Here is a 45,813-nt window from a genome sequence, read left to right as displayed (position 1 = left end):
AGACAAAGTCTAGACTTATTTTTTCTCCTGTAATATCAATAACTTGCGTGAGATTTGGGCAATAGTTTACGAAAAAAATATTTACCTTTTAATGGAAAACCATACTGACGCATGAAAAAAATCCTCACCGAGAATTGCTGTTCCAGACATTCCCACAACTGGTGTCAATTTGTTTTGAATTTGTTTTGAATATTGAAGAACCTGTTCTCCAGACAGACCAGGCATTTTCATGTCAGTAAGAATCAGACTGTAATTATTGGAGGCGATTTTTTTAATTCCCTTTTCCCCACTTTCTGCAGTATCCACAGTATAACCATTTCTGGTCAAGCTTTTTGAAAGTAGATTCAAAATAGGTAGTTCATCATCTATTATGAGAATAGGGTTTAAGACTGATGCAGTATTCAATATTTAAACCGTCCTATATCTTGAAATAATTTGAATAACATAAATTTCTATCTCTCTTATTTTAATTCAAACTCTAAGTCAACCTCGATAATTCTCTATTTGCTATATGATGGTGTTTTTTTACAAACCACTGGTAATCTTTTGATTTTACAATATTTTTTTTCGTGGAACATGATATTTTCAAATATTTCAATAGATTCCCTAACAGTCTATTATTATTTGAAATTTTTCAACTTTATCATTTTCAACGTTAAACGCTATTAAATTTTTTCTCTTATTTACTCCTTCTAATTAAATTTTTCTTCGTTTTTTACAAATTTTATTAAAACTAATTTCTCATGCATTTTTAATTGTTTCACAAAAATATCAATTACGTGGATACCCGAAGCTGTGGGTGGCTGCAAAATTCAAATTTGAAATCAAATTCGACCTCGGAAAAATAAAATTCTGTGATTTTAAGACAAACCTGAAAAATGATGCTTTGAAATTTATAGTTTAATGATAATAAGATAACTTGATGATTCAAAATCATATTATTTAAAAGGGAGCAACCCATGACTTATCAACTGACAACTTTCGATGATCTTGTGGTCGGGCAAAAGGCATCATTCCAAAAAACAATAACTGAATCCGATTTATCCCATTTTATTGCCATAACAGGTGATATAAATCCTTTACATGTTGATGAACAGTTTGCAGAGCAAACATTTTTTGGACAACGGATTGCTCATGGTATGTTGTCAGCTTCGTTATTTTCAACTTTGGTGGGGATGCATTTGCCAGGTATCGGTGCAATTTTTAAATCACAAACCCTGGAATTTTTACGTCCTGTTTTTATAGGGAACACTCTTCGCGCATGGTTTGAAATCATAGCAATAGATCCTCAGGATGAACGGATTGAAATAAGAAGCTGGATTGAAAATCAGGATGGAGAAACTGTAATAGAGGGGAAAACCGTAGCAAGCTTGTTACGGGGACTGAAAAAATAATATCCAGGGGATGTTGTCAAGGAAGTTGGAATGGTTCCATTCCCGCCATTGTCTTATAATCTGTGATGTCGCATTGAATTGGAGTTATGGAAATATAGTTTTGTGATAATGCATTGACGTCTGTATCTGGTTCACTATTCACTTGGTTTATGCTGCTGTACCAGTAATAAGACCTGTCCTTTGGATCAACACGTTTTTCAAATTGCTTTGAAATATTATTAGAGGCCTGCCGGGTAATTTTGACTCCGCGAACTTCATCCAATGAAATATCCGGTGCATTGATGTTCAAAAATGTGCCGGTCGGAAGACCATAATCACATACTTTGTCCACCAGATTACCTATAAACCGGGACATACCCTGAAAATCTACTATCTTTCCTCGTTTTACCGAAACAGCTATACTTAATAAACCATTTAATGCCGCTTCCCTGGCAGCTCCCACGGTACCCGAATAGTTGATATTAACCCCAGTGTTACTGCCCGGATTAATCCCTGAAATAACTATATCAGGTGGTGTGGTGCAAAGTTTAAACAGGCCCAGCTTAACACAGTCTGCCGGAGTTCCTGTAATTGCATATCCCTCACCACCGCCATTTAAGTTTATTTTGTCAATCCGTATGGGTTCATTAAGGGTAATACCGTGCCCCACGGCACTTTTCTCTCTATCGGGTGCTGCCATAACAATTTCATGATAAGATCGAAGCGTTTCATACAACACTTGAATTCCCGGAGCACTATATCCATCATCGTTTGTAAGAAGGATTTTCATATTTTCACTGATAGAAGAATGTCTTCCTTCACGCTGTAATTTTCCATTTACTAAGAATTTTCCAAATCTTTTTAAGCTTTTAAAATTTAATGGGATATTTACTTTTATTGAAGTGGGTTGTCAAGAAGTATGCAATACAGGTAAGTCGCATAAAACAATCCTCTTTTAAATAAGTTGACATTAAAATCTTTTCAAGATACTTTTTATTTTAATTCAATTTGTTTTTACAATGGCGTAAAAATAAGTTTTTCCATGACAAAGGTGTCTGCTCCGGTTTTTAACCGGGGAGGGTGCCTTTTTTTATTTTCAGGAAATTATTTCAATGAGGAAATGTGAAAAGCTAACAAGATTATTAAAAAGGAGACAAAGTTATGGAAATGAGATTTTCAAAAGGAAATGATGCCCTGGGAACCAAAAACAGAGGGAACGTCTGTGAATCAAGCCTTTGCACATTATGTCGTGCAGATTGTAATGGGAAGTGCGAAACATGGCTGTCCAGCATGGTTGGAAGAAAATTATTATATCCGAGAAGCTATGGTCTGGTTACCGCCGGTGCAAACAATACCAACCATGTGGGGGTATCTTATAATTCCCTGAGAATTCAAGGCTATGCATATGGCTCGGCCGGGCTTACACACGGTATGACCAACAGCCCGGATGACTGTGTTTTTCCAAATGTCAGCCTTGAAACCGAGTTTGGGAGCAGGATTAAAACAAAAATCCGCATGCCCATGATGACTGGTGCTTTGGGCTCAACCCTTATTGCAGAAAAATATTGGGATTCCTTTGCCATTGGTGGTGCATTAATCGGTATCCCGGTGGTGATCGGCGAGAATGTGGTGGGTGTGGATAAAAATTCTGAAATCGGCCCCCAGACAGATAAAAAAGGTAAAATTGTTAAAGCGCCTGAACTTGACCGGAGAATAGAGACCTATTTAAGGTATTTCAATGGGTTCGGTGCTATCATTGTCCAGCTCAATGTTGAAGACACCCGAAATGGTGTGGCAGAGTATGTTGTGGATAAATATGGCAACAAGTGTATCATTGAATTAAAATGGGGTCAGGGTGCAAAGAATATTGGTGGAGAGATACAGGTCAGAAGCCTTGAATATGCAATGTTCCTGAAAGAACGAGGGTATGTGGTTGATCCGGACCCGTCTCTGCCTGAAGTTCAGCAGGGATTTGAGCAGGGTGCAATTAAGTCTTTTGCCCGGCACAGCCGTCTGGGTGCCACCAATTTCGATACGGTCAGCAAGGTTCAGGAAGATTTCATGAACACCGTGGAATATCTTCGCGGTATCGGGTTTGAGAGAATTACTTTAAAAACAGGTTCTTATGGCATGGAAGAGCTGGCAATGGCCATTAAGTTTGCAACAGATGCCGAACTTGACCTTTTAACAATTGACGGTTCCGGCGGGGGAACTGGTATGAGTCCGTGGAATATGATGCAAAGCTGGGGTGTTCCCTCCATTATTCTTCATTCAAAAGCCCATGAATATGCCAGTATTTTATCGGCAAAAGGGAAAAATGTTGTGGACATGTCCTTTGCCGGTGGATTCGCACTTGAAGATCATATTTTTAAATCACTTGCATTAGGTGCTCCCTATACAAAATTAATTTGTATGGGAAGAGCGATTATGATCCCGGGATTTTTAGGGGCAAACATAGAGGGGGCCATTAATCCTGAGCAGCGGGCGGGAGTGAACGGCAACTGGAATGAATTGCCGAAAACGGTTCTGGAAGTTGGAAAAACTGCGGATGAAATTTTCGTAGGTTACCATGATCTTAAGAAAAAAATGGGCAAGGAGGAAATGAAGAATATTCCTTATGGTGCCATTGCATTCTATACACTGGCGGATAAGCTGGGCTGCGGTTTGCAGCAGCTCATGGCCGGGGCAAGAAAATTTTCTTTGAATCAAATCACACGCCAGGAGATTTTTTCAGGTAATCGGGAAACAGCAATTGAAACCGGTATTCCTCATGTGTCTGATGTAAATAACGAAAGTGCAAAAAAGATATTAAATTCATAAAAGGGATATTTATTTGAATTAAAAAGGGCCTTGCGCTTATTTGCAAGAGCCCTTTTTTTATCTGGTTAAATAGCACAAAGAAATATCAAGTTGAAACCTAAGTCATTTTTTCAATGGTTTCCATTGCAATCAGATAGACTTTTTCAGTGAAACGGGACTTTAAAGCATACTTTAGCATTTTTTTATTAATAGCTTTTTCTTTTTTTGCCATTACACCAAGGGAAGCCAAAGCCCAATCCTGTTTTTTGATTTTAAATTTCCGGAAGTCGATCTCAACAACATTCGCGTTGGTTTCAGGAATGGTAACGGTCCTTTCTTTTAAAACAAATGTGTCTGGTTTAAGGGTTGCAAATATCTTTTTTCTTCGCTGGACGCCTTCATCACTTAATGCCAGAACAACCGAAGGAGATTCAATGCCGGGATAGCCTATTTTTTCGGGTGAAATCAAGATTTCACTAACAGACTGTCCCCTGAGAACGGTGATATTATAGTCATTTTTCATTGACACATTCATGCCCGCACAAAGACCTGCGTAACAGACAATGTCCCCGGCTGTTACAATTCGCATTCCCGCACTGCCTAAGATAACCACCTCTTGCTGTTGATAATCTTTAAGATCGATTTGCTTTTCTATGGTAACCGCTTCAGGGAATGTATTTTTCTCTTTGGCAAGCGCCCTGTAACGTTCACCGTATTCAGGCCTTTGATTTTTTTCTATGATACCGTCTCTGGCAGGAAGATCGGTTATCATCTGATCAAGGAGTTTTGGAGTCAGCTGGTTTTTTTTGGTATAACGACCGGTGCACATGCCAAGGGTTTCAATGATTGAAAACCCTTTATGCTCAATGGCAGCGGCAATTTTTCCGGGCAGGCTCTCGTCATGACCTGAGCATCGATCAATATAAGTTGCACCGGCACTTTGGGCAATGGCGCAGATATCAAGGGGAATTTCAGCATGATTGAGAAATCCTGATCCCACCATTGCATCGGTCGGTGTAGTGGCAGAGTATTGTCCGCCGGTCATACCAAAGTTGAAATTATTGAGAATAATCAGCGTAAGATCAAGATTTTTCCTGCAGGAGGCCAATACGTGTGCGCCCCCGATACCCAGCCCTCCGTCTCCCATTGTAACAATCACGTTCAGTTCGGGATTAGCAAGCTTGAGACCCGATGCATAGGTCAGAGCCCGGCCGTGAATCCCATGGAGAGCGTGCACGTTGAAGAAGGTATCAAAAAGGCCGGAGCATCCAATATCAGTAACGATGACGGTTTTGTCGGCCGGAAGGTTCAATTTGAGTATGGCTTTATCAAGGCCTTTGGTGATTTTTTCATGAGTACATCCGGGGCAATAGACAGGGGGCCTGGTTTTATTCAAATAACTATTCATTTTCAATGACCTCCATAATCTTTGCAGGCGTAATCAACACACCGTTCATCTGTCCGTAAAACGTTACTTTTTTATCACAAAGCACCCGCTTTATTTCATTGACATATTGACCCAGGTTCATTTCGATGACCAGAATGCGTTTAAAGGGTTTTGCTTTTTCTATCAAAAGTTCTTCTGGTACCGGCCACAGGGTTTTAAGGGTTAAGGTGGAGACAGGTTTTCCTTTGCTTTCAAGAGTTTTGCCGGCATCTTCAACCGCACGGGCGGTGACACCATAACTGATGATCAGTGTATCACTATTCTCTTTGATATCTTCTTCAAAAAGCGTAATTCTCTTTCGGGCGCTATGAATTTTTTCTCTCAGCCTTGCCTGGTTTTCCGCAATCACTTCCGGATCAATGGTGATATAGCCGTCTGGTCCATGGGTTGATGATGTCTGTCTGACAAGGGTTTTCCCGCCAATGGGAAGAAACGGCGGGGCTGCATCCGGCTCTGCTTCAAACGGAAGATACGAATCTCCTGAAAACAGATTTCTCTCGACAATCGGGGGAAGGGTGACGGAATCAAGATCAAAGCTTTCCCTGGTCATCCCGATTTCTTTATTGGAAGCAATAAAAACGGGGCACCTGAATTCTTCAGCATAGTTAAAGGCATGGACAGCAAGGACATAGCAGTCAAGAGCATCTTTAGGGGCAAGAACGATCACCGGAACACCGCTTGTGCTACCCCATCTTAAGAATTGGATATCACTGTCAGCACCTCGAGTTGCTGAACCGGTTGAAGGCCCCAGGCGCTGCACATCTGCAATCACTAAAGGAATTTCACTGCCAATGGCAAATGAAAGTTGTTCGCTGTAAAGACTGATGCCGGGGCCGGATGTTGCGGTCAGTACTTTTTTGCCTGCCATGGATGCCCCGATGCAATATCCCATGGATGCGATTTCATCTTCTCCCTGAATACAAATACCGCCTTTGGGGGGCAGCATATTCAGCATACTGTTAAAAATAGTTGTTGCAGGTGTGATGGGATAGCCTGCAAAAAAATTGCAGCCCGCAGCAATTGCACCCCTGGCAAGTGCCTCATTTCCTTCCATAAATGACAAAGCCATCTTTTTCTCCTTGGGTTTAATAAAAGCTTCTATCAATTTAAATTATAAATCTGATCAAATATTTGATCAGATTTATAATTATGTATCTCTTTGCGATTTGTATGTCAAGAATAAAATGACTGATATTCAAGTGGATAGAGCTATTATTAGAATTTGAAATTATCTGTTTTTATAATTGATTTTATAAAGGGCTTGGTATATTTATTTTGGTTATGGAGAAAAAAAGAAAAAAAAAGAAAAAGAGCAAAGATGATTTTACTCAGGAAGCCTATATGGGTATTCGCCGGATGTTTTTTTTAAATGAAATTATACCGGGGCAGAAGATTTCATATGGAGATCTTGCAAAGCGCCTTGAAATGAGTACAACACCGGTTATCCAGGCATTGAAACGGCTTGAATATCAAGGCCTTGTCCGGCATGAACCCAATCGCGGGTATTATACTGAAAATATCAGTCTAAAAGAAATCATGGAGATATATGAATTCAGGGAATTAATCGAAACCTCACTCTTGCCCAAAACCATATCCCAAATTGATAAAAAAGGGCTGAAAATACTGAAAAAAGCCCTGGACTGCCATCTTGACGCTGTTCGAGATATTTATTTAAAAGAACGACTTTTAAAGGATATGGAATTTCACCTTGCCCTTGCAACGCTTTCAGGATGCACGATACAAATCAATACCTTAAAATCACTTTTTGATCTTTTATATCTTAAATATCGGGGTAATATCCTTTTTGTAACACCTATGGATACCGTTGATTCGGAACACACTAAATTATATGAATATATTGCTGATTCCAATCTTGATGGCGCGGTCGGAATTTTAAAACAACATATTTCTAATGTTAAAGAGCATGCCATCATCAGTATTGAGAGAATTAATAAGGAAAAAAGTATTAAAACAATTTAACAATCTTAATTATATAAACCCTGGAGGGAGCAAAAAAATGCAAAAGGAGAACAACCCGGAATCCTTTGAAGCGTTCATTAAATCTTTTTTTTACGGTAAACGCTCGGATCTGTCTTTTAAATTTTTATCTGATCTGACACCGGAGGATGCCTCGACATTTATTCAAAATTTATTCAAGGATGTCGTTGACTCGCTCGACGACGGCGATCTTTTTCGTGTGAAGCAAAGAATGCTACAGGGTCAGATTCAGGGATATAGAGAACAGAAAAATTTTGAATATGATGATGGACCTTTTCACCCTTTAGAAAAGCCATTGTCCTCCATAAAACTTTCGCTTCTTACATCAAGCGGCCATTTTTTGAAGGGATGTGATCCTGAGCCATTAGGGGTTGAGAATATGACTCAGGAAGAAGCAGAGCGTCGTGTGTTTGATTTTTTAAAGGAGGAGCCACAGCTTTCTGAAATCCCATTTGATTCAAAGCCTGAGGATCTGATGGTTCGCCATGGTGGATATGATATCAGGGCTGCATTAAAAGATCCCAATGTATCTTTTCCATACCAGAGAATTGTTCACCTGAAGGATCAGGGGGTGGTTGAGAAATTAACGTCCAATGCGTATTCATTTGTGGGCGCATGCTCTCAAATGAGATTATTGAAAAAAACATTGCCGGATTGGGTGGATAAATTTGTAAACCAAGGGGTTGAAGCAGTAGCGCTGGTTCCGGTCTGACCGGTCTGTCACATGTCCGTCGGACATGTTGCAAGAGCATTGGAAGAAGCCAAAATAGCGACTATTGTTATTGCGGTCAAAGCCTTTGAAACCCGGATGAGAATGATGTCCCTGCCACGGGTGTTGCTTGTGCCACAACTTTTGGGACGACCTTTGGGAAGTCCCTTTGATGAAAAATTACAGATAGACATTTTAAAAACAGCACTGCAATTGCTTGAAAAAGCAGAACAAAATGGAATTGTTCAAGACTATCACTGATCCAGATAGGCCACGGCAGTATTTATTTTTATATCCGGGTGAAGTTGATTTTTAACAGCACATCCGTTCATGGATTTTATAATCGGTTTGATATATTTTTCAGGGAAGTGTTGATTGACATGAAGGGTAAGATTGACCTGGTCCATGAGTTTTTGCTCTTCTTTGAAAAAGACTTCAATAAAAAGATGCATGTCGCCCGTGGAAAGTTTCCTTACATCACAAAAGGATTTTGCATATATTCCGGCGCAGGCTCCCAGGGAAGAGATGAAAACATCAAAAGGCTCGGGTGCGGTCTCATCCCCTCCATTCTCTTTGGCCTGGTCAGTTTTAATTTTAAAATTGTCAAATGCGACATCTATTTTTTTATTGTCGGGAAAGGTTACTTCAAATCCACCCATTCTTTTTCTCCATTCTTTGTTAAGTTCAAGTCATTCAAACCAGACGGGATAATTTTTCTTATACTACGTCAGGATGTTTCGCAACCTATCTTTTCAAATATCGCTTTTTATGACCGTTATTATTCACAGCAATTTAAAATTGAAAATGGCATTCATAACATCTTGCTTTTATAAATCAAAAAGATTAATTCAAATTAAAGACCGGGTTAAAAATTTATCCTGGAGGTTCATCATGCGATATATTCTTTTAATATGTATCCTGCTTTATCCTTTAACAGTATCAGGGTTTGATACTGATTTTTCAAAAGAAGAAAAGGTGGTAATGACAAATATTGCAGGATTGGCTGCTGTTACAGCCTGGGGTGTTGCAAACTGGAATTATTTTGGGAATTCGCCCTCCAGAGCAAATGAAGGTTGGTTTTCTGAGAACACTAAAGAAGGGGGTGCAGATAAACTGGCTCATTTTTATCTTAGCTACACATTGTCGCATGCTCTTGGCAGTCTCTATGAAAATTGGGGATATTCCCATAGGAAAGGGGCGTTATTAGGTTCGTGGTCTTCTTTTGGTATTATGAGCTTGATGGAGATAGGGGATTCATTTTCCAGTTATGGTTTTTCTTCTGAAGATTTTATTATGAATTGTATCGGCAGTATTGCCGGCTATTTTCTTTACACAAGTCCTGAATTATCAAGAAAAATTGATTTCAGGGTTGAATATATTCCAAACTTTGATTCCGTGGATTTTTTTACAGATTATGAGCATTCAAAATATCTTATGGCATTGAAGCTTGATGGGTTTGACTGTGTTAAAAAAAAATATTTAAAATATCTTGAATTGCATGTTGGATATTACACAAGGGGATATTCAAATGGTATAGATAAAAAAAGGAATATATATGTTGGAGTCGGTATAAATCTCTCGAAAATTTTTAATGATCTTTCAATGAAAAAGATATCAAAAATTGCTAATTATATTCAATTACCCTATACATATATAAGTATTAAAAAAAATTTGAATACTTATTCTATTCAACCCTAGAAGGAACACATGACCATATTCAATATTCTTCTTGTCGATGACGAAAAGCCGTTTATTGAAACTTTTTATTAGTTGATCTTTTATTTTTTTCTGATATACAGAAAAGATTGTTGAATTCATTATTGTGCTGTTCAAAAAACCTAAAAACTCAAATTGAGGAGAACTTATGGCAGAAGAACTAAAAGCTGGATGTGCTCGACCCACAGGTGGTCCGGTAGGCGAAACAGTCCCTGAACAAACACCTGAAAGAGATAATGAAAAAAAGGAGATCATGAGTATGATACAAGTTGGCAGAAAAGCGCCTGATTTTACTGCGCCAGGCTACCAGAATGGCAAATTCATTAATGTAAAGTTATCTGAAAACCTTGGGAAATGGGTTCTTCTTTGTTTCTACCCGGGTGATTTTACATTTGTATGAGCAACGGAAATTTCAGCAGTTGCTGAAAAATACCCTGAATTTCAAAAGCTTGGAGTAGAAATTTTATCCATGAGTATTGACAGTATGTTCGTACACAAAATGTGGAATGATCATGAGCTGTCCAAAATGGTAGATGGGGGTGTTCCTTTTGCTATGCTATCTGACTCCGGCGGTAGAGTGGGAAAGGCCTATGGTGTTTATGATGAGGACGCAGGTGTTGAGACACGCGGAAGATTTATTATCGATCCAGATGGAATTATTCAAGGATACGAAGTGCTAACGCCACCAGTAGGAAGAAATGTTAATGAATCGTTCCGGCAAGTACAAGCCTTTCAGCTTGTAAGAGACTCAAAAGGAACACAAGCCACTCCATCCGGTTGGAAACCGGGCAAGATGACGCTTAAGCCGGGGCCAGAACTGGTAGGTAATGTTTGGAAAGAGTGGAAAACTGAAATGGCATTCGAGTAAATAAAAACAGTTGCACACAAAAGCATAAATCGTATTGATTTTTAAGTAGCTGAAGGTATTGGATAAAAATGGCGGAAGTGCATGGGAATCGAACCCACCCGGGACGGTTCTAGCGCCCCACATCGGATTTGAAGTCCGAGGGCCCCACCAGTGAGCCGCGCACTTCCGCATCAAAATAACGAAGAATGATACACCTGAAGAGCCTTGTTTGTCAACCTGTTTTACGGTTTTTCATTCAAAAATATAAAGAAAACTCAGAGTGTTTTGTAACACATTTTCATGCTGATTTTGAGGACAACGGAGCAATTAGCCTTTTACTTCAATTGTTTTTAAGTATTTGCAAAGGTTTCAAGAGCTTTACCCTCTAAACGATAGCCCACCCATTCATCCTGTGGTTTTGCACCTATTGACTGATAAAGCTGGATGGCTGGTTCATTCCAGTTAAGAACACTCCACTCAAAGCGTCCACAATTATTTAAAAGGGCACTTTTTGCAAGATATTTCAAAACAGCCATACCTGCTCCTTTGCCTCTATATTCCGGAGATACGTATAAATCTTCAAGATACAACCCATGTTTCCCAAGCCATGTTGAATAATTAAAAAAATAAACAGCATAGCCAACCGGTTCATTGATAATATTGCAAATCAGGGCATGGGTGCCTGAATTTCTACCGAACAAAGAGACTTCAATATCAGACACGGTAGCAATCACCTCTTGTTTTGCTTTTTCATAGATAGCAAGTTCTGTGACAAACCGTAGAATAAGACCTGAATCTTCAATTGTTGCTTTACGAATTTTTATTGCAGACACTCGACGCTCCAGTTTTATTTCTTTTAAATGAGTTCTTTGATCTTTTTGATATATGCCGGTGTTGTACCACAGCAGCCGCCAACAATTTCCACGCCAAGCGCTTTGATTTTTTTGATATTGTTTGCAAAAAAGTTTTCGTCCTCCGGATAAAAGACGGCATTGTCTTTTGTTGTCTCTGGCGTACCGGCATTAGGCATAATGATTACGGGAACATCAATCCCTTTTTTAATTTCACCTGCCAGGTCAATCATTGTCTTGCTACCCATTGAGCAATTGGCTCCAACAACTGAGGCACCGGCGTCAACCAGTGATTTCATGCTGTCTTTTGGATTATTTCCAAAAATAGTAAAAAAGCCTTTTTTCATTTTTTTAAAGGTAAGGGAACAAAAAATTGGCTTTTCAGATACTGAACGAACAGCTTTGATGGCTGCCAATGCAATATTAATATCAAAAATAGTTTCAATCAGAAAAACATCAACCCCTTCGTCTTCAAGGAAACCCGCCTGCTGGGCAAAGCAGTCCACAGCTTCATTAAATGAAACAGGGCCCATGGGTTGAAGCATATCACCAAGGGAACCTAATTCACCTGCAACGTACTGACCCTTACCGCAGACCTTTCTTGCAATCCGGACCCCGGTTCGGTTCATTTTTTCCACGCTTTGGGTAACCCCCATTTTTTTTAGTTTTATCGCGGATGCGCCATATGTATTGGCACTTGCCACATCCGATCCGGCATCATAATAGGCCCGGTGTATTTCCATGATGATGTCAGGATGTCTTAAGTTCCATAGTTCAGATGCTTCTCCACCTGTAATACCTTTGCTGATAAGAATTGAGCCCGTGGCACCATCAAAAATAAGACCATCTTTCCGAACTTTTTCAAGAATATCCATGCCTGATCGCTCCTCTATATTCTCAATATATTGCAGCCATTTAGCCACCCCACAAGTGAGCCGCGCATTTCCGTAATTAATTATAGAATTAATAATAAAAAAATAGTATATATTTCCTTTGATTTGTCAAGTTGGTTATACGGATCGTTATTAAACGAAGGAATAATAAATGATAAATTCACAGAGACTGGCACAAAGATTCCAGGCCCTTGTTAAGATCGACTCTCTTTCCCGGCAGGAGCGGGATGTTGCATCGGAGCTTGAAAAAATATTAACAGCAATGGGAGCAACGGTCTGTTATGATACGGCCGGGGAACAGGTGGGTGGCAACTGCTCCAATCTTGTGGCAAAATTTAAGGGGAATGTTGATGCCGACCCGATATTTTTATGCGGTCACATGGATACGGTTGGCCCGGGAAAAGGTATAAAAGTTCAGTTTAAGGATGGTATTTTCAAAAGCGACGGAACAACCATTTTAGGGGCGGATGACAAATCTGCACTTGCTATCATTCTTGAAGTTATGGATGTAATCCTTGAAAACAAAATGGATTACCCGCCAATTGAGATTATTTTTACAATTTGTGAAGAAATCGGTCTTTTAGGAGCAAAGCATTTTGATTATTCCTTAATGGATTCAAAATTCGGTTATATTCTTGATTCAACTGATACAGAAGGGATTGTCACAAAAGCCCCTGCAGCCAACAAGATCATCTTAAAACTTTACGGTAAGGCCGCTCATGCAGGCGCAGAACCAGAAAACGGGGTGAATGCCATTATGGTCGCATCTAAAGCCATTTCAAAGCTTGAACTGGGCCGAATTGATGAAGAGACCACCTGTAATCTTGGAATTATTAAAGGTGGGATTGCCACCAATATTGTCCCTGATTTTGTTGAAATCCACGGGGAAGCCAGGAGTCATGATCTTGAAAAATTAAAAAGAGTTACGGACAATATTGTAAATACGTTTCAGGCTACAGCAGAGGAGTTTAAAGACAATTCTGATCTTCCCAGGATAGAAGCCTTTGTCGAGAATGATTTTCCCAATACAAACATTTCCGAAGATCACAAGGCTATTAAACTTGCAAGGAAAGCCGCAGACAATCTTGGCATTGCTTTGGTAAGCAAGACCATTGGCGGCGGTGCAGATGCAAATATATTTTTTGGCAAAGGCATTGTCGCAGGCGTTCTCGGAACCGGCATGACCGATGTTCACACCTTAAATGAATCTATTGCCATCAAAGACATGGAGGCCTCAGCAAAGCTGGTGCTTGAGATTTTAAAGATTTATGCAGCAGGAGAAATATCATAGATGATCGCCTATGTTGACATGTTTTCCGGCATCAGCGGAGATATGACCTTAGGCGCCTTGATTGATCTTGGCGTGCCGGTTGACTGGATAAAAGAGGAGCTGTCAACTGTTTTAAAAGGATTTAAACTAAAGACAACTATCGTATATAAGCATCATTTAAAGGCAACGGACTTAATTGTGGATGTTAATGATGAAGAAAGATCATCAAGGAACTACAAAGATATTAAGGACTTGATTAAAAACAGTTCTTTGCCTGAAAAGGTGAAGGAGAACAGTCTTTCTGCCTTTAAAAAAATAGCCCGGGCTGAGTCAGTAATTCATGGCAAAGATATTGAAACTGTCCATTTTCATGAAATCGGCGGCATTGATTCCATTGTTGATATTATTGGATCTTTTCTTTGTGTGGAGTATCTTGGCATTAAAAAGGTATATGCCTCCCCAATTCCTTTGGGATCAGGATTTGTGACGTGTTCACATGGAAAAATACCGGTTCCGGTTCCGGCAACCCTATTGATTTTAAAAGATATTCCTGTAACACCCTCAGATGCAAAAACTGAGATTGTTACACCGACAGGAGCAGCCATTATTACCACCCTTGCTTCCTTTTTTGGGGACTTGCCGGAAATGACCATACAAAAGGTCGGCTATGGTTCAGGAAAAAGAGATACCGGGTCAGGCCTTCCCAATCTGCTGCGCATTATTCTGGGAGAAAAGAGTGCAGATCAAAAGGAAAAGGGAACGGCCATTCAAAAAGAAGCTATTCATGTTATCAAAACAAACGTGGATGACATGAGCCCCGAAGTTTTAGGATTTTTAATGGAAACCCTGTTTGAAAACAAGGCATTGGATGTCTGTTATATCCCGGTTCAGATGAAGAAAAATAGACCCGGGACCCAGATTGAGGTGATGTGCCGCAAAGAGGATCTGGATAATATTGTTCACATCATACTTACCCAGACCACATCCATCGGAGTGAGGTATCATGAATGTGAACGATTTTTTCTTTTAAGGGAAAAAGCATTTGTTGAAACCTTATATGGAAAATTACAGGTAAAAAAAATAATCAATCCTGACACTAGTATCCGGTTTGTTCCGGAGTATGATGTTGCAAAAAAAGTGGCAGAAGAAAAAAAGATTCCATTAAAAGATGTTTACACCCAAATTTTATCTGATGCCAACCCTCTTGACCCAATCTACTTGACAGGGATTGATGCAGAATATAGAACTGCAAAATGACATTAAAACAGAAACTCATAATGTTTTTTGCCACAGGATGCTATTCTGGTAGAATCCCGTTTGCACCCGGTACGTTTGGAACTATTGCAGCGATTCCTTTTGTACTTGTTTTTTTAATTATTCCTTCATCTTTTTATGGGGTTTATATTGCAGGTTTAATTCTTGCAGCCATTTATTTTTCAGACCAGGCTGAAAAGATATTGGGGAAGAAAGATCCCGGCTGTATTGTTATTGATGAGATTGCAGGATTTGTGGTGACGATGTCGTGGGTTCCCATTAATATCTATACCCTTTCCGCCGGGTTTTTTATATTCAGGTTCTTTGACATTGTAAAACTTGGACCAGTGAAATATTTTGAAAATAATTTTTCAGGGGGTGCGGGTGTGGTTCTGGATGATATTATGGCAGGTGTTTTATCTGCACTAGTGTTAAAAATTCTATATTTATCGGGTATATTTTAGGAGAAAAGGGATGGAAAAAAATTTGGAAAAAGAAAAAGCTGTAAAAACAGCAATGAGTCAGATCGACCGCCAATTCGGCAAAGGATCTATCATGAAACTGGGCGGCAGGGAGATTGAAGCCGTCCCTGTTATACGATCAGGCTCCCTTGCTCTGGATAAAGCCCTTGGGGTTGGCGGATATCCACGGGGCAGGGTGATCGAAATTTATGGTCCTGAATCTTCCGGAAAGACGACCCTGGCACTCCATGCAGTTGCCCAGGCACAAAAGAATGGCGGGATTGCAGCCTTTGTTGACGCCGAGCATGCGCTGGATGTGGCTTATGCCAAGCGGCTTGGAGTGGATTGTGATGAACTTTTAGTGTCCCAGCCCGATACAGGGGAGCAGGCCCTTGAAATTGCAGATATGCTGATCAGAAGCGGTGGTGTTGATATCCTGGTTGTAGACTCTGTGGCAGCCCTTGTGCCAAGGGCTGAAATTGAAGGAGACATGGGAGATTCCCACATGGGACTCCAGGCACGACTCATGTCCCAGGCGTTAAGAAAGCTTGCAGGCACCATCGGTAAAACCAATACCACCATCATTTTCATCAACCAGATCCGGATGAAAATCGGTGTGGTCTATGGCAACCCTGAAACCACAACCGGTGGCAATGCCTTGAAATTTTATGCTTCCATGCGCCTTGAAATCAGAAGGGCCGCCCCGATCAAAGAAGGCCAGGAAATTATCGGGAACCGCACCAAGGTAAAGGTTGTAAAAAACAAACTGGCCCCCCCGTTTAAAAGTGTGGAATTTGATCTCATGTATGGGGAAGGTATTTCACGAACAGGGGATCTGCTTGACATGGGTGCTGAGCTTGAGATCGTGGACAAGAGCGGGTCATGGTATTCATTTGAAGGCGAAAGAATCGGTCAGGGAAGAGAAAATGTAAAACTCTTTTTAATTGATAACCCGGACATATTTGAAAAAATTGAAGCTCAAGTCCGTGAGAAGCTTGGGATCGCAGTCCCTGGCAGCAATGATAATAATAAAGAAACCAAGGCATAATGGTTTAGTGAATTAGGAGTTGTGACATGACAGGCAATGATGCCAGAAAGATTTTTATCGAGTATTTTAAAAAACACAATCACCAACAGGTAAGATCTTCCTCTCTTTTACCTCAGGATGATCCGACCCTTTTGTTTGTGAATTCCGGAATGGTGCAGTTTAAACGTGTGTTCACGGGAGATGAAAAAAGGGATTATTTAACTGCGGTAACCTCTCAAAAATGTGTCAGGGCCGGCGGAAAGCATAATGATCTTGAAAATGTCGGGTATACGGCAAGGCACCATACATTTTTTGAAATGCTGGGCAATTTTTCTTTTGGTGATTATTTTAAGGAAAAAGCTGTTGACTTTTGCTGGGATCTTCTCACAAACGGCTATGGGTTTGACAAGGAAAAACTCTGGGTGTCTGTTTTTTATGAAGATGATGAAGCCTATAATATCTGGCGGGACCAAGTTGGCGTACCGGAAGAAAGAATCGTAAGATTAGGCGAAGAGGATAACTTCTGGTCCATGGGAGATACAGGGCCTTGCGGACCCTGTAGTGAAATTCATATTGACCGTGGCATAGAATTTGGCTGTGACAGCAAAGACTGTGCGGTCGGGTGTGACTGTGACCGGTGGCTGGAATTATGGAACCTTGTGTTCATGCAGTTTGAAAAAGATGAACAGGGCAATATGACACCATTGCCAAAACCAAGTATAGATACGGGCCTGGGCCTTGAGCGGGTGATTTCAGTTCTCCAGGGGGTTCCCACAAATTATGACACAGACCTTTTTGTGCCGATTATGGAAAAAGTCGGGGAACTTTCCAATAAAAAACGGCATGAGTCTGATCTGGTTGAAGTGGCCATGAAGGTCATTGCCGATCATTCCAGGGCAACGGCTTTCCTGATTTGTGACGGAGTGATGCCCTCCAATGAAGGACGCGGGTACGTGCTTCGTCGCATCATGAGGCGGGCCATTCGGTATGGAAGAAGTATCGGGCTTGTCAAACCTTTTATGCATGAGACGGTACAGACGGTTTTTACAATTATGGATGAAGCTTATCCCGAGTTGAAAGATTCTGCTGCATTTATTTTGAATGTGGTGAAGAATGAAGAGGAAAAGTTTCTTGAAACTCTTGATATTGGGATGAAACTTTTAGAAACTGTAATTGAAGATCTTCCGGATCGAGATGATAAAGTTGGATTAGTAGGAAGAGACGGTAAAGCAGTCCTTAGAAAAAGAGAAATTCGTGGGGATATGATTTTCAAGCTCTATGATACCTATGGATTTCCAGTGGACATCATTAGTGATCATGTAAAAGAGATGGATATTGATCTTGATATAGACGGGTTTGAGAGGAATATGGCGGAACAAAAGGCAAGGTCAAAGTCTACTAAAAAATTTGCAGGCGTGGGTGTTGCCTACAAAGCACTCACATCAGAAGGGATAAAGACCTCTTTTAAAGGCTATGACAATATTGAAGGAAGATCTGATGTCCTCATCATTGTTCAGGGTGATAAAGAAATTAAAACAGCTAAACAGGGTGATACCATAGAAATTGTAACCGCTGCGACAGTTTTTTATGCAGAATCAGGAGGGCAGGCAGGAGATGCAGGAAGGTTTGAAAATGAAACTTGCGTCATCACGATCACGGATACGGTGAAAGATCCCACCGGGCTTATTATCCATAAAGGTATGGTTGAAAAAGGCGAGGCTAAAAAGGGGGATACATTTACACTCAAGGTGGATGCACAGAAAAGACAAAATACAGCAGTGAACCATACGGCCACCCATATCCTTCACTCGGCCTTGAGAAAAGTTCTGGGGAATCATATTAAACAAGCCGGTTCCCTTGTGACGGACACAAGATTAAGATTTGATTTTACCCATTTTTCATCTATTTCCACCCAGGATATTCAGGTCATAGAGAATGAAGTCAATTTAAGGATTCGTGAAAATCATTCAATTGAGACCAAAGAAATGAACATGGATGAGGCGGTTAAGAAAGGTGCCACCGCCTTGTTTGAAGAAAAATACGGGGATGTGGTAAGGGTTGTATCCCAGGGGTCATTCTCCCGGGAGCTTTGCGGGGGAACCCATACAAAACTATCCGGTGATATCGGGCTGTTTAAAATTCTGTCAGAAGGCGGGATTGCATCCGGTGTCCGAAGAATCGAAGCTGTAACCGGTCAAACGGGCCTTGATTATATTCATAAGGAACAAGCTCTTGTCGAATCAGCTGCGGGCCTGTTAAAAGGGGCAAAAGAGGATGTGGTAACAAAGGTTGAGGCTTTATTGACGGATAAGAAAATCCTTGAAAAAGAACTTGAAGCCTTAAAAGCAAAAATGGCGTCAAAATCTGTTGAAAATATTGATGATACCATCAGGGAAATAAATGGCGTCAAAGTGATTTCAAAGCGGGTGGATATTGAAAATTCATCCCAGTTAAGAGATCTGGCCGATAAATTCAAGACAAAAATCGGCTCCGGGGTCGTCCTTCTTGGCGCCCAGTCCGGCGGGAAAGCTTTATTGATTTCTGTTGTGACCGAGGATTTGACAAAAGAGTATAAAGCAGGCGATATTGTAAAAGCTGCGGCTAAAATAGTTGGTGGCGGTGGTGGCGGCCGCCCTGATATGGCCCAGGCCGGTGGCACAAAACCTGAAAATCTTGATAAGGCGCTTGAATCAGTATTTAAAACAATGTCATGACCGCATATTTCATAAGACGATTGCTTCTGGTGATACCGACATTCATCGGTATCACTATTATGGTTTTTACCATCACTCGTTTTGTGCCCGGAGGCCCCATTGAAAGGATCATTACCGATACAAGGGCCATGCAGACAGGCCATGGCGGATCAGGCTCATCTTCCATGTCCGGCCCGGGTAGCGAGCAACCCCTTTCCCACGAACAAATCCAAAAATTAAAAGAATATTACGGGTTTGATAAACCTGTATTAACCAGCTATTTTATCTGGCTGGGAAAAGTGTTGAGAGGAGATCTTGGTCAATCCACACGATACTATGATCCGGTTTGGGATATGATAAGAGAACGAATTCCGATTTCTCTTTATTTTGGTATCTTAAGCCTGATCATGATTTACGGGGTCTGCATTCCCCTTGGGATCGCAAAGGCCGTCCGGCATAGAACCGGATTTGATAATATTACATCCATTATTATTTTTACGGGTTATGCCATTCCCGGATGGGTGGCAGGCGTATTCATGCTGGTTTTGTTTGCATCTAATTATGATGTGTTCCCTTTGGGAGGGCTTGTGTCCGAATTGTTTGAAGAGATGAATCTGTTTGAAAAAATTCTGGATATTGCCTGGCATACCATTTTACCCCTGTTTTCCTATGTCATCGGTTCTTTTACCGTGATGACGCTTTTGATGAAAAACACCCTGATGGATAATCTGTCTTCCGATTATGTCAGAACAGCCATTGCCAAAGGACTTCCCTTTAAAAAAGCTGTACTGAATCATGCCATGCAAAACAGTCTGATTCCCTTGGCAACCAGCTTTGGAAATAATATCTCCATCCTTTTAATGGGATCATTCTTGATTGAAAAAGTATTCAATATCAACGGCATGGGGCTTTTAGGATATGAATCCATTCTTGACAGGGATTATCCGGTGGTGATGGGTATCCTTGTTATCTCCTCCCTCTTGTTCATGATTGGTAATATTCTATCCGACATATGTGTTGCGCTTGTCGATCCCAGGGTGAGGTTTAGATGATATCGTTAAATCCTGTCACTATAAAAAAAATCAGACGGTTTCGATCCATTAAAAGAGGATTCTGGTCATTTGTTATTCTTTTTGTGATGATCTTTTTTTCTTTTTTTGCCGAGGCCTTTATTAATTCAAGGGCATTGCTGGTTTCTTATAATGGTAATTTTTATTTTCCAACCTATACAAAGATGATCCCGGGCTCTGTCTTTAATCTTGGCTATGAGTACGAAACCAATTACAGGGACCTTAAAAAGAAGTTTGAGACGTCATCTAATTTTGTCATTCTGCCCCCGGTTCCCTATAACCCTTATGAGAATGATTTGAAACTCAATTCGTATCCGCCGTTCCCCCCCTCATTTAAAGAAAGGCATTTTCTGGGAACCGATAATGTGGGCAGGGATATTCTTGCGCGACTTGTCTACGGGTTTCGGACCGCCATTATTTTTTCCTTTTTCCTTTTGATCATGAATTATAGCGTCGGTATTACCATTGGCTGTTCCATGGGATATTTCGGAGGGAAATTTGATTTAATCTTCCAGCGGATCATCGAAATCTGGAATAATGTCCCATTTTTATATGTGATTATTATCATTGCCTCCATTGTGATTCCCAATTTCGTGATTTTGCTTTTGATCATGGCATTTTTCGGGTGGATCGGCATTACCTGGGTCATGCGAACCATGACCTATAAAGAAAAAGAAAGAGAATATATCCTGGCGGTGCGTTCCCTTGGAGCATCCCATGCAAGGATCATATTCAAACACATTATCCCCAACACTATTTCCGTAATCGTGACCTATGCACCCTTTGCTATTTCAGGGGGGATCGTCGCTTTAACATCCCTTGATTATCTGGGGTTCGGGTTGCCTGCGCCGACACCTTCCTGGGGGGAATTGCTGTCACAGGGCTGGCAGAACATGGAGGCCTGGTGGATTGTCTCTTCTGTCGTAGCTGCCCTTGTAACAACCCTTATGACTGTCACCTTTATCGGTGAGGGCATAAGAGAGGCCTTTGATCCGAAACAGCACACTATTTATGAATAAAAATTTTCAGGTTTTTGGTCAGGCACGAGTTAATAGACTTTTCGTCGGGAAAAGCCTTTGCCAAGTACATTAAAGGTGTTTTCCGTAATCAAGAAGGCATCTGGATCAACAGAAAATGCAATTTCCTCGATTCTTTTGATCTGGAAGGTATTGGCAACAGTCATGATGATATCTTTTTCCATGCCGGAGTATGCCCCCTCTCCTTTTAAAAAAGTTGCACCTCTATTAAGTTTTTTCATGATTTCATCTGTGATCTGTCTGGGATTATTTGAGATGATAAAGATTAATTTTCTCTGGTTAAACAGCGTCATGAAATATTCAATCACCTGGGAGATGATATAACTCATGGTCATGGAATATAAAATTAAATCTGTATTCAATAATCCAAAACTGAAAAAGAACAATACAAAATTAAAACTAAAATTATATGTCCCGATTCGAACACCTAATTTTTGATTTAAAATGATTGCGATAATATCATTGCCACCGGAAGATCCCAGGGAACGAAAGACAATACCGGCGCCTGCACCAATGATGGTTCCGCCGGCAAGGACTGCCAGCATCAGATCCTTGACCGGGATTTCAAATTGGATCAAATCAATGGCAAGGGTCAGGATGATGGCACCGTAGAGGCTGTATAATAAAAATCGTCTGCTGATAAAAAGCCACCCGAGAATAAAGACCGGGATATTTAAAATAAAATACCAGATGCCCGGTGTAAAAACCTGGGTGTAATAAAAAAACAAAATTCCTGCACCGGAAAATCCGCCTGTAATCATTCCATTGGGTATCACTACGGCTTTAAGTCCGATACCGACGATAATACTTCCCAGGGTGATCAGAAAAAGATTCCACGGGATTGAATAGGTTATAGCTTGAAATTTCATGGGTTCCCTCTCATTTTTTGAAAATGATTTTGATAATACAAAATTGATATTAAAGCAAAGCTTTTTTTAAAGCGAATAAAAATAATAAAAATAATAAAATTTATTATTTATTATTTTGACAGACATTAGATAAAACGGTAAGCTATTTTTTCATTCCATCATTATTAGGATCGCATTTTTTCTTTAATTTTTTGAATAGTGGGGTAAGCATTGAAAAAAAATGATCTCTATTCCAAAGAAGAAAAACTCTTTCAGGATAAAAATAAGATTTATTCTGCTCAGTCTGTAAAACAGATTGTCTATTCAACCGATGTCAGAGATTTTGGCCAGGTCGCTAAAAGTATTCCCTGCCAGGATGCCTGTCCTGCCAAAACCAATATTCCGGGATATATCAGGGCTGTTTTTGAAAAAAGATATGGCAGGGCCTATGAATTAAATCGCAGTGCCAATATCCTGCCCGGTGTTTTAGGCCGTATCTGTTCAAGACCTTGTGAATCCGGTTGTCGTCACGGAGAACCGGACAATGGTCTAAGTGTTGGTATCTGTCATTTAAAGCGTTCCTGTGCAGACCTGAAGCCTGGCTCGCACAGGATTATTGAAGGGCTTTATGCACCGACAGAAAAAAAAGTCGCTGTCATCGGCTCCGGCCCGGCCGGGTTGGCAGCAGCCCATGATCTTTCTATTTTAGGACATAAAGTTGTGATTTTCGAGGGCTTGGAGAAACCGGGCGGTATGCTGATGTATGGTATCCCTGAGTTCAGGTTGCCGCGGGATCTCTTGATGCTTGAAATTAAAAATATCCTCAGACTGGGAATCCAATTGAAAACAAATAAAGCCATTGGCGTTGATATTTCCCTGGATCAGCTTAAGAACGAATATGATGCTGTGGTTGTGGCAACCGGATGTGTCAGTCCGAGAAAATTTGATGTTACCGGCGAAGATCTTGAAAATGTTTACAATGGTCTTGATTTTATGAAAGCAGTTAATGAGGGGCAAAAACCCTTTGTCGGTGACAAGGTGATCGTGGTTGGCGCCGGGTTTACGGCAGTTGACTGTGCAAGATCGGCCATAAGACTTGGCGCTTTGGATGTCAGAATTAATATCCGTAAAACTATTGAATATATGCGGATTGATGAGACTGAAAAATATGAAGCGCAGTTTGAAGGGATTAAGACGTATAGCCTTATCCAGCCATCAAAAATTATCGGAAATAACAATAAAGTCACTGCGGTTGAGTTCCAGCGAACCCGAATGGAAAAAACCGACACGCCGCCATATAGAGTTTCAATTCCCATAGAGAATTCACAATTTTTAGTTCCGACAGATTCTGTTATTGCAGCACTAGGTCAAACCCCTGATGAGGCTGTCGTATCAAAAGATCTTGACGGACTGGATGGTGTCTTTGCAGCAGGAGATTTTGTGACAGGTTCTTCGGATGTCATTTCAGCCATTGCCGGCGGCAGGAAATCTGCACAGGCCATTGATGAATATTTGATTGGTGAAAAAAGAAAACAGACCGTGGTCAGGCTTGAAAAGCATGAAACAAGTGACAGACAAAGATCATATGATTTTATTGGCAAGCTCGAGATGAATACCATTGATATGGAAAAAAGACTTTCCAGGGCAACCAATGAAGTGGAAACAGGGTACAATGACGATCAGGCCCATGAAGAGGCCAAAAGGTGTTATCTTTGTAACCTGGAATACGAAATTGATCCCCTGACCTGTATTTATTGTTCAGCCTGTATTGATGTGGCACCAAAAGATTGTATTAAAATGATTGAAAGTGTTCCCGTCAATCCAGATGGAACCTATGGAATATATGAAGAAACAGACGATTGGAACAAAGTCATATCTATTGCCATTGACAATGCCAAATGTATCCGTTGTGGACAATGTCTGGCCGTTTGTCCCATGGATTGTATCAGTGTGACAAAAAAGGAACTCATAGAAATTGATACTTAGTTTACTGGAGGAATGATGCCTTTCAATGATCATTATGTCATCATAGGAAACGGGCCTGCAGGAAATCATGCAGCAATAATTTTGCGGGAAAAAGATAAAGAGGCCAAAATCACCATCATATCCGATGAGTGTGTCCCCTATTATTATAAACCAAAATTGACAGATTTTATTGCCGATGAGATAGCCAAAGAAGATCTCATGGTTAGTTTTTTGGATTCATACAAAGCCAAGGATATCCGAATTCGTCTGGGTCAGGAGGTAGAACGAATCGATCCGGAGTCAAAAACGCTCTTTTTACAGCACATGGAAAAAGTTAATTATTCAAAGCTCATCATTGCCTCGGGAAGCCGTGCAAGGCTGCTGCCCCCCATGTCCTGCTATGCAAACCATTTAAAATTTGTCACTTCCTATACAGATGTTATAGAGGTTAAGGAAGAGATTAAAAAACTAAAAAGCTTTTTTATTTTTGGCGGCGATCTTGTGGGATTTAAATTTTTAAGAATGTTAAATTCCATGGATAAAACCGTGACCATTCTGATCTGTCCCAATGCATTCTGGCCTTATAATTTAACCGATGACATGCTGGCACAAATAACCGAAAGCCTTTCAAAATTTAATGCGGATATCATTGTTAAAGACGATATTTCAACAATTGATGAGCAAAACGGATCATACAGGGTAAAAACTCAAAAGGGGATCGAAAAAAACGTTGATATGGTGTTCTCTTTTAACGGGTTGAATCCCAATATTGAATTTGCGAAAGGATCAGGTATTGATATTGATCACGGTATTCTGGTCAATGAATATTTAAAGACAAATATTGACGGCATTTATGCCTGTGGATCATGTGCCCAGATTTATCATCCCAACATAAGAAGCTATACAACATCCATTGGCTGGCCCAATGCCGTGGTCCAGGGAGAAGTGGCAGCCTTTAATCTTTTGGGAGATCATAAAATTATGGAATCTGTCGGCAGAAAATATTTTGATTTGGAAGGCGTGAAAATTAAGACCACCTGGTGGGAAGATATTGATGATGAGTCTTAAAATTAATGCTCAAACAAGGATAATGATGAATGAAAGATATTAATATAGTTATTGAGATTTGTGGTAGCGCAGGCGAGGGAACCATTTCCGCCGGAGAAATACTAAGCCGTTTCATGAGCGGTCAGGGATTTGAGATCATGTCTTTTGATTCGTATCCGGCAGAAATCAGGGGGTTTGGAAAATGTGTGGCCCACACAAGGATCAGTACGAGCCGTATTTACTCTCCGGGTAAGCTTGCAGATGTGTTAATCGCATTAAACGACAAACACTCCATATTTCAGCTGTCCACTTTAAAGGAAAACGGCATACTGATCTATGACAGTCAACCGGTAAGACCCCACAAAGAGGATAAAAGTGTGGTGGGCTGGACAAAACCCGGTATGATTTCCTACGGGATACCCTTAAATATGCTGGCTCATAAAGCGACAGGTAATGCAAGAGGAATGAATATGGTCGCTCTGGGTGCTTTGGCAGCTCTTTTTTATGTAGATAAACACGGGTTTACCGATTCTATAAAAGCACGTTATGCAAAAAAGAAACAGATTGTGATTGATTCCAATGTGAATTCTTTTTTGGAAGGATATAGCTGGACAAAGAAGAATATTAAAAAGATTGATCCATACTCTTTTAAAGGTATAACCTCGCCCAAACAGAAAGAAAAACTTATTATCAACGGCAATCAACTGGTGGCAAAAGCGGCCCTGGATGCCAACCTCTCATTTTATGCAGGATACCCCATAACCCCAGCGACAAAAATTATGGAAATATTGAGCAGGGAATTGCCAAAGCATGGGGGAATCTTGTTGCAGACAGAAGATGAAATATCAGCCATTGGTGCTGTCATTGGTGCAGGGTTTGGTGGAAAACGTGCCATGACAGCAACATCCGGTCCGGGGTTTGCCCTGATGACAGAGTTCACAGGGCTTTCCGTCATGGCAGAAGTGCCGGCAGTGATTATTGACTCACAAAGGGCTGGGCCTTCCACCGGCATGCCGACCAAGACAGAGCAGAGCGATTTTAATAGTGCTGTATCAGGAGGGACGGGTGACTGCCCGAGAATTGTCCTTGCACCCACTGATACAAAGTCCTGCTATGAGGCAACGGTTCTGGCCCTCTATCTTGCTGAAAAATACCAGACCCTTGTGGTGCTGTTGCTCGATTTTTTTCTGTCCAACAGTATCAGGAATATTAATATTCCGGAAAAGCCTTTTTCAGAATACCTTGATGCCAATATTGCACCGGATAAAAATGATCTTAAAGATTACCAGAGATATAAGATTACAAAAAACGGTATTTCACCACGGGCCATTCCCGGAACACCCGGCGGCATGTTCTTTTCAACTGGACTGGAGCATGATGCGTCTGGCAGGCCAAATTACAGTGAGGCCGGTCATCTGGAAATGACCCAAAAGCGATTTCGAAAATTCAACACGGTTCTTTCAGAAGCACCTGCACCTGAAATATCGATAATTGACAGGGATGAATTTGACATTGGCGTTATCTCCTGGGGATCATCCGCAGGGGCAGCTCACGAGGCTGCCATGTCTGCTCAAAAGAAAGGGATCAATGCATCTTCTTTCAGCTCCATGATGGTGTCGCCTTTTCCTGAAAAAGCGTTGATTGAGTTTGCAGATAAATGTAAAAAAATTCTTATTCCAGAACTGAACTTTTCAGGACAATTTGCCAATTTTGCAACCCAGATTCTAAAAAGACATGTTGAAAGACTCAATTTTATCACCGGCCGCCCCATGGCCTCAGAAGATATTCTTCAAAAAATGAAGGAAATGTAATGGAAGTAATCAGATCAGCATATTTGGATGAAAAATTAGAGACAGTCAGAGGCATTGATTTTTTACAATACCGGTCGGCAGATCTTCCTACCTGGTGTCCCGGCTGTGGCTATTTTGGAATCGTCGATGCCTTTTACAAGGCCTGCAGGGAACTGGATTTAAAACATGAAAATATTGTAACCGTCAGTGGTATTGGCTGCTCTGGCCGGACCCCGATTTTTATCAATTCCTATGGCTTTCATACCCTCCATGGACGGTCCATTCCTGTGGCATCAGGATTAAAGCTTGCAAGAGAAGACCTGACCGTGTTTGCCATTGCAGGGGATGGGGATGCCCTGGGTATCGGCGGCGGGCATCTGCCCCATGTGGCAAGAAAAAATATCAATATCACTTTTCTGCTGTTCGATAATTCCATTTACGGGTTGACCAAAGGCCAGTCTTCTTCAACAACACCCTATGAAATGAGGACCAATTCCCACCCGGCGGGAAATCCGGATACCCCATTGAATCCTATTAAGCTTGCACTCTCCTATGGCGCATCGTTTGTGGCAAGAGGGTATGCAGGTGATCCCCAGGGATTAAAACAAATCATCAAAGAGGCAACACTGCATCAAGGGTTCAGTTTTATCCAGATTTTGACCCCATGCGTGACCTTTGATAAGGAAAACAAGACCTGGAAGAATCTTAACGAGAAGGTATACGAGTTAAATCGGCGCAAAGAAGAAAAAAATATGGAGACTGCCATGCGGATGGCTGAAAATGAGCCCTATGGTGTCGGGATTTTTTTCCAGGACAAGGAAAGGCTCCATTACCAGGAAATCCTGCGGAACCTGAATAAAGCAGATTAGGAGCGCCAGGCCTTGTCCACGTAAAATTTTTTGTAGAACTCTTTTTCAAGAGCCTTTACTTTCTTTTTTCTCTCTGGTGATAAAAAAAGCCGGTAAAGCGGGTCATCCGTATGGATATCTTTTTGAAGAATTTTCCGTTCAAGGATAGACAGAACTTCGACTGATATATCACAGGAAGGATATCCTTTATCATCGATAAGGATCGAATCGTCAAGTTTGATTTTAACAATATTGTTGATGTCAACCAGTTTTAGAGCCCCATCAGGGGTTAATATCAGATTGCCGACACCTGCAAGGTCAGGAATATGTCCCGTATCGGTGATCATCTGCCGGGTTCTTTTAACGAATTCCGCTATATTTTTCTGAGCCTTTCGAACCAATGTCTGAAGTTGAGAATCATCGTGTATATTGAATTTGAACAAATCCCGTAAGTAGTCTTCACCGAACAATCTCCAGGGGTCAAGCATTTCTCCTTCAATATATTCTTGAAGACCGCACAGGACAATTTGGCTTGTTCCTGCTCCTGTATAGTCAACAATAAATTCATCAGATTCTGCAATGAACCCCGGCCCCAGAAATTTTAACAATATGTGATATTTTTTTATTTCGTAAAAAATCTCTTCTTTATTTTCAAACTTGTTTCTTAAGATTCTGAACATTTTTTTCGGTTTGGCCCTGGGAAACATTCGTACGCCATCCATGTCCAGTCCGTAAGTTTCCTTTAGAACATCTTCGGCCATGAGAATTTCAAAAATGTGAGACCTTAAGCCCGACCGGTAATGTTTCCGGAAGATATAGCGACCTGAATCATTTACAAAGTTCAGCTTCTGCACCGCACTTCCGGATAGATAGGCCTGATCTCTTATATCATTCGTCATAGTCATTATATAATTTTTATAAGTTATCTTATCAATTTACAAGCTCCCTTGAAAAAATATAGTGTGCTTCAACTCAGACAAAAGTTGGGAAAAAATAAAAAAAGTGTTGCAATTTTTCATCATATGTGAAAAAAAAGAAGATAATCTAAACTGGATGGATAATTGAAAGGATCATATGACTGAGAATAAAATAGATGCATTAATGAGGAGAATCGTTGATGCTACAGGTATCAGTTCTCAGTCAGAGCTTGCAAAAGAGCTCGAAATTAACAGGTCCGGAATAACGCATGCAAGAAACAATAATAAGATCCCGGATAAATGGATTGTCAAGCTGTATAGGAAATTCGGTTTTAACCCCAAATGGATTGAGACCGGTATTGGAAACGTGTTTATTCATACACAATCAGGCAGTGATGTTGAATTTAAATATATTCCAAAAGTGGTGGCAAGACTGTCTGCAGGCACCGGGTCTTTTGACTGTGAAGAAAATATAACGAATTATCTCTCCTTTCAAACAAAGTGGCTGGCAGGCAAGGGGTCTGCCAACCATATGGTTGCCATGGAAGTTTTCGGGCAGAGTATGGAACCGGTGATAAAAGAGGGTGATACCGTTCTGATTGATCAATCTCAAAAAAATATACTTGCCGGGGCTATATATGCAGTGGGTGTGGAAGACACGATTTTAATAAAAAGATTGGAAAAACATCCCAACAAACTGGTCCTTTGCAGTGACAACAAGGACTATGAACCTATCTACCTCAAGAGAGAAGAGACAGATAAAGTAAGAATTATCGGCAAGATCATCTGGAGTTGTCGAGAATACAGGTAGATTTTTTTTGAGTGCTGTGTTTAGTTTTTTCAACAATTGTGAGATATTTAAAACAAGAGGTATGTAAATGCAACGAATTCAAAAAACAATATATGAAAAATGTTTCATATGGGTTACCGGAACAGCCTGGATTGCAGGTTTGCTTATTGCCGGCAGTGACAGTCCATATATGCCTTGGCTTAATGGGATTGGACTGCTTTTGTTTTTTGGTGCAGGCATCATACTCGGGAAGCTTCTTAAATCATCGCATTCAAATGCCGGCATCGTGATATATCCTAAATTTTATCAAAAACCTGATGCCGGGGCAGTAACCAGTGGAATTGGCGGGTTTCGTTCAAACACTATTTAAAAAAAGACTTCAAACCAATTGACTTGATCTTTAAACAATGGATCAATGTACTACAACCCTTCTATAATTTAGATCCGGAAATTTTTTACATATAAATCTAAAAATAAATTTTGGTTTTTCCTTGTCATTAGGGCAAAAAACAAATAATCAAGTGGATAATATTTAATGTTTTTGACTTGTAAGGATCTTTTGTGGAGAAAGACTTAAAAATTAAAAAAATTGAACGTCTCAATCTTGTTCTGAGAACCATCAGGGATGTTGGAAGACTGCTGATCAATGAAAATGACCGAGAAAAACTAATTAAAGGTATTTGTAATATCCTGGTTGAAAAAAGAGGATACTATAATGCCTGGATCGGGTTGTTCGAGTCTGATAAAACTATTGATCTCATCGCAGATTCCGGGATTGGATCTCAGCTTGAGAACATTAAAAAAAATATTCAAAATCAACAGTTTACTCGTTGCATTGAGCATACACTTTTTTCAGAAAAAGTTTTTTCTGTCAACGATCCTGTAAAGGAATGTACCCAGTGTATTCTCTCAAAAAACTATTCCAACAGAGGCGCTTTGGCCGTCCGGCTGGAATATGAGAAGAAAAACTATGGTTTTATGGTTGTGTCCATACCCAAAGAGCTTGCCTCAGATGACATTGAAAAGAATATTATGAAAGAAATTTCAGATGATATTGCCTTTAGCCTGTATCGTCTTGATTTGGAAGAGAGAAGAAAATTTACAGAAAAAGACCTTGAACAAAGCAGGATTCGGTTTAAAACCCTGATAGAGAACTCATTGAATAGTATTTCTATCACACAGAACAATAAAGTTGTCTATAAAAATCATGGGGCTAGAAAAATTCATGGTTTAACGAGCGAAGTGTTAGATCCCCCTGAGTTTTTAGACGTATATTCAGAAGACCGGGCCCGAATAAAACAATTGTATACTGAGTTGCTGTCTAATAGAATCAGGCGTATTGAAACCGATTTCAGATATAATCCTGCCGGGAAAGATAAGACAGACCAGGAAATCCGATGGGCCCTTCTAAGCGCGACCAAAATTGATTATCTGGGGGTTGAATCCGTATTAACCAATATTCTGGACATCACGGATTCAAGAGAAGCTGAGAACTTTTTAAGAATACAAGACAAAATGATCTCCCTTGGGAGAGTAACCGCCGGTATTGCCCATGAAATACGAAACCCGTTATCTGGAATATATATTTATTTAAAGGCGTTAAAAAAAATCTATAATCAAATGGGGGATATCACTAAAGTTGTATCGATTATTGATAAAATCGAATTTGCTTCATATAAGATCGAATCGATTATCAAGCGGGTACTGGATTTTTCAAAACCGGGTCAGCCTCAATTTATTATGGCTAATTTGAATGATTATATTGAGGAAATTACAAAACTGACATCGGTTACATTAAGAAAAAACGGAGTTCGGTTTGAAAAAGATCTTGATCCGAACATCCCAAAATGCTTTGCAGAACCTCATTTGATAGAGCAGGTCATATTAAACCTGATAACCAATGCAGCAGAAGCTATGAAAGACTTTCAGGGCGAAAAATTAATCATCCTGAAAACGTTTAAAAATTACGATCATGTTGTCATCACTATCCGAGATACAGGCCCGGGGATCCCCTTATCAAAACAGTCAAAAATTTTCGATCCCTTTTATACGACAAAATCCAACAGTTCGGGTATAGGATTGAGTATCTGTCATCGTATTATTTTAGATCACGGGGGATCGCTAAAGTGTCAGACGTCAGAAAATGGAGGGGCCAAGTTCATCATTGAGCTGCCTTTAAAAAACAAAGAGGTGTAATCAGGTTATTATGATAAAGTATTCCATTGCCATTGTCGACGATGAAGAGATCATCAGGGATGCCCTTGATATAACACTTTCGAATGAATTTAATGTAAGTCTTTTCGAAAATGCAGAATCATTTTTAGCGTCTATTGAGAATAGAACACCGGATCTGGTTTTAATGGATATTGGTCTTCCTGTGATGAACGGTATAGAGGCCCTTGAAATTGTAAAAGAAAAAACAAATGACATACCCGTCATTATGATCACCGCCTATGAAGATATCAGCATGGTGATCCAATCTATGAAGATCGGAGCATTTGATTTTATTTTAAAACCCATTAATCCGGATATCCTGGAACTGACCATTAAAAAAGCGATTTCATCAATTGCACTTATCAAAGAGGTAAAAATTCTCCAGGAAAAGTTTCTTCAGGATAACCAACCCTGTTTTATCGGGGAAAGCAAGAATATTGAAGATGTAATGGATTTCATTAATATGGTCGCAAAAAGTCCTGATACGCCGATTATGATTCTGGGAGAAACCGGCACCGGGAAAGAACTTATTGCAAAGGCTATCCATGCCAGAAGCCCTGTTTTCCAAGGGCCATTTATTCCCGTCAACTGTTCAGCCTTTCCGGAAGACCTGATTGAATCAGAGTTGTTTGGGTATGAATCCGGTGCGTTTACCGGTGCAAACAAACAGGGAAAGAAAGGCTTTATCGAAGAGGCAGATGCCGGCACACTTTTTTTTGATGAAGTTGCGGATTTGAGCCTGGCAGGACAGGCAAAGCTTTTGCGATTTTTAGAGACTGGTGAATTCTATAAGGTCGGGGGAACAAAAAAATACCATGTCCGGACCCGGGTTGTTTCTGCAACCAATAAAAAGATTGAAGAGCTTGTTAAAAAGGAAAAATTCAGAAAAGATTTATATTTCAGGTTGTGTGTGATCAAGGCTGAAATCCCCTCCCTAAACGAGAGGAAAGAGGATATCATGCCCCTTGCCAAACATTTTCTACATGAATTTAATCAAAAATTTTCAAAAACTTTAAAAGGATTTTCACAAGAGGCCGAAGAACATCTTTTATCATATGAGTTTACAGGCAATGCCAGGGAACTAAAAAACATGATCGAACGGGCGGTACTTGTTGCAAAAACCGACAGGCTTGAACTGGACGGGTTAAAGGGTTCGTCAAGTTCGTTGAATGATAAAGGCATATCTGAACCTAAGCCACGTCAGGATCTCGGTCCTGAAGGGATTAATCTTGACAAATTGCTTGAAAATACTGAAAAAAAATTTATGGAACAAGCCTTGGCACTCTCAAAAGGCAATGAAAGCAAAGCCGCAAGATTGTTAAATATGAACCATCACACCTTTAGATACCGATGGAAAAAGATATCAAATAAGTAATCCTCGGTTACATGCCACTGATGGCAACAGCCTGTTTCACCACGGTTAAAAGCATTTTAAACTGAGAGCAGGCAGTTACGGAATGTGGCACATTTGCCGGCATGACCACCACCTGTCCTTTGGTTGCTTTGATTTTTTTGCCATCAATGTTGATAAGAGCTTCACCATCCAGAACCTGAATCATTGCATCTCCGGGGGAAGTGTGGGCACTGATCTCTTCATCCTTATCAAAGGCAAACAGGGTGATGTTGACGTGGGATTTGCTCGAAAGGGTTCTACTGACAACTCTTCCTTCTTCATAATCAACAAGATTAACGATATCCACAGGTGTGGAAAAAGGGATGTTTTTAATTAACTGGGCAGCTTTATCTGTCATGGTCAGTTCCTTTTAAATTTCAAGGCATAATATCTCTGCTGTTATTTTCACTGAACATAACCATGGTTCGGCAATTTTGCAAATTTTTGATTTTCTGCCTCCTGCCTACCTTGGGTTTTCCCCTTGACAGGGTAACGAATTTAATGGATGAATGAATCTTTGGCCAAAAGAATTGGAATTTTAATTTAAGGGAAAAAATGGATATTCAATCAATTGCAGATCCTCTGATATCAATTTGATCAAGGGATTAAAAACGTTCCAAATAGAAGCGTGTCTTGGTGGTAAGCACTATGATGAAATCATTCACCGAAACAATCTCGTGCTTACAGAATAGTAGAACATAAATAAACAGGTGTAAAAAAGTGGACACATATTATGTCAATGGAGAATTTATTGATGATGAGGATGCCCGGATTCCTGTCAAGGATATTATTGTTTTAAGGGGATTCGGGGTATTTGACTTTCTGATTACCTACAACAAACGCCCTTTTTATCTTAAAGAGCATGTTAAACGTTTTGAAAATTCGGCAAAGGAAATCGGTCTGAAATTTTTGCACACCAACGAAGAAATATGTAAAATTGTGCGGGAAACCATTGACAGGAATCCCCATCACAGTGAATCCAATATCCGGCTGGTTTATACCGGCGGTGTGAGCCCGGACGGGGTGACTCCCCAGGGTAACGGGATTCTCATGGTCATGGTCACCCCCAAACTTCGGTTGCCGGATTGGTGGTATACAGCCGGTGCATCCATTATCACCGTTGATATAGAACGATTTATCCCCACCGCCAAAAGTGTCAATTATTTGTCAGCCGTGTTTGCATTACAGAAAGCCCACAAGACCGGGGCCGTAGAAGCAGTCTATGTTGATCGGAACCAGCGGGTATTGGAGGGCACCACCACCAATATTTTTGCCATCAAAGGCACCACCATCATTACTCCTCCGGATAGCATCTTGCCGGGGATTACAAGAGATATTATCCTCAAGCTGATTCCGGAAAACCTTAAGCTTGAGATGCGTCATATGAAACTTGCGGAATTTCTGGAAATGGATGAAATTTTTATTAGTGCATCCAACAAGGAAATAGTACCCGTCATCAAGGTCAACGACATGACCGTGGCATCAGGTTGTCCAGGAGAAAAAACAAAACAGATCATGGCCTTTTTTAAAGCATTTACCACTGATTTCGGTCAGGGCAAAACGGAATGACCTGTAGCAAGGTTCACAGTGGCTGATAAACGTCAAAAGCATTATCCGCTGTGAAGGGAGGAAGTGTTGATGATAATCGATACATTCTCATAAATCAATAAGGTTTCTAAAAATTTCTAAAATTAGAAAAATTTCTAAATAAATTTCGAATTATTTATAAATATTCATATATTTTTAAATAAGCATTCAACACCAAACCTCCTAAGGTGCTGGTTTTATAAATTAAATCCACAAACCTTTTTTCTGGCATGGTTTCTGCTTACAATGGTATAAAGTTTTAATAATTAATTATTAGGATTAAATGGCGAAACAAATAAAAAAGTCACCTCGAATTATGCTTATTGATAATGATGAGCATATTCGTGATTCTTTAAAAATTTTCTTTGACAGCAGTCAGATGGATTTTTTAATATTTAAATCAGCGTCTGAAGGCTTAAATTCTCTCAAATATCAAAAAATTGATATGGTGATTTCAGATTATTTTTTACCGGATATGAATGGTGTTGAATTTTTGAACCAGGTTGCAAAAAATAATCCGGGCATTACAAGAGTTCTAATGGCAACGATTGTTAATGATGATCTTAAACTTGAAATACTCAAAGCCGGAATAGATCGATTCATTGAAAAGCCCTTAACTGTAGCTTCTTTGGATACAATTATTAACGAATTAACAAAATGAACAACGAATCTGAAAGATAATGAGCGTTTATCAGAAAAATTCGGAGATAAAAATGGAAGAAAACAAATCTTTTGACTGGAGTACGGATTTAAAAGAAGTGCCTGTCCGGGAGTGGGAAGACCGGTTTGTCTGGGTGGAGGAATCCCATGTCAGTCCAGATGGAGAAACCATTGCCAGCATTGTAAATGTCGAGGAAGGTGTGTTCACAGTGTGTGAAAATGGTGAAACCTGGGACAATGAGTATGACAAGGCCTGGAGTTTGAGACCACTGCCTGATGGAAAATTTGCCGCCTGCGTCAGCAGTGATGAGGAATGGACATTGAGCATCAGTGGTGATGAATGGGAGAACTGGTTTGATTTTATCTGGGATTTACAGGTGAATCAAGACGGTTCAAGCCTGAGTCTGGCCATTCAAAAAGACATGGAATATGGAATGGCTGTCAACGATGAACCCTGGGGCCAGATGTATGGCAATATCAATGAAATGGTGTTGAGTGATACAGGAAGCGTAGCTGCTGTCGTACAGGTGTCGCCAATGGCACAGGCGGACATTGAAGTTTTTAAGCAAGGGATTTTTTCCTGTGCTGTTAATGGAAAGGCAATTGAGAAGAATTTTCTGAACATTTGGGATATCAGCTTTGATTCAAGTGGAAAAAATGTTGCCTATGGTGTCCGGCTGGATCGAACTGACTATACCATTGTTGTCAATGATATAGCCTGGGATAAAAAATTCCAATCTGTATGGAAACCTGTGTTTCTTTCAGGAGAAGATTCAGTAGTCGCACCGGTAAAAGAAGGTGGCAAATGGGCTCTTTATAAAGATGGTCAACCTTTCTGGAAGACTCAATACAACCAAATCTGGAAAATGGTTGTTTCGGAAAAAACCGGAAATATTGCCGCAATTGCATCCAACAAGTTTGGGAAATGGACCATTGCACAAAATGATCAGCCCTGGAATATGACGGCGGACCAGATGATTTCCGATCTTTTTTATTCCAAAGACGGTTCTACCCTGGTTGCTGTTCTCAAGGACAAAGGGTTCTGGACTCTTGCGGTCAATCAAAAAAAATGGGATCTTTCGGCAGATAAGGTGTTTACTCCTTGTATCAGTTCAGATGGCAAGGTTGTTTGTGTCGTTATCGAACGGCAGGGCCAATACTTTCTGGCTGTAAACAATATAGTGATCCCCAATGGATATGATTTTATGGCAACACCCGTGATCAGTCCGGATAACACGAAAATTTTGCAAAAAGCCGTGAAAGACGGTGTGTATCAACGGCTGATCATGTCAACGGACAAGATTTTATAAAAGGATGTTTCAAAGGAGATAAATATGAATGCCTTTATCGATTTTATTATGGGGCCAATGGTCTGGATTGCTTTTCTGATTTTCATCCTTGGTCTGATACTTAAAATTGTTCTTATTATCAAAGATGTTAATGCCAGGGAATCATATATTTATTCCTATATGACCCTTAAACACAGCCTAAGATCAATCTTTGCCTGGTTAATCCCGTTTTTTCCTCAAAGTACAAGACAAAGCCCGGTATTTTATTCAATATCCTATATCTTCCATTTGCTTCTCTTTATAGTTCCCATTTTTTTGACATCCCATATTGTTTTAGTCAATGAGGCGTTTCAGGTTTCCTGGATTGCCCTGGATGACGGTTTGGCTGATATATTAACGGTTATGGTTGTTCTTGCTCTGGTGTTTTTTACCATCCGCAGAGTTATGGTTCCGGAAGTAAAGTATTTAACTTCGACCAAGGATTATATATTGATCTTAATTGTCGCACTGCCTTTTATTACAGGCTTTCTGGCATATCACCAGTTTTTTTTATACAGACCAATGGTCATCGCCCATGTGATTTCAGGTGAGATTATGCTTATTCTCATTCCGTTCTCAAGATTTTCCCACATGATTGTGGCTCCCCTGACAAGGGCTTATATGGGATCTGAATTTGGAAATGTCAGACATGCAAAAGACTGGTAACAGGCGATAAGGAGATGAAAATGCCAAATGAGATAAAAACAAAGGATGACTCACCTGTTGTGAAAGAAAGAAAGACAGATGAAGCTGTTGAAGCGGGATTGGCCAGACTTACACCGGAAAGAATAAAAAATACCATTAACCAGGTGCTGCAGAAAGAGACCGGCCCCAGGTTTAAAGCCTATGTGGAAACCTGCATGCATTGTGGTCTTTGTGCGGAAGCCTGCTTGTATTTCCTTTCCAATGACCGTGATCCGGCCTTTTCCCCGGCTGGTAAAGTAAAACAGACCATCTGGGAAATGCTGGAGAAAAAAGGGGAAGTATCAATAGATTTCTTAAGAAGGGCTGTTCATATTGCCCAGACACAATGTAATGTCTGTAAGCGGTGTTCCATGTACTGTCCCTTTGGTATTGACATTGCTTATCTGATGCTGCTGGTGCGAAGAATCTGCCACAAGCTTGAAATAACCCCTTTATATATTCAGGACACTGTGAACAGCCATTCCGCCACCATGAACCAGATGTGGGTGAAAGAGGATGAATGGATTGATACCCTTCAATGGCAGGAAGAGGATGCAAGGGAAGAGTTTGAGAATTTGAGAATCCCGCTGGATAAAGAGGGTGCCGATGTCATGTATTCGGTTATCGCCCCGGAACCTAAATTCCAGGCAGGGTTGTTATACCAGGCTGCTACCATTATGCATGCAGCAGGGATTAACTGGACCATGCCCTCAAGTCCGGGATGGGATAACAGCAATATGGCCATGTTTACAGGTGATAATGAAATTTCAGGCCGCATTGCCAGGACATTTTATGAGACAGCAGCAAGACTCAAGGTAAAACGTATTGTCATGGGTGAGTGCGGTCATGCTTTCCGGTCAACCTATGATGTGGGAAACCGCTGGATCGGATGGGCAATGCCTCCTTTTGAGGTTGTCCATGCCCTGGAATTCTATCATGAGTTGCTGACATCGGGCCGGATCAAGATTGCCCAAAAATTTAAAAAAACCGTTACCCTCCATGACCCCTGCAACGTTTCCAGAGGAAGGGGATTGCACGATATGGCAAGGGAAGTGACAAATATGCTGTGCGAATCTTTTATAGAGATGACACCGAACCGGGAACATAATTTTTGCTGCGGTGCAGGCGGCGGTGTGATCAACTGCGGCCCTCCTTATAAAGGGGAACGTATGGTGAACAACAGAGTAAAAGCAGAACAGTTAAAGGCAACCGGTGCCGAGGTTTTGATTGCTCCCTGCCATAATTGTCACAGCGGGCTTGAAGATATTGTTCATCATTATGATCTGAACATGGAAGTAAAGTTTTTAGGAGATATCATTTATGAAACCATGGAAAAGAAAATCTATAAACCGGGAGAGTAAGATGAAACAGAAAGTTATTTTTATGGGTTTCATATTGTTTATATTCACGGCAGTATATGCATTTTCCAATACTGAACTTGAAAGATTGGATAATTCCGTGTTTGAAAAGCCGCAAAGGCCAAGTGCCGTGTTTGAGCATGACGATCATAATGAAATGGCAGAGATAGATGATTGTGCCGTTTGTCATCATGTGTATGAAGGTAAAGAACTGGTTGAGGATGAATCCAGCGAAGACAGTCTTTGTTCCGACTGTCATTCCCTGAAGCCTGATCAGGAAAATTCTATTTCTCTTTCGGTTGCATATCATAAACAATGCAGGGACTGTCATTTTGAGGAAAACAAGGGACCGGTACTTTGTGGTGAATGCCATATTAAAGAGTAAGGAGGGGCATAATGAGCAAAAAAATTATGATCGTGGATGATGATCCGGCCATAACAAAATATCTGGAAACACTTTTTGCTGACAATGGGTATGAAATCTGTATTGCGGTTGATGGTAAGAAAGCGCTTGATATGTTTAAGGCTGAAAAGCCGGATTTGATTACACTTGATCTTGAAATGCCTGAAGAATGGGGCCCCAGGTTTTTCAGAAAAGTCAGCAAATCAAAGGATTTCAATACACCTGTCATCGTTATTAGTGGTTTGTCAAGCCATAAGTATTCGATTCCAAAGGCGGCGGCCGTTTTTGGTAAGCCTTTTGATGCTCAAAAGCTTATGGAAAAAATTTCAGACCTTTTGAGTTAAAAACACCAGTTTAAAGGATCATTTGTGAAAACGCATAAGTCGTTCCTTTGAGGTCGTTATGTTTAAAAAGATATTATTTGCCACAGATGCTTCTCCTGTCTGCGAAATAGCTGCAAAGACAGCTTTTGAACTCTCGGAAAAATATGGTTCTAAGCTCATTCTACTCCACGTTGATACGGATTTCTCGCAGGGAACCTGTCCGTTTGTTTCGGATATATCGGCAGAAGAAAAGGAATTTTCAGGGCTTGATTATTTAGCGATGGTCAAAGGAGGAATGAAAAAGAGATATGATTCGTTATCTAAGGAATCAAGAGATCCTGAATATAAGGTTATTGAAGGAAAACCTTCAGAAGAAATTCTTAAATTTGCGCTAAAAAACAAAGTGGATTGCATAATTTTGGGCGCCCATGCTCAAAAGGAAGAACCTGCTGGAAAAATTCTGCAAAAGATTGCAACAAAAGCGCATTGTCCGGTATTGAGTATTGCTAGGTCTTGTGAAACATGTTTTTGGTATTTTAACCAGATTGTTTTTGGAACGGATTTTTCAAACGCTTCCATGTCCGCCTTTCAATTCGCATATAAACTGGCCGATTATGTCGGGTGTAAACTGCATATTTTCCATGCATTGGATATTGAATCATCCGGACCTTCCGTCATTTCTAGCCAAAAACAAATTGAAGATCAAATAAAAAAAGCAAAGACAAAGATAAAAGAGCTATATATTTCTCAAATGGAAAATTTTGATAATTTTGATATTGCTGTCTGGGAGGGAGTCCCCTATATTGAATTATTAAAATTTACAAGAAAAACAAGCGGTGACCTTATCGTGATAGCCCATCACACAAAAAATAGTGATTCTGGAAAGGCATTTTTGGGGCGTACAACTGAGCAGGTGGTTCTTCGATCGGCATGTCCTGTGCTAAGCGTGAACCAGCACGTTTAAAAACCCTAAATTTATTTTCTGGCAGATTATGTATAGTCATTTGATAATAACACTTCCAATTTTCTATTAAATCTTGTAAAAATAGGTTCAAAATTAACCATAATATTCATTGAAAAACTGATGTTCATATAACTTAAGTTTATATGATTCATGGGTTTAGGCTTGGGGCTTTTATGTTTATTCAGCAATTTAGATATTCAACCGACAATCTGGGATATCTGGTATATTCGACAAGAGAAGGTATTGCCATTGATGCAGGGGGGGTAGAAGACATATTGGGTTTTGCCGAAAAGAACAATATCCATATCAAATATGTCACCAATACCCATTCCCATTATGATCATACCTCTGGCAATGAGGGGTTGCTCAAAAAAACAACAGCTCAATTTATTGATTGCAGACAGATCAAATCAGATCAAACCATCTATCTGGATCATGAAATTCTGGAAGTGTTTCACACCCCTGGTCACACGGAAGATTCGGTGACATTCAAGGCGGATGATTTTTTAGTAACTGGCGACACCTTGTTTAACGGGACCATAGGCAATTGTTTTTCTGGTGATCTTAATGCTTTTTTCCAATCCTTGAAACGGCTGATTTCTTTGCCGAAAGATACCAAAATTTATGGCGGACATGATTATGTGATCGAATCCATGAAAATGGCAAAAATCATTGAAAAAGACAACCCGTATATTGAAGAGTATATTAAAAAATATAATCCCGGGTTAATTGTGACAACTTTGGATGATGAATTACGGGCAAATTCTTATATAAGATTTAATGCTCAAGCTATGATAAACAATTTACAGAAAAGGAACGTGCCGACAAATACAGAGTTTGCCAGATTTGAATCAATAATGGAAATATATTGATTCAAAATTTTACATAGTTTGTTGCCCTTGATCATTCATTGTTTAGGTCTTATCATTAGGAGCAACATTTTTTTTGGGACTCCTGTAGTTTTGCAGGGTGTACCAGATATTTTTTTATTCGTTATCGGAGACAGCATTAATGCTTGGTAAAAATATTAAATTCGTTGGTAATTCTAAGCAGAATGCATGTTTTTCCCTGGGAAGACAGCTGACCATTGAGTATTATGAATGCGGAGCAAAAGTCCTGTTAAACAAAGACTGGGTTGAAAAAGCGTTGTTGAAAGCTGCAAAAGAGAGTGGTGCAACGATTATCAGCTCTTCGTTTCATAAATTCAAGCCCCAGGGAGTCAGTGGTGTCGTTGTTATAGCAGAATCACATTTTACAGTCCATGCATGGCCGGAACATAATTATGCTGCCGTTGATATATTTACCTGTGGAGACAATATAGACCTGGAAATTGCCATCAATTCCATGAAAGATTCTTTTGAATCTGAAAATGTTGTCATATCTTCCGATCAAAACAGGGGAATTATTTCCAAGCCGTTTGAGCAAAAAAAAGTTAGCCAGATTCTTAAAAATTCAAAGATCTATCCGATCTCCTGGAAAAAAGAGTATGAAAAAAAAACCCCATGGGGGGTCTTAACCTCTGTTGATATTTATGACAGTGACCCGCAGATTATCCGGGATGCAAAAAGCATTGAACGTTTTGTATATGATCTGTGTGATTTGATCGATATGAAGCGGTTTGGGGAATGCCAGATAGTCCATTTTGGAGAAGATGAAAAAGTCGAAGGGTTCAGCATGACGCAGTTCATTGAAACCTCCTTGATTTCAGGCCATTTTGCCAATGCCTCAAATTCAATATATCTGGATATATTCAGTTGCAAATTTTATGAGCCCCGTGAGGTCGCAGAATTGGCTATGTCGTTTTTCAAAGGGGATCATTATAAAATGCAGATCGCTTTGAGACAATAAATTAAAGATGGAAAATTATAGTAAAATAAAGGACGGATGGTTTTCGGAAATTTGTCCCATGTGGCCCGGAATATCATTATCCCTTGAAGTAGAAGAAGTTCTTTACAGCAAAAAAAGTAAATTTCAGCAAATTGACATGTATCAGACCAAAAATCATGGGAAAATGCTTGTTCTGGATGGAATTATTCAGTTGACCCAATCAGACGAATTTGTATATCAGGAGATGCTTGCCCATGTCCCCTTATTTGCACACCCCAATCCTGAAAATGTTCTGGTCATCGGAGGGGGTGATGGTGGAATATTAAGAGAGGTTGGCCGCCACGACTGTGTAAAGAATATTGATTTTTGTGAAGTTGATGAAGATGTTATCAAGGTATCAAAAGAATTTCTGCCTGATCTTGCCTGCGGATTTGATGATCCCAGACTTAAGGTTTATATAGCAGATGGCAGTGCCTGGGTTCAGGACCAAAAAAACAAATATGATGTGATTATTGTGGATTCATCCGATCCCATCGGCCCTGGTGAAGTTTTGTTTGAACGACCGTTTTACGAAGGATTAAAAGCGGCCCTCCGGAAAAACGGTGTTATTGCCACCCAGGGCGAATCTTTCTTCCTTCACAAGGAGTGTGTTGCCAATCTTGTGAAGATCACAAAAGATCTGTTTCAGGTTCAGGCATATTCCTATTTTCTGGTGCCCACGTATCCGGGTGGTCATCTCGGTATTTGCCTCGGATCTCTGGGGCCGGAACTAAAAAAGCCGTGTCGAGCCATTTCTGAAAATTTTCAAAAACAATTAAAATATTATTGTCCCAAAATACATGAAGCCTCTTTTGTTTTGCCTTATTTTGCCCAAAAGATGTTTAAATCCATAAAATCAAAGAAAAGTGTTTAAAAATGTCAGGCGACCCTTCAACACAACTTATTATAAAACCCATTAAATCCGCTTCAATGAAGGACTTGATCCACCTCTACAAAGAAGCCGGATGGTGGGAGTCTTCCTATGACAGCCAGCCTGAATTTTTAAATTATATTGTGAAAGATTCAGCTCTTTTTGTGGGGGTTTTTTGGAAAAAAAAACTTATCGGAATGGGTCGAGCCCTTTCCGACCTTGCAAGTGATGCTTATATTCAGGATGTTACGGTGTTAAAGGAATTTAGGGGCAAAGGGATTGGTAAAAAAATTATTCAAACTTTAATAGAAAAATTAAGGGAAAACAATGTTGACTGGATCGGCCTTATCGCCCAGCCGGGAACATCTTCCTTTTATAAAGAACTTGGATTTGAATTACTTAAAGATCATGTTCCGTTAAGATATAAGGATTGATAAAATGGTTGCGGCTGGAGCGGTTTTACGGGAACCGCAAAAAATAAAATTTTCCAAATTTAATCGATTTGAATTAAATGACCGGGAGCTTATTCAAACATATATTGATACGTTTAAGCCCTTTTCCTGTGAGTATAATTTTTCAAATCTTTATGCCTGGCAGGATGCTTACAAACTGTCATGGACCCTTTACCAGGAACGGCTTTTGATTTATGACGGCTTATCTCAATGTGCATTTATGCCTCTGGGCGAAGACTTTTATCCTGAAGAACTTGTCATTTTGTCATTAAATTTGAAAAATGTGGGCCTTACGCCTGAATTCAGTCTTTTAACATCAGATTATTTAAAAAAATTCCCTGAAATTGGAAATTACTATATCGTCAAAGAAGAACGTGATCATTCAGAATACATTTATGATGTTGCCAGCCTGTGTGAACTTACCGGGATAAAACTCCACAAAAAAAAGAACCTGATCTCACAGTTTAAACGAAACAATCCTAATTTTGAAGTACACTTGTTAAAAGGTGAGTACAGGCAAGAAGCCCTGAGGTTAGCACAGGATCAACTGAACAGGAGCAAAAAACGATCCAAGACACTCGATCGGGAGTCCTGGGCCATAGAGGCATCATTTGATCATTTTGAGGAATTGAGACTGGAGGGACTTGTGATAACGGTAGGGAACAAGGTGGCTGCTTTTTCTGTTTTCAGTGAAATGAACCATTTAACCTATGATATCCAGTTTGAGAAATCTGATATAGATTTTAAAGGGGCGGCTCAGGTGATCAACCAGGAAACAGCAAAATATCTTAAAGATAAATGTCAATACCTGAACCGGGAGCAGGACCTTGGAATCAAAGGCCTTCGCCAAGCTAAAATGTCATATGATCCTGTAAAATTGATCACCCCGTACAGCCTTATCTTTACCCCGATGAATTAGTTTGGAAAGGAGAACCATGTTACAAACCAGTGTTACACAATTACTTGGCATAAAGCACCCCATCATCGGCGGCGCCATGATGTCTATTTCAAAGGCTGATTTTGTCGCAGCCATATCCAATGCAGGGGGACTTGGTATCCTGGCATCGGCTATTTACCAGACAAAAGATGAGTTTGCCCGGGCCATTGACAGGCTCACACAACTGACGGACAAGCCGTTTGCGGTGAATCTCAATCTTTTTCCTTCCATGCGGCCCATCGATAACAATGATTATCTGGATGTTCTGATTGAAAAAGGGGTTAAGATTGTCGAAACTTCTGGACATTCCGCACCCGAAGAGTTATGCAGACGGTTCAAAGATGCTGGCATGATATGGATTCATAAATGTGTGGGAATTCGGTATGCCAGAAAAGTGGAAAAAATGGGAGCAGATATTGTCACTGTAGTGGGATATGAAAACGGGGGCGCCACAGGCAAGCTGGATATCGGAACGCTGGTTTTGGTTCCAAGCGTTGTAGATGCAGTCAAGCTTCCAGTGATCGGCGGCGGTGGTGTTTCAGATGGCAGGGGAATCGCAGCACTTCTCAGTCTTGGCGCCGAGGCAGTGATATTGGGAACCCGCCTGTTATTGACCAAAGAATGCCCCATTCATGAAAATTTAAAGCAGGCCCTGTTTGATGCATCTGAGCTGGATACCATGCTCATCATGCGGTCTATCGGGGCGACTCACAGGGTCTGGAACAATGCAGCCGCTCAAAAATGTTTTGAAATTGAACAAAATAGCGGCAGTTTTGATGAAGTGCTTTCCATAGTTACAGGCGATAAGGTAAGATTGATGTTTAATGACGGGAAAACGGATGTGGGGGTGATTTCCTGCGGTCAGGGCATTGGTCTGATCCATGATATTCCCAATGTAAAAGACTTGTTCGATACCCTGATGAAGAATGCAGAACAACAATTATCCGGGTTGCTGAACCGGTGATAATGAAAAAAAGCGGTGCACCTATAACCTATTTTGTCTGGGCATCCAGACTTCCGGTCGAAGTATCAAATGATACCTCGGCTCTATAACAAAGTGGTTCTCGTAAGGAACCCGTTACAAAGGAGTAATATAAGATGGCTGAAGGTACAGTAAAGTGGT

The 45,813-nt window shown here is 40.3% G+C and carries 46 protein-coding genes and 1 tRNA gene; 36 read left to right on the top strand and 11 right to left on the bottom strand.

The genetic code is table 11. The annotated features are described in order from the left end of the window. Positions 1-81: 81 nt before the first annotated feature. Positions 82-405: a response regulator gene (locus tag QAI40_RS06425; RefSeq protein WP_299979209.1), complete on the bottom strand. Its 324-nt coding sequence runs from the start codon at positions 403-405 to the stop codon at positions 82-84. Between the two features lie 554 nt (positions 406-959). Between QAI40_RS06425 and QAI40_RS06420 the strand changes: the two genes are divergently transcribed. Further along, positions 960-1,394 (top strand): MaoC family dehydratase, encoded by a 435-nt coding sequence (locus QAI40_RS06420; RefSeq protein WP_299979211.1) that lies wholly within the window; start codon positions 960-962, stop codon positions 1,392-1,394. A gap of 16 nt (positions 1,395-1,410) precedes the next feature. Here the strand turns inward: QAI40_RS06420 and surE are convergent, their stop codons facing one another. Then, positions 1,411-2,163, bottom strand: coding sequence for a 5'/3'-nucleotidase SurE (surE, locus tag QAI40_RS06415; RefSeq protein WP_299979214.1), 753 nt, complete (start codon positions 2,161-2,163; stop codon positions 1,411-1,413). Between the two features lie 371 nt (positions 2,164-2,534). Between surE and QAI40_RS06410 the strand changes: the two genes are divergently transcribed. Further along, positions 2,535-4,193 (top strand): glutamate synthase-related protein, encoded by a 1,659-nt coding sequence (locus tag QAI40_RS06410; RefSeq protein ID WP_299979217.1) that lies wholly within the window; start codon positions 2,535-2,537, stop codon positions 4,191-4,193. A 97-nt stretch (positions 4,194-4,290) separates the two neighbouring features. Here the strand turns inward: QAI40_RS06410 and QAI40_RS06405 are convergent, their stop codons facing one another. After that, positions 4,291-5,580 (bottom strand): thiamine pyrophosphate-dependent enzyme, encoded by a 1,290-nt coding sequence (locus QAI40_RS06405; protein ID WP_299979220.1) that lies wholly within the window; start codon positions 5,578-5,580, stop codon positions 4,291-4,293. Further along, positions 5,573-6,688: a transketolase C-terminal domain-containing protein gene (locus QAI40_RS06400; RefSeq protein WP_299979223.1), complete on the bottom strand. Its 1,116-nt coding sequence runs from the start codon at positions 6,686-6,688 to the stop codon at positions 5,573-5,575. Before QAI40_RS06400 ends, QAI40_RS06405 begins: the two co-directional genes overlap by 8 nt. Positions 6,689-6,900: 212 nt before the next feature. Between QAI40_RS06400 and QAI40_RS06395 the strand changes: the two genes are divergently transcribed. Genes QAI40_RS06395 through QAI40_RS06385 form a run of 3 tightly spaced genes read left to right on the top strand, consistent with a single transcriptional unit; the run spans position 6,901 to position 8,587 of the window. Continuing rightward, positions 6,901-7,599, top strand: coding sequence for a GntR family transcriptional regulator (locus tag QAI40_RS06395; protein WP_299979226.1), 699 nt, complete (start codon positions 6,901-6,903; stop codon positions 7,597-7,599). Between the two features lie 37 nt (positions 7,600-7,636). Beyond that, entirely contained in the window at positions 7,637-8,329 is a 693-nt protein-coding gene (locus QAI40_RS06390; RefSeq protein WP_299979228.1) for a glycine/sarcosine/betaine reductase selenoprotein B family protein, read from the top strand. 12 nt (positions 8,330-8,341) lie between these two features. Then, positions 8,342-8,587, top strand: coding sequence for a hypothetical protein (locus QAI40_RS06385; RefSeq protein ID WP_299979231.1), 246 nt, complete (start codon positions 8,342-8,344; stop codon positions 8,585-8,587). Here the strand turns inward: QAI40_RS06385 and QAI40_RS06380 are convergent. Next, positions 8,581-8,985: an OsmC family protein gene (locus tag QAI40_RS06380; RefSeq protein ID WP_299979234.1), complete on the bottom strand. Its 405-nt coding sequence runs from the start codon at positions 8,983-8,985 to the stop codon at positions 8,581-8,583. The two genes, QAI40_RS06385 and QAI40_RS06380, sit on opposite strands and share 7 nt — an antisense overlap. Positions 8,986-9,217: 232 nt before the next feature. On the opposite strand from QAI40_RS06380, the gene QAI40_RS06375 reads away from it, so the two are divergent. Further along, positions 9,218-10,024, top strand: a complete 807-nt coding sequence (locus tag QAI40_RS06375; protein WP_299979237.1) for a DUF2279 domain-containing protein — start codon at positions 9,218-9,220, stop codon at positions 10,022-10,024. A 166-nt stretch (positions 10,025-10,190) separates the two neighbouring features. Then, positions 10,191-10,910 (top strand): thioredoxin-dependent peroxiredoxin, encoded by a 720-nt coding sequence (gene prxU, locus QAI40_RS06370; RefSeq protein WP_299979240.1) that lies wholly within the window; start codon positions 10,191-10,193, stop codon positions 10,908-10,910. A 69-nt stretch (positions 10,911-10,979) separates the two neighbouring features. Here the strand turns inward: prxU and QAI40_RS06365 are convergent. From QAI40_RS06365 to QAI40_RS06355, 3 genes are all read right to left on the bottom strand, one after another. Then, a tRNA-Sec gene (locus QAI40_RS06365) sits at positions 10,980-11,077 on the bottom strand. A 162-nt stretch (positions 11,078-11,239) separates the two neighbouring features. Next, positions 11,240-11,722, bottom strand: coding sequence for a GNAT family N-acetyltransferase (locus QAI40_RS06360; RefSeq protein ID WP_299979243.1), 483 nt, complete (start codon positions 11,720-11,722; stop codon positions 11,240-11,242). A gap of 23 nt (positions 11,723-11,745) precedes the next feature. Then, the gene (locus QAI40_RS06355; RefSeq protein WP_299979247.1) at positions 11,746-12,615 is read right to left on the bottom strand and encodes a homocysteine S-methyltransferase family protein; all 870 of its coding nucleotides are present in this window, start codon (positions 12,613-12,615) and stop codon (positions 11,746-11,748) included. A 169-nt stretch (positions 12,616-12,784) separates the two neighbouring features. Between QAI40_RS06355 and QAI40_RS06350 the strand changes: the two genes are divergently transcribed. The 7 genes from QAI40_RS06350 to QAI40_RS06320 are packed head-to-tail and all read left to right on the top strand — an operon-like array spanning position 12,785 to position 21,427. Beyond that, positions 12,785-13,924, top strand: coding sequence for a M20/M25/M40 family metallo-hydrolase (locus tag QAI40_RS06350; RefSeq protein WP_299979250.1), 1,140 nt, complete (start codon positions 12,785-12,787; stop codon positions 13,922-13,924). Continuing rightward, positions 13,925-15,160 (top strand): nickel pincer cofactor biosynthesis protein LarC, encoded by a 1,236-nt coding sequence (gene larC / locus QAI40_RS06345; protein WP_299979252.1) that lies wholly within the window; start codon positions 13,925-13,927, stop codon positions 15,158-15,160. Next, a complete protein-coding gene (locus tag QAI40_RS06340; RefSeq protein ID WP_299979255.1) occupies positions 15,157-15,621 on the top strand; it encodes a phosphatidylglycerophosphatase A family protein in 465 nt (154 codons plus the stop codon). Before larC ends, QAI40_RS06340 begins: the two co-directional genes overlap by 4 nt. A gap of 10 nt (positions 15,622-15,631) precedes the next feature. Beyond that, positions 15,632-16,666, top strand: a complete 1,035-nt coding sequence (gene recA / locus QAI40_RS06335; protein ID WP_299979258.1) for a recombinase RecA — start codon at positions 15,632-15,634, stop codon at positions 16,664-16,666. A 26-nt stretch (positions 16,667-16,692) separates the two neighbouring features. Then, a complete protein-coding gene (gene alaS / locus QAI40_RS06330) occupies positions 16,693-19,359 on the top strand; it encodes an alanine--tRNA ligase (RefSeq protein WP_299979261.1) in 2,667 nt (888 codons plus the stop codon). Further along, on the top strand, positions 19,356-20,390 hold the full coding sequence (locus QAI40_RS06325) for an ABC transporter permease subunit (protein ID WP_299979264.1): 1,035 nt from the start codon (positions 19,356-19,358) through the stop codon (positions 20,388-20,390). The genes alaS and QAI40_RS06325 overlap by 4 nt, the downstream gene beginning before the upstream one ends. Next, the gene (locus tag QAI40_RS06320) at positions 20,387-21,427 is read left to right on the top strand and encodes an ABC transporter permease (protein ID WP_299979267.1); all 1,041 of its coding nucleotides are present in this window, start codon (positions 20,387-20,389) and stop codon (positions 21,425-21,427) included. Before QAI40_RS06325 ends, QAI40_RS06320 begins: the two co-directional genes overlap by 4 nt. Before the next feature lie 29 nt (positions 21,428-21,456). Here the strand turns inward: QAI40_RS06320 and QAI40_RS06315 are convergent, their stop codons facing one another. Next, positions 21,457-22,314 carry a YitT family protein gene (locus QAI40_RS06315; protein ID WP_299979270.1) on the bottom strand — a complete coding sequence of 286 codons (858 nt, stop codon included), beginning with the start codon at positions 22,312-22,314 and terminating at the stop codon, positions 21,457-21,459. Between the two features lie 210 nt (positions 22,315-22,524). Between QAI40_RS06315 and QAI40_RS06310 the strand changes: the two genes are divergently transcribed. The 4 genes from QAI40_RS06310 to QAI40_RS06295 are packed head-to-tail and all read left to right on the top strand — an operon-like array spanning position 22,525 to position 27,964. Beyond that, complete coding sequence (locus QAI40_RS06310; RefSeq protein ID WP_304511519.1) at positions 22,525-24,279, top strand: FAD-dependent oxidoreductase; 1,755 nt, start codon at positions 22,525-22,527, stop codon at positions 24,277-24,279. Positions 24,280-24,291: 12 nt separating this feature from the next. Next, positions 24,292-25,326, top strand: a complete 1,035-nt coding sequence (locus QAI40_RS06305) for an NAD(P)/FAD-dependent oxidoreductase (RefSeq protein ID WP_304511518.1) — start codon at positions 24,292-24,294, stop codon at positions 25,324-25,326. Between the two features lie 29 nt (positions 25,327-25,355). Next, a complete protein-coding gene (locus tag QAI40_RS06300; RefSeq protein WP_299979278.1) occupies positions 25,356-27,116 on the top strand; it encodes a 2-oxoacid:acceptor oxidoreductase subunit alpha in 1,761 nt (586 codons plus the stop codon). Continuing rightward, on the top strand, positions 27,116-27,964 hold the full coding sequence (locus tag QAI40_RS06295; RefSeq protein ID WP_299979281.1) for a thiamine pyrophosphate-dependent enzyme: 849 nt from the start codon (positions 27,116-27,118) through the stop codon (positions 27,962-27,964). The genes QAI40_RS06300 and QAI40_RS06295 overlap by 1 nt, the downstream gene beginning before the upstream one ends. Here QAI40_RS06295 and QAI40_RS06290 read toward each other — a convergent pair. After that, the gene (locus QAI40_RS06290; protein WP_299979284.1) at positions 27,961-28,842 is read right to left on the bottom strand and encodes a hypothetical protein; all 882 of its coding nucleotides are present in this window, start codon (positions 28,840-28,842) and stop codon (positions 27,961-27,963) included. The two genes, QAI40_RS06295 and QAI40_RS06290, sit on opposite strands and share 4 nt — an antisense overlap. Positions 28,843-29,017: 175 nt before the next feature. Between QAI40_RS06290 and QAI40_RS06285 the strand changes: the two genes are divergently transcribed. From QAI40_RS06285 to QAI40_RS06270, 4 genes are all read left to right on the top strand, one after another. Beyond that, complete coding sequence (locus tag QAI40_RS06285; protein ID WP_299979286.1) at positions 29,018-29,671, top strand: LexA family transcriptional regulator; 654 nt, start codon at positions 29,018-29,020, stop codon at positions 29,669-29,671. Between the two features lie 67 nt (positions 29,672-29,738). Beyond that, positions 29,739-30,020 carry a hypothetical protein gene (locus QAI40_RS06280; protein WP_299979289.1) on the top strand — a complete coding sequence of 94 codons (282 nt, stop codon included), beginning with the start codon at positions 29,739-29,741 and terminating at the stop codon, positions 30,018-30,020. A gap of 191 nt (positions 30,021-30,211) precedes the next feature. Then, positions 30,212-31,846 (top strand): GAF domain-containing sensor histidine kinase, encoded by a 1,635-nt coding sequence (locus QAI40_RS06275; RefSeq protein WP_299979292.1) that lies wholly within the window; start codon positions 30,212-30,214, stop codon positions 31,844-31,846. Between the two features lie 10 nt (positions 31,847-31,856). Continuing rightward, positions 31,857-33,239, top strand: coding sequence for a sigma-54-dependent transcriptional regulator (locus tag QAI40_RS06270; protein ID WP_299979295.1), 1,383 nt, complete (start codon positions 31,857-31,859; stop codon positions 33,237-33,239). A 7-nt stretch (positions 33,240-33,246) separates the two neighbouring features. Here the strand turns inward: QAI40_RS06270 and QAI40_RS06265 are convergent, their stop codons facing one another. Then, positions 33,247-33,615 (bottom strand): cupin domain-containing protein, encoded by a 369-nt coding sequence (locus QAI40_RS06265; RefSeq protein ID WP_299979298.1) that lies wholly within the window; start codon positions 33,613-33,615, stop codon positions 33,247-33,249. Positions 33,616-33,977: 362 nt separating this feature from the next. Here QAI40_RS06265 and QAI40_RS06260 point away from each other — a divergent pair, with 362 nt between their 5' ends. The 14 genes from QAI40_RS06260 to QAI40_RS06195 all read left to right on the top strand — a co-directional run bounded on the left by QAI40_RS06260 (position 33,978) and on the right by QAI40_RS06195 (position 45,654). Further along, entirely contained in the window at positions 33,978-34,826 is an 849-nt protein-coding gene (locus tag QAI40_RS06260; RefSeq protein ID WP_299979301.1) for an aminotransferase class IV, read from the top strand. A gap of 301 nt (positions 34,827-35,127) precedes the next feature. Further along, on the top strand, positions 35,128-35,505 hold the full coding sequence (locus QAI40_RS06255) for a response regulator (RefSeq protein WP_299979304.1): 378 nt from the start codon (positions 35,128-35,130) through the stop codon (positions 35,503-35,505). Between the two features lie 52 nt (positions 35,506-35,557). Beyond that, positions 35,558-36,814 (top strand): electron transfer complex subunit TmcD, encoded by a 1,257-nt coding sequence (gene tmcD / locus QAI40_RS06250; protein ID WP_299979307.1) that lies wholly within the window; start codon positions 35,558-35,560, stop codon positions 36,812-36,814. A gap of 24 nt (positions 36,815-36,838) precedes the next feature. Continuing rightward, entirely contained in the window at positions 36,839-37,498 is a 660-nt protein-coding gene (tmcC, locus tag QAI40_RS06245; RefSeq protein WP_299979310.1) for a TmcC family electron transfer complex membrane anchor subunit, read from the top strand. 20 nt (positions 37,499-37,518) lie between these two features. Then, a complete protein-coding gene (gene tmcB, locus QAI40_RS06240; protein ID WP_442875351.1) occupies positions 37,519-38,877 on the top strand; it encodes an electron transfer complex ferredoxin TmcB in 1,359 nt (452 codons plus the stop codon). 1 nt (position 38,878) lies between these two features. Next, entirely contained in the window at positions 38,879-39,259 is a 381-nt protein-coding gene (tmcA, locus tag QAI40_RS06235) for an acidic tetraheme cytochrome c3 TmcA (protein ID WP_299979316.1), read from the top strand. An 11-nt stretch (positions 39,260-39,270) separates the two neighbouring features. Then, positions 39,271-39,621 carry a DVU0259 family response regulator domain-containing protein gene (gene divK / locus QAI40_RS06230; protein ID WP_299979319.1) on the top strand — a complete coding sequence of 117 codons (351 nt, stop codon included), beginning with the start codon at positions 39,271-39,273 and terminating at the stop codon, positions 39,619-39,621. 58 nt (positions 39,622-39,679) lie between these two features. Next, on the top strand, positions 39,680-40,564 hold the full coding sequence (locus QAI40_RS06225; RefSeq protein ID WP_299979322.1) for a universal stress protein: 885 nt from the start codon (positions 39,680-39,682) through the stop codon (positions 40,562-40,564). Between the two features lie 173 nt (positions 40,565-40,737). Next, positions 40,738-41,436: a hydroxyacylglutathione hydrolase family protein gene (locus tag QAI40_RS06220; protein ID WP_299979325.1), complete on the top strand. Its 699-nt coding sequence runs from the start codon at positions 40,738-40,740 to the stop codon at positions 41,434-41,436. Positions 41,437-41,575: 139 nt separating this feature from the next. Beyond that, the gene (gene speD / locus QAI40_RS06215; protein ID WP_299979328.1) at positions 41,576-42,412 is read left to right on the top strand and encodes an adenosylmethionine decarboxylase; all 837 of its coding nucleotides are present in this window, start codon (positions 41,576-41,578) and stop codon (positions 42,410-42,412) included. 7 nt (positions 42,413-42,419) lie between these two features. Continuing rightward, entirely contained in the window at positions 42,420-43,304 is an 885-nt protein-coding gene (gene speE, locus QAI40_RS06210; protein ID WP_299979331.1) for a spermidine synthase, read from the top strand. Between the two features lie 2 nt (positions 43,305-43,306). After that, positions 43,307-43,735: a GNAT family N-acetyltransferase gene (locus QAI40_RS06205; protein WP_299979334.1), complete on the top strand. Its 429-nt coding sequence runs from the start codon at positions 43,307-43,309 to the stop codon at positions 43,733-43,735. Between the two features lie 4 nt (positions 43,736-43,739). Further along, a complete protein-coding gene (locus tag QAI40_RS06200) occupies positions 43,740-44,672 on the top strand; it encodes a DUF2156 domain-containing protein (protein ID WP_299979337.1) in 933 nt (310 codons plus the stop codon). Between the two features lie 16 nt (positions 44,673-44,688). After that, complete coding sequence (locus tag QAI40_RS06195; protein WP_299979338.1) at positions 44,689-45,654, top strand: NAD(P)H-dependent flavin oxidoreductase; 966 nt, start codon at positions 44,689-44,691, stop codon at positions 45,652-45,654. Positions 45,655-45,813 lie beyond the last annotated feature (159 nt).

Source organism: Desulfobacula sp. (assembly GCF_030611305.1).
Lineage (GTDB): Bacteria > Desulfobacterota > Desulfobacteria > Desulfobacterales > Desulfobacteraceae > Desulfobacula.
Note: the sequence above shows the minus strand (reverse complement) of the source record. Positions and strands in the feature narration are given on the sequence as shown.

Bases quoted from the DNA above. Each gene is read 5' to 3' on its own strand.
- QAI40_RS06225 (WP_299979322.1), top strand. From the start codon at position 39,680: ATGTTTAAAAAGATATTATTTGCCACAGATGCTTCTCCTGTCTGCGAA.
- QAI40_RS06200 (WP_299979337.1), top strand. From the start codon at position 43,740: ATGGTTGCGGCTGGAGCGGTTTTACGGGAACCGCAAAAAATAAAATTT.
- QAI40_RS06350 (WP_299979250.1), top strand. From the start codon at position 12,785: ATGATAAATTCACAGAGACTGGCACAAAGATTCCAGGCCCTTGTTAAG.
- QAI40_RS06205 (WP_299979334.1), top strand. From the start codon at position 43,307: ATGTCAGGCGACCCTTCAACACAACTTATTATAAAACCCATTAAATCC.
- QAI40_RS06380 (WP_299979234.1), bottom strand. From the start codon at position 8,985: ATGGGTGGATTTGAAGTAACCTTTCCCGACAATAAAAAAATAGATGTC.
- QAI40_RS06315 (WP_299979270.1), bottom strand. From the start codon at position 22,314: ATGAAATTTCAAGCTATAACCTATTCAATCCCGTGGAATCTTTTTCTG.
- QAI40_RS06325 (WP_299979264.1), top strand. From the start codon at position 19,356: ATGACCGCATATTTCATAAGACGATTGCTTCTGGTGATACCGACATTC.
- QAI40_RS06270 (WP_299979295.1), top strand. From the start codon at position 31,857: ATGATAAAGTATTCCATTGCCATTGTCGACGATGAAGAGATCATCAGG.
- tmcC (WP_299979310.1), top strand. From the start codon at position 36,839: ATGAATGCCTTTATCGATTTTATTATGGGGCCAATGGTCTGGATTGCT.
- speE (WP_299979331.1), top strand. From the start codon at position 42,420: ATGGAAAATTATAGTAAAATAAAGGACGGATGGTTTTCGGAAATTTGT.
- QAI40_RS06300 (WP_299979278.1), top strand. From the start codon at position 25,356: ATGAAAGATATTAATATAGTTATTGAGATTTGTGGTAGCGCAGGCGAG.
- QAI40_RS06195 (WP_299979338.1), top strand. From the start codon at position 44,689: ATGTTACAAACCAGTGTTACACAATTACTTGGCATAAAGCACCCCATC.
- QAI40_RS06255 (WP_299979304.1), top strand. From the start codon at position 35,128: ATGGCGAAACAAATAAAAAAGTCACCTCGAATTATGCTTATTGATAAT.
- QAI40_RS06320 (WP_299979267.1), top strand. From the start codon at position 20,387: ATGATATCGTTAAATCCTGTCACTATAAAAAAAATCAGACGGTTTCGA.
- QAI40_RS06420 (WP_299979211.1), top strand. From the start codon at position 960: ATGACTTATCAACTGACAACTTTCGATGATCTTGTGGTCGGGCAAAAG.
- tmcB (WP_442875351.1), top strand. From the start codon at position 37,519: ATGCCAAATGAGATAAAAACAAAGGATGACTCACCTGTTGTGAAAGAA.
- QAI40_RS06400 (WP_299979223.1), bottom strand. From the start codon at position 6,688: ATGGCTTTGTCATTTATGGAAGGAAATGAGGCACTTGCCAGGGGTGCA.
- QAI40_RS06355 (WP_299979247.1), bottom strand. From the start codon at position 12,615: ATGGATATTCTTGAAAAAGTTCGGAAAGATGGTCTTATTTTTGATGGT.
- QAI40_RS06290 (WP_299979284.1), bottom strand. From the start codon at position 28,842: ATGACGAATGATATAAGAGATCAGGCCTATCTATCCGGAAGTGCGGTG.
- larC (WP_299979252.1), top strand. From the start codon at position 13,925: ATGATCGCCTATGTTGACATGTTTTCCGGCATCAGCGGAGATATGACC.
- QAI40_RS06340 (WP_299979255.1), top strand. From the start codon at position 15,157: ATGACATTAAAACAGAAACTCATAATGTTTTTTGCCACAGGATGCTAT.
- QAI40_RS06295 (WP_299979281.1), top strand. From the start codon at position 27,116: ATGGAAGTAATCAGATCAGCATATTTGGATGAAAAATTAGAGACAGTC.
- alaS (WP_299979261.1), top strand. From the start codon at position 16,693: ATGACAGGCAATGATGCCAGAAAGATTTTTATCGAGTATTTTAAAAAA.
- QAI40_RS06265 (WP_299979298.1), bottom strand. From the start codon at position 33,615: ATGACAGATAAAGCTGCCCAGTTAATTAAAAACATCCCTTTTTCCACA.
- speD (WP_299979328.1), top strand. From the start codon at position 41,576: ATGCTTGGTAAAAATATTAAATTCGTTGGTAATTCTAAGCAGAATGCA.
- QAI40_RS06410 (WP_299979217.1), top strand. From the start codon at position 2,535: ATGGAAATGAGATTTTCAAAAGGAAATGATGCCCTGGGAACCAAAAAC.
- surE (WP_299979214.1), bottom strand. From the start codon at position 2,163: ATGAAAATCCTTCTTACAAACGATGATGGATATAGTGCTCCGGGAATT.
- QAI40_RS06375 (WP_299979237.1), top strand. From the start codon at position 9,218: ATGCGATATATTCTTTTAATATGTATCCTGCTTTATCCTTTAACAGTA.
- QAI40_RS06405 (WP_299979220.1), bottom strand. From the start codon at position 5,580: ATGAATAGTTATTTGAATAAAACCAGGCCCCCTGTCTATTGCCCCGGA.
- QAI40_RS06305 (WP_304511518.1), top strand. From the start codon at position 24,292: ATGATGCCTTTCAATGATCATTATGTCATCATAGGAAACGGGCCTGCA.
- tmcD (WP_299979307.1), top strand. From the start codon at position 35,558: ATGGAAGAAAACAAATCTTTTGACTGGAGTACGGATTTAAAAGAAGTG.
- recA (WP_299979258.1), top strand. From the start codon at position 15,632: ATGGAAAAAAATTTGGAAAAAGAAAAAGCTGTAAAAACAGCAATGAGT.
- QAI40_RS06220 (WP_299979325.1), top strand. From the start codon at position 40,738: ATGTTTATTCAGCAATTTAGATATTCAACCGACAATCTGGGATATCTG.
- QAI40_RS06390 (WP_299979228.1), top strand. From the start codon at position 7,637: ATGCAAAAGGAGAACAACCCGGAATCCTTTGAAGCGTTCATTAAATCT.
- tmcA (WP_299979316.1), top strand. From the start codon at position 38,879: ATGAAACAGAAAGTTATTTTTATGGGTTTCATATTGTTTATATTCACG.
- divK (WP_299979319.1), top strand. From the start codon at position 39,271: ATGAGCAAAAAAATTATGATCGTGGATGATGATCCGGCCATAACAAAA.
- QAI40_RS06280 (WP_299979289.1), top strand. From the start codon at position 29,739: ATGCAACGAATTCAAAAAACAATATATGAAAAATGTTTCATATGGGTT.
- QAI40_RS06395 (WP_299979226.1), top strand. From the start codon at position 6,901: ATGGAGAAAAAAAGAAAAAAAAAGAAAAAGAGCAAAGATGATTTTACT.
- QAI40_RS06385 (WP_299979231.1), top strand. From the start codon at position 8,342: ATGTCCGTCGGACATGTTGCAAGAGCATTGGAAGAAGCCAAAATAGCG.
- QAI40_RS06285 (WP_299979286.1), top strand. From the start codon at position 29,018: ATGACTGAGAATAAAATAGATGCATTAATGAGGAGAATCGTTGATGCT.